The 57,671-nt window shown below is 46.7% G+C and carries 50 protein-coding genes and 1 other RNA gene; 25 read left to right on the forward strand and 26 right to left on the reverse strand.

Features of this window, described 5'->3' with window-relative positions; all coding sequences use genetic code 11:
* Positions 1-661: 661 nt before the first annotated feature.
* The 6 genes from gcvP to BEL05_RS14740 form a co-directional block, all read right to left on the reverse strand.
* On the reverse strand, positions 662-3,550 hold the full coding sequence (gene gcvP, locus BEL05_RS14715) for an aminomethyl-transferring glycine dehydrogenase (RefSeq protein WP_028764749.1): 2,889 nt from the start codon (positions 3,548-3,550) through the stop codon (positions 662-664).
* A 197-nt stretch (positions 3,551-3,747) separates the two neighbouring features.
* Positions 3,748-4,137 carry a glycine cleavage system protein GcvH gene (gcvH, locus tag BEL05_RS14720; protein WP_028764748.1) on the reverse strand — a complete coding sequence of 130 codons (390 nt, stop codon included), beginning with the start codon at positions 4,135-4,137 and terminating at the stop codon, positions 3,748-3,750.
* A 159-nt stretch (positions 4,138-4,296) separates the two neighbouring features.
* Entirely contained in the window at positions 4,297-5,391 is a 1,095-nt protein-coding gene (gcvT, locus tag BEL05_RS14725) for a glycine cleavage system aminomethyltransferase GcvT (RefSeq protein ID WP_069671624.1), read from the reverse strand.
* Positions 5,392-5,826: 435 nt separating this feature from the next.
* Complete coding sequence (locus BEL05_RS14730; protein WP_069671625.1) at positions 5,827-7,035, reverse strand: FAD-dependent monooxygenase; 1,209 nt, start codon at positions 7,033-7,035, stop codon at positions 5,827-5,829.
* 11 nt (positions 7,036-7,046) lie between these two features.
* Positions 7,047-8,294: a 2-octaprenyl-6-methoxyphenyl hydroxylase gene (gene ubiH / locus BEL05_RS14735; RefSeq protein ID WP_069671626.1), complete on the reverse strand. Its 1,248-nt coding sequence runs from the start codon at positions 8,292-8,294 to the stop codon at positions 7,047-7,049.
* Positions 8,295-8,354: 60 nt separating this feature from the next.
* A complete protein-coding gene (locus BEL05_RS14740; RefSeq protein ID WP_028764744.1) occupies positions 8,355-8,927 on the reverse strand; it encodes a UPF0149 family protein in 573 nt (190 codons plus the stop codon).
* A 251-nt stretch (positions 8,928-9,178) separates the two neighbouring features.
* On the opposite strand from BEL05_RS14740, the gene BEL05_RS14745 reads away from it, so the two are divergent.
* The 4 genes from BEL05_RS14745 to BEL05_RS14760 all read left to right on the forward strand — a co-directional run bounded on the left by BEL05_RS14745 (position 9,179) and on the right by BEL05_RS14760 (position 11,750).
* Positions 9,179-9,487 (forward strand): cell division protein ZapA, encoded by a 309-nt coding sequence (locus BEL05_RS14745; protein ID WP_028764743.1) that lies wholly within the window; start codon positions 9,179-9,181, stop codon positions 9,485-9,487.
* Between the two features lie 120 nt (positions 9,488-9,607).
* Positions 9,608-9,788, forward strand: a non-coding RNA gene (gene ssrS, locus BEL05_RS14750) — 6S RNA.
* 625 nt (positions 9,789-10,413) lie between these two features.
* Positions 10,414-11,145 carry a CatB-related O-acetyltransferase gene (locus BEL05_RS21310; protein ID WP_081730647.1) on the forward strand — a complete coding sequence of 244 codons (732 nt, stop codon included), beginning with the start codon at positions 10,414-10,416 and terminating at the stop codon, positions 11,143-11,145.
* Positions 11,142-11,750: a 5-formyltetrahydrofolate cyclo-ligase gene (locus BEL05_RS14760; RefSeq protein WP_069671627.1), complete on the forward strand. Its 609-nt coding sequence runs from the start codon at positions 11,142-11,144 to the stop codon at positions 11,748-11,750. Before BEL05_RS21310 ends, BEL05_RS14760 begins: the two co-directional genes overlap by 4 nt.
* Here the strand turns inward: BEL05_RS14760 and BEL05_RS14765 are convergent.
* Positions 11,711-12,550, reverse strand: coding sequence for a substrate-binding periplasmic protein (locus BEL05_RS14765; RefSeq protein ID WP_083250366.1), 840 nt, complete (start codon positions 12,548-12,550; stop codon positions 11,711-11,713). The genes BEL05_RS14760 and BEL05_RS14765 overlap by 40 nt on opposite strands.
* 166 nt (positions 12,551-12,716) lie before the next feature.
* Between BEL05_RS14765 and BEL05_RS14770 the strand changes: the two genes are divergently transcribed.
* The gene (locus BEL05_RS14770) at positions 12,717-13,169 is read left to right on the forward strand and encodes a copper resistance protein NlpE (protein WP_028763221.1); all 453 of its coding nucleotides are present in this window, start codon (positions 12,717-12,719) and stop codon (positions 13,167-13,169) included.
* Positions 13,170-13,243: 74 nt separating this feature from the next.
* Here the strand turns inward: BEL05_RS14770 and BEL05_RS14775 are convergent, their stop codons facing one another.
* Both BEL05_RS14775 and ung read right to left on the reverse strand, forming a co-directional pair.
* Entirely contained in the window at positions 13,244-13,831 is a 588-nt protein-coding gene (locus BEL05_RS14775; protein ID WP_028763220.1) for a hypothetical protein, read from the reverse strand.
* A 176-nt stretch (positions 13,832-14,007) separates the two neighbouring features.
* Positions 14,008-14,676 carry a uracil-DNA glycosylase gene (gene ung, locus BEL05_RS14780; RefSeq protein ID WP_028763219.1) on the reverse strand — a complete coding sequence of 223 codons (669 nt, stop codon included), beginning with the start codon at positions 14,674-14,676 and terminating at the stop codon, positions 14,008-14,010.
* Positions 14,677-14,810: 134 nt separating this feature from the next.
* On the opposite strand from ung, the gene BEL05_RS14785 reads away from it, so the two are divergent.
* Positions 14,811-15,353 (forward strand): pilus assembly FimT family protein, encoded by a 543-nt coding sequence (locus BEL05_RS14785; RefSeq protein ID WP_028763218.1) that lies wholly within the window; start codon positions 14,811-14,813, stop codon positions 15,351-15,353.
* Positions 15,354-15,552: 199 nt separating this feature from the next.
* On the forward strand, positions 15,553-15,870 hold the full coding sequence (locus tag BEL05_RS14790; protein WP_069671629.1) for a DUF3144 domain-containing protein: 318 nt from the start codon (positions 15,553-15,555) through the stop codon (positions 15,868-15,870).
* Positions 15,871-16,096: 226 nt separating this feature from the next.
* Here BEL05_RS14790 and BEL05_RS14795 read toward each other — a convergent pair whose 3' ends face one another.
* On the reverse strand, positions 16,097-16,711 hold the full coding sequence (locus BEL05_RS14795; protein ID WP_028763216.1) for a LysE family translocator: 615 nt from the start codon (positions 16,709-16,711) through the stop codon (positions 16,097-16,099).
* A gap of 310 nt (positions 16,712-17,021) precedes the next feature.
* Between BEL05_RS14795 and BEL05_RS14805 the strand changes: the two genes are divergently transcribed.
* Positions 17,022-17,555, forward strand: coding sequence for a thioredoxin family protein (locus tag BEL05_RS14805; protein ID WP_028763214.1), 534 nt, complete (start codon positions 17,022-17,024; stop codon positions 17,553-17,555).
* A 67-nt stretch (positions 17,556-17,622) separates the two neighbouring features.
* Here BEL05_RS14805 and BEL05_RS14810 read toward each other — a convergent pair whose 3' ends face one another.
* The gene (locus BEL05_RS14810) at positions 17,623-20,196 is read right to left on the reverse strand and encodes a TonB-dependent receptor plug domain-containing protein (protein WP_069671718.1); all 2,574 of its coding nucleotides are present in this window, start codon (positions 20,194-20,196) and stop codon (positions 17,623-17,625) included.
* A gap of 468 nt (positions 20,197-20,664) precedes the next feature.
* Between BEL05_RS14810 and BEL05_RS14815 the strand changes: the two genes are divergently transcribed.
* The 3 genes from BEL05_RS14815 to BEL05_RS14825 all read left to right on the forward strand — a co-directional run bounded on the left by BEL05_RS14815 (position 20,665) and on the right by BEL05_RS14825 (position 25,623).
* Entirely contained in the window at positions 20,665-22,104 is a 1,440-nt protein-coding gene (locus BEL05_RS14815) for a sigma-54 interaction domain-containing protein (RefSeq protein ID WP_139151896.1), read from the forward strand.
* Between the two features lie 181 nt (positions 22,105-22,285).
* Complete coding sequence (gene ccoG, locus BEL05_RS14820; RefSeq protein WP_028763211.1) at positions 22,286-23,749, forward strand: cytochrome c oxidase accessory protein CcoG; 1,464 nt, start codon at positions 22,286-22,288, stop codon at positions 23,747-23,749.
* A 275-nt stretch (positions 23,750-24,024) separates the two neighbouring features.
* Positions 24,025-25,623, forward strand: coding sequence for an AMP-binding protein (locus BEL05_RS14825; RefSeq protein ID WP_069671631.1), 1,599 nt, complete (start codon positions 24,025-24,027; stop codon positions 25,621-25,623).
* 46 nt (positions 25,624-25,669) lie between these two features.
* Here the strand turns inward: BEL05_RS14825 and BEL05_RS14830 are convergent, their stop codons facing one another.
* Positions 25,670-26,179: a lipocalin family protein gene (locus BEL05_RS14830; protein ID WP_028763209.1), complete on the reverse strand. Its 510-nt coding sequence runs from the start codon at positions 26,177-26,179 to the stop codon at positions 25,670-25,672.
* 57 nt (positions 26,180-26,236) lie between these two features.
* Entirely contained in the window at positions 26,237-28,033 is a 1,797-nt protein-coding gene (locus tag BEL05_RS14835; RefSeq protein ID WP_245687008.1) for an ABC transporter transmembrane domain-containing protein, read from the reverse strand.
* Between the two features lie 250 nt (positions 28,034-28,283).
* On the opposite strand from BEL05_RS14835, the gene BEL05_RS14840 reads away from it, so the two are divergent.
* Positions 28,284-28,607 (forward strand): DUF2956 domain-containing protein, encoded by a 324-nt coding sequence (locus tag BEL05_RS14840; RefSeq protein ID WP_069671633.1) that lies wholly within the window; start codon positions 28,284-28,286, stop codon positions 28,605-28,607.
* A gap of 100 nt (positions 28,608-28,707) precedes the next feature.
* On the opposite strand, the gene BEL05_RS14845 is transcribed toward BEL05_RS14840, so the two are convergent.
* Together BEL05_RS14845 and BEL05_RS14850 are read right to left on the reverse strand one after the other, a co-directional pair.
* Positions 28,708-30,114 (reverse strand): NAD(P)/FAD-dependent oxidoreductase, encoded by a 1,407-nt coding sequence (locus tag BEL05_RS14845; protein WP_069671634.1) that lies wholly within the window; start codon positions 30,112-30,114, stop codon positions 28,708-28,710.
* A complete protein-coding gene (locus BEL05_RS14850) occupies positions 30,114-30,404 on the reverse strand; it encodes a winged helix-turn-helix domain-containing protein (RefSeq protein ID WP_069671635.1) in 291 nt (96 codons plus the stop codon). The genes BEL05_RS14845 and BEL05_RS14850 overlap by 1 nt, the downstream gene beginning before the upstream one ends.
* A 229-nt stretch (positions 30,405-30,633) precedes the next feature.
* On the opposite strand from BEL05_RS14850, the gene BEL05_RS14855 reads away from it, so the two are divergent.
* The 3 genes from BEL05_RS14855 to BEL05_RS14865 are packed head-to-tail and all read left to right on the forward strand — an operon-like array spanning position 30,634 to position 33,319.
* A complete protein-coding gene (locus BEL05_RS14855) occupies positions 30,634-31,260 on the forward strand; it encodes a PH domain-containing protein (RefSeq protein WP_069671636.1) in 627 nt (208 codons plus the stop codon).
* Complete coding sequence (locus tag BEL05_RS14860) at positions 31,253-32,764, forward strand: PH domain-containing protein (protein ID WP_069671637.1); 1,512 nt, start codon at positions 31,253-31,255, stop codon at positions 32,762-32,764. Before BEL05_RS14855 ends, BEL05_RS14860 begins: the two co-directional genes overlap by 8 nt.
* A 9-nt stretch (positions 32,765-32,773) precedes the next feature.
* Positions 32,774-33,319: a DUF924 family protein gene (locus BEL05_RS14865; RefSeq protein ID WP_069671638.1), complete on the forward strand. Its 546-nt coding sequence runs from the start codon at positions 32,774-32,776 to the stop codon at positions 33,317-33,319.
* A 130-nt stretch (positions 33,320-33,449) separates the two neighbouring features.
* On the opposite strand, the gene BEL05_RS14870 is transcribed toward BEL05_RS14865, so the two are convergent.
* The 3 genes from BEL05_RS14870 to BEL05_RS14880 form a co-directional block, all read right to left on the reverse strand.
* On the reverse strand, positions 33,450-34,124 hold the full coding sequence (locus BEL05_RS14870) for a hypothetical protein (protein WP_069671639.1): 675 nt from the start codon (positions 34,122-34,124) through the stop codon (positions 33,450-33,452).
* A gap of 24 nt (positions 34,125-34,148) precedes the next feature.
* Positions 34,149-34,841, reverse strand: coding sequence for a HupE/UreJ family protein (locus tag BEL05_RS14875; protein WP_069671640.1), 693 nt, complete (start codon positions 34,839-34,841; stop codon positions 34,149-34,151).
* A 423-nt stretch (positions 34,842-35,264) separates the two neighbouring features.
* Entirely contained in the window at positions 35,265-36,305 is a 1,041-nt protein-coding gene (locus BEL05_RS14880) for an alkene reductase (protein WP_028763200.1), read from the reverse strand.
* Positions 36,306-36,433: 128 nt separating this feature from the next.
* On the opposite strand from BEL05_RS14880, the gene BEL05_RS14885 reads away from it, so the two are divergent.
* Positions 36,434-37,015, forward strand: coding sequence for a TetR/AcrR family transcriptional regulator (locus BEL05_RS14885; RefSeq protein ID WP_028763199.1), 582 nt, complete (start codon positions 36,434-36,436; stop codon positions 37,013-37,015).
* Between the two features lie 59 nt (positions 37,016-37,074).
* Here the strand turns inward: BEL05_RS14885 and BEL05_RS14890 are convergent, their stop codons facing one another.
* The 3 genes from BEL05_RS14890 to BEL05_RS14900 form a co-directional block, all read right to left on the reverse strand.
* The gene (locus tag BEL05_RS14890; RefSeq protein WP_069671641.1) at positions 37,075-37,518 is read right to left on the reverse strand and encodes a universal stress protein; all 444 of its coding nucleotides are present in this window, start codon (positions 37,516-37,518) and stop codon (positions 37,075-37,077) included.
* 52 nt (positions 37,519-37,570) lie between these two features.
* Positions 37,571-38,002 carry a universal stress protein gene (locus BEL05_RS14895; RefSeq protein ID WP_069671642.1) on the reverse strand — a complete coding sequence of 144 codons (432 nt, stop codon included), beginning with the start codon at positions 38,000-38,002 and terminating at the stop codon, positions 37,571-37,573.
* 94 nt (positions 38,003-38,096) lie between these two features.
* Positions 38,097-38,474 carry a SpoIIAA family protein gene (locus tag BEL05_RS14900; protein WP_028763196.1) on the reverse strand — a complete coding sequence of 126 codons (378 nt, stop codon included), beginning with the start codon at positions 38,472-38,474 and terminating at the stop codon, positions 38,097-38,099.
* A gap of 258 nt (positions 38,475-38,732) precedes the next feature.
* On the opposite strand from BEL05_RS14900, the gene BEL05_RS14905 reads away from it, so the two are divergent.
* Positions 38,733-40,157, forward strand: coding sequence for a coniferyl aldehyde dehydrogenase (locus BEL05_RS14905; RefSeq protein WP_028763195.1), 1,425 nt, complete (start codon positions 38,733-38,735; stop codon positions 40,155-40,157).
* A 75-nt stretch (positions 40,158-40,232) separates the two neighbouring features.
* On the forward strand, positions 40,233-40,823 hold the full coding sequence (locus BEL05_RS14910) for a TetR/AcrR family transcriptional regulator (protein WP_069671643.1): 591 nt from the start codon (positions 40,233-40,235) through the stop codon (positions 40,821-40,823).
* 290 nt (positions 40,824-41,113) lie between these two features.
* On the opposite strand, the gene BEL05_RS14915 is transcribed toward BEL05_RS14910, so the two are convergent.
* The gene (locus tag BEL05_RS14915; RefSeq protein ID WP_069671719.1) at positions 41,114-42,013 is read right to left on the reverse strand and encodes a LysR family transcriptional regulator; all 900 of its coding nucleotides are present in this window, start codon (positions 42,011-42,013) and stop codon (positions 41,114-41,116) included.
* Between the two features lie 111 nt (positions 42,014-42,124).
* Between BEL05_RS14915 and BEL05_RS14920 the strand changes: the two genes are divergently transcribed.
* Positions 42,125-42,796, forward strand: coding sequence for a type 1 glutamine amidotransferase domain-containing protein (locus BEL05_RS14920; RefSeq protein WP_069671644.1), 672 nt, complete (start codon positions 42,125-42,127; stop codon positions 42,794-42,796).
* Between the two features lie 142 nt (positions 42,797-42,938).
* The gene (locus BEL05_RS14925) at positions 42,939-44,096 is read left to right on the forward strand and encodes a membrane dipeptidase (RefSeq protein ID WP_069671645.1); all 1,158 of its coding nucleotides are present in this window, start codon (positions 42,939-42,941) and stop codon (positions 44,094-44,096) included.
* Between the two features lie 389 nt (positions 44,097-44,485).
* On the opposite strand, the gene recJ is transcribed toward BEL05_RS14925, so the two are convergent.
* The 4 genes from recJ to brnQ all read right to left on the reverse strand — a co-directional run bounded on the left by recJ (position 44,486) and on the right by brnQ (position 49,855).
* On the reverse strand, positions 44,486-46,210 hold the full coding sequence (recJ, locus tag BEL05_RS14930) for a single-stranded-DNA-specific exonuclease RecJ (RefSeq protein ID WP_069671646.1): 1,725 nt from the start codon (positions 46,208-46,210) through the stop codon (positions 44,486-44,488).
* 154 nt (positions 46,211-46,364) lie between these two features.
* Positions 46,365-47,090: a bifunctional protein-disulfide isomerase/oxidoreductase DsbC gene (gene dsbC, locus BEL05_RS14935; protein WP_028763189.1), complete on the reverse strand. Its 726-nt coding sequence runs from the start codon at positions 47,088-47,090 to the stop codon at positions 46,365-46,367.
* A gap of 121 nt (positions 47,091-47,211) precedes the next feature.
* Entirely contained in the window at positions 47,212-48,123 is a 912-nt protein-coding gene (gene xerD / locus BEL05_RS14940) for a site-specific tyrosine recombinase XerD (protein WP_083250367.1), read from the reverse strand.
* A gap of 385 nt (positions 48,124-48,508) precedes the next feature.
* Complete coding sequence (gene brnQ, locus BEL05_RS14945; RefSeq protein WP_069671647.1) at positions 48,509-49,855, reverse strand: branched-chain amino acid transport system II carrier protein; 1,347 nt, start codon at positions 49,853-49,855, stop codon at positions 48,509-48,511.
* A 458-nt stretch (positions 49,856-50,313) separates the two neighbouring features.
* Here brnQ and BEL05_RS14950 point away from each other — a divergent pair, with 458 nt between their 5' ends.
* The 5 genes from BEL05_RS14950 to BEL05_RS14970 all read left to right on the forward strand — a co-directional run bounded on the left by BEL05_RS14950 (position 50,314) and on the right by BEL05_RS14970 (position 57,665).
* Entirely contained in the window at positions 50,314-51,048 is a 735-nt protein-coding gene (locus tag BEL05_RS14950; protein ID WP_028763186.1) for a tRNA1(Val) (adenine(37)-N6)-methyltransferase, read from the forward strand.
* A gap of 110 nt (positions 51,049-51,158) precedes the next feature.
* On the forward strand, positions 51,159-52,388 hold the full coding sequence (gene srmB, locus BEL05_RS14955) for an ATP-dependent RNA helicase SrmB (RefSeq protein WP_028763185.1): 1,230 nt from the start codon (positions 51,159-51,161) through the stop codon (positions 52,386-52,388).
* Between the two features lie 219 nt (positions 52,389-52,607).
* The gene (locus BEL05_RS14960) at positions 52,608-53,822 is read left to right on the forward strand and encodes an efflux RND transporter periplasmic adaptor subunit (protein ID WP_028763184.1); all 1,215 of its coding nucleotides are present in this window, start codon (positions 52,608-52,610) and stop codon (positions 53,820-53,822) included.
* Positions 53,822-56,962, forward strand: coding sequence for an efflux RND transporter permease subunit (locus BEL05_RS14965; protein WP_069671648.1), 3,141 nt, complete (start codon positions 53,822-53,824; stop codon positions 56,960-56,962). The genes BEL05_RS14960 and BEL05_RS14965 overlap by 1 nt, the downstream gene beginning before the upstream one ends.
* 100 nt (positions 56,963-57,062) lie before the next feature.
* A complete protein-coding gene (locus BEL05_RS14970; RefSeq protein ID WP_028763183.1) occupies positions 57,063-57,665 on the forward strand; it encodes a TatD family nuclease-associated radical SAM protein in 603 nt (200 codons plus the stop codon).
* Positions 57,666-57,671 lie beyond the last annotated feature (6 nt).

Here is a 57,671-nt window from a genome sequence, read left to right on the forward strand (position 1 = left end):
AAGCTCACTTAGCCAATTCCCACCCAGCCAAACGCTACATAAGCTAATCCCCAAAATGCCATCCCTTCATTCCAAGGCCAACCCACTTTGGGGCAAAAGCACATTAGCTTTTTACTCGCCACTCACACCAAATGCAGCTTAATCGAAGCAACGTTAGAACCCAAGTGTAAACGCGGCTGCGGCCTTTGCCAGCAGGGATGCTGGCGTAGAGCCCACAAGGATGTGCTTGCGGCGTGTCGCAGAAGTGTTTGCACATAAGCTCACCGCAGGTGATAGATTGCCATGAAGGTTCACCTTCAAACACCCGTTCCAAAAAAGACTCCGCCAATCACTACCCAGACAAAGCAAAAAAATGCCAAACCTGCATTCCAAGGCCAATCCACTTTGGGGCATTTTCGAGTTACCCTCCGTAGAGCTAGATCAACAAGAGTTAGACTAACTCGGCGTTCCCCTTAGCAGCCGAGAAAAAGTAAAACTGAGCTGAAAAAAAAGCGAGCCATTTCTGGTTCGCTTTTTAATGTAGTTATGAGCGTTTCGCTATCTAGCCAGTCACAATCTTAATTACAGTCACAATCTTAATTACAGTCACAATCTTAATTACAGTCACAAACTTCATTAAAATAGTCACAAACTTCATTAACACTCATCAACTAAGCAGCAATTATTCGTAATCGCTGATCGGAACGCAAGAACACATCAAATTACGGTCTCCATAAACATCATCGATACGGTTAACCGTTGGCCAGAACTTATTCGCCTTAACCGATGCTGTTGGGAACACAGCTGTCTCACGGCTGTAAGGACGTGAATCAAACTCGCTGTCCATAATGTCAGCCATAGTATGTGGTGCGTTATGTAGTGGGTTGTTATCCGCTGGCCACTCGCCTGCTTCAACACGGGCAATCTCGCCACGGATTGAGATCATGGCTTCAACGAAACGGTCTAGTTCAACCATTGACTCAGATTCTGTTGGCTCAATCATCAGCGTACCCGCAACTGGGAAACTCATGGTTGGCGCGTGGAAACCATAGTCGTTTAGACGCTTAGCGATATCCATTTCGGTAACACCCGAGGTTTCTTTTAGTGGGCGTAAATCCAAAATACACTCGTGGGCTACGCGATCATTACGGCCAGTAAATAGCACTGGGTAATGAGCAGACAGCTTCTTCATCACGTAGTTAGCGTTTAACAGTGCCATTTGCGTAGACTGCTTAACCCCTTTTGTGCCTAACAGCTTAATGTACATCCAGCTGATAGGTAGAATGCTTGCGCTGCCATAAGGCGCGGCAGAAACCGCACCATTGTTGTCGCTTTCGCGGCCTGGCTTAACTAAGACGTGACCCGCTACGAATGGTGCAAGGTGTGCTTTAACACCGATTGGGCCCATACCTGGACCACCGCCACCATGTGGAATAGCAAAGGTTTTGTGTAAGTTAAGGTGCGAGACGTCTGCACCGATAAAGCCTGGTGAAGTTAGACCCACTTGCGCGTTCATGTTGGCACCATCTAAGTAAACTTGGCCGCCATGTTGATGAACGATTTCGCACACTTCACGGATTGATTCTTCATACACACCGTGAGTCGATGGATAGGTGATCATGATGCACGACAGGCTGTCAGCAAGCTCGCTCGCTTTAGTGCGGAGATCGTCTAGGTCTACGTTACCTTGCTTATCACACGCCGTGACCACAACCTTCATGCCAGCAAGCTGTGCAGAAGCAGGGTTGGTACCGTGGGCGGATTGTGGGATTAAACAGATGTTACGGTGCGCGTCGCCGCGAGACTCGTGGTACTTCTGAATAGCAAGTAGACCCGCGTACTCACCTTGTGCTCCTGAGTTAGGCTGGATACAGACAGCGTCATAACCTGTGATGTTAACGAGGAAGTCGGACAACTCATTGATCAGCTGTGTGTAACCTTCTGCTTGGTCTAGCGGGCAGAATGGGTGCATGTTAGCAAATTCTGGCCAGCTTACCGGTAGCATCTCCACGGCCGCATTTAGCTTCATGGTGCATGAACCTAATGAGATCATTGAGTGGTTTAGGGCTAAATCTTTGTTCTCTAGACGCTTAATGTAACGCATCATTTCAGTTTCGCTTTGGTAGCGATTGAATGTTGGGTGCGTTAATACGGCGTCTTGACGAATAAGGTCTGCAGGGATTGAACTGTGTCCATTTGCCAAAATGTCAGCATCAATTGCCGCCACATCTAGACCATGCCCTTCGCCTAACATCACATCAAACAGTACGGCGATATCTTCACGTGTTGTGGTTTCATCTAAGCTGACACCCAATACGCCATCGGCATCAATACGCAGGTTTAGTTCAGCGGCAGTGGCGCGAGCAGTTATCGCAGCGACATCGGCACCTTGAACACTGATGGTATCGAACCAGGTGTTGTTGACTAGGCTTAGGCCTTTAGCTTGTAGGCCAGCAGCTAAGATATCAGCAAAACGGTTAATGCGTGATGCGATAGTCTTAAGCCCTTGTGGGCCATGGAATACAGCGTAGAACGACGCCATGTTGGCCAAAAGAATTTGCGCAGTACAGATGTTTGAGTTGGCTTTTTCACGGCGAATGTGTTGCTCGCGCGTTTGCATCGCCATACGCAGTGCTTGGTTGCCACGGGTATCTTTAGATACACCAATAATACGACCCGGCATTGAACGCTTGTGCTCGTCACGGGCAACAAAAAATGCCGCGTGTGGCCCACCGTAACCCATTGGCACGCCAAAGCGCTGTGCACTACCAAAAACCACATCAGCACCCATCGCGCCTGGTGATTTAAGCAGTACCAGTGACATGATGTCAGCGGCAACGGTAACAATGGCTTTTTTCTCTTTCAGCTGGGCAAACAGCTCTGTGTAGTCAGTGATTTGGCCATGACGGTTAGTGTATTGGAACAAGGCACCAAATAGCTCATAGTTAGCCGCTTCGTTGGCTGGACCAACAACAATCTCGAATCCAAAGCATTCGGCACGAGTTTTAACCACGTCTAATGTTTGTGGAAATACGTCATCGGCAACAAAGAAGATGTTCGCTTTTTTCGCTTTAGAAACACGCTTAGCTAATGCCATGGCTTCTGCCGCAGCGGTGGCTTCATCAAGCAGTGAAGCTGAGGCTAAATCAAGACCAGTCAAGTCCATCGACATCTGCTGGAAGTTTAGAATGGCTTCTAAACGGCCTTGTGCGATCTCTGGCTGGTATGGCGTATAAGCCGTGTACCAACCTGGGTTTTCAAACACGTTACGCAAAATGACGTTCGGCACTTGTACGCCGTAGTAGCCCATACCGATATAGCTTTTGAATACTTTGTTTTTATCAGCAATATTACGGATATAAGCGATACCTTCAGCTTCGCCACAAGAATCACCAATGGTTAACTCTTGTGCTAAACGAATTTTACCCGGTACGGTTTGGGCAGTTAGGTCTTCTAAAGACTCTGCGCCAATGAAGTTCAACATGGTTTGTTGTTGTGCTTCATCTGGACCAATATGACGAGTTAAAAACAGTTCGTGCTGTTCTAATTGTGTAAGGGTTTGCTTGGTCATGATTAACCTTGTTCCAATTTGCCAGTTTTACAGCTGTAGGGCACAAAACTGGGTAAGTGTGTAGATGGGTATAGTACGTCTGCATCGTTATTAACGTGCACGTTACTAACGATACTTAGGCTATATAGCCTGATTATGTTTACGCTTTAACACATAACAAAGAAGCTCCCGAGGGAGCTTCTCAGTATCGACAAGATTTACTCTTCGTCGATAACCTCTTGATAACCTTCGGCATCAAGTAAGTTGTCTAATTCTGACTCATCAGAAGGCATTACGCGGAAGAACCAACCGTCGCCGTATGCGTCGCTGTTAACTAGCTCTGGAGAATCTTCAAGTGACTCGTTAACAGCCAAGACTTCACCAGATAAAGGTGCGTAGATGTCTGAAGCCGCTTTAACAGATTCAGCAACCGCGCAATCTTCACCAGCCGTGACAGTGTCACCGACTTCTGGCAATTCAACAAACACCATGTCGCCAAGTAGCTCTTGGGCGTGCTCACTGATACCAACAGTGTATGAACCGTCAGACTCTTTACGGATCCATTCGTGTGAAGAAGCGTACTTTAGTTCAGCTGGAATATTGCTCATTTTTTCGTTCCTTAATCTGATGTTCTAATTCTTTATTGATTAAATCGATTTGTTATTTTAGCACTCACAGCGTCAATCTGTTTGTCGTGCTAGCTCATGTGCAATAACGCAAAATGAGCAATGACGACAACCTAAGTTACCGTCATTTAACATTTAAACCTAAAAAGCTTGTTTACCGTTGCGTACAAAGCTAGGTGCGATCACTTTAACAGGGACGCGCTTTTTACGCATCTCTACTTCTGCGACATCGCCAACAGAATTAGGCACGCGTGCCATGGCAATTGAATAGCCTAAGGTGGGTGAGAAGGTACCACTAGTGATGGTGCCTTGCTGCTCAACACCGTCAGCATCGGTAAAGAACACTGACATGCCAGGGCGGATAACACCTTTGGCTTCCATCACGAGTCCAACAAGCTTATCTGCGCCAGCGGCTTTAATGGCAGTTAAGGCTTCACGGCCGATAAAGTCACGATCGCTTGGCTCCCATGCAATGGTCCAACCCATGTTGGCCGCGAGCGGGTTAACGCTTTCGTCCATATCTAGGCCATACAGGTTCATGCCCGCTTCTAAACGTAAGGTATCACGCGCACCAAGACCACAAGGTCTAACACCTGTGTCGAGTAGCGCTTGCCACAGTGCAGCCGCTTCATCTTCTGGTACGATAATTTCGTAGCCCGTTTCACCGGTATAACCTGTGGTAGCAATAAATAGCGAACCTGACTGCACACCAAAGAAAGGCTTCATTCCTTCTACGGCTGCATTTTGCTCATCAGAGAAAACCGCAGCGGCTTTGGCCTTTGCATTAGGACCTTGTACGGCAATCATGGCTAATTCTGGACGCTCAGTGATGGTCACATCGAAGCCTTTAACTTGCTCGGCTATCCAAGCTAAATCTTTTTCGCGAGTCGCCGAGTTAACCACGATGCGGTAATGAGTATCGTTGAGATAATAGGTGATCAGATCGTCAATTACGCCCGCGTTATGGTCTAGCATGCCACCGTAAAGCGCCTTACCCGGCACTTTAAGTTTAGCTACGTCATTAGCAAGCAGTTTACGCAGGAAATCACAGGCTTGGGTACCAGTCACATCAACAACAGTCATGTGCGAAACGTCAAACATACCGGCGTCTTGACGCACTGCATGGTGTTCTTCGATTTGAGAGCCGTAGTTAATCGGCATATCCCAGCCGTGGAAATCAACCATCTTGGCGTTTGCTTCCAAGTGCTTGTTAAAGAGTACTGTTTTATTAGCCATTATTATCTCTTCTTTATGCCCTTTTCGGGTCTTACCTGCTGATGACTGTCTGTTTTCGCACTATTTGTAATAAACCCATTAGGTCAGGTTTACCCACAAATGCTGTTGCGATACAGCCATCTAAGTGTACTTATGTCAGCACACCCCAGCGAGGGTACGTTGGGTCAGGATGTGATTGCAGCGATGCATTGCTGCATCCATTGCGTCGAATAAGATGCATTGTTAACACCGTCGCTGGTATCAAAATGCGGCGAAATTATACCTTGCGTCACAGTTTTGTATACAAGAGAATTTTCTAATCCGAAGCGTTTTTTCATTACTTTTTCTCATGTTAAAAATGTAGTTTTTTTACATAAAGTTCAGTAATTCAAATGAATTATGTTCAAACACTTGTATTTAAAAACAAAAAGTCATTAAGACTAGGCTTTACCTTGGCTACTGACACAATTTTGGCAGACGGTTTTTGTTGCCCATCGCCTGTTGCATAAACAGTGTTTTCACAGGAGAAAGGTTATCGACCAAATTTAGGCCCAGATCGCGAATCGCTTTTTTCACCGGATTACTGCCATCAAAGAGGCGTTTAAAGCCTTCCATTGCCGCTATCATCTCTAATGCGTCAGCTTTACGCCACCGCTCCAACGCACGCAAGTTAGCGTAGTCGCCGATATCTTTACCTTTCAGTTTTAGCTCAGCTAAGGTTTCGATAATCGCAGCGGCATCAAGGAAACCTAGGTTTACCCCTTGTCCAGCTAATGGGTGAATAGTGTGCGCAGCGTCGCCAGCAAGTAATAGACGATGGCGAGCGAAATGCCGCGCGTAACGCATTCGTAACGGAAATGCTTGTGGCTCACTCTCTAGTTTACATAAGCCCAGTTTGCCGTCGAACGCGGCTGTAAGGCTGCGCTCAAACTGAATTGCCTCACCCTCTAGCAAGGTTTGCGCTTTGGCTGGCGGCACTGACCAAACGATGGAGCAGAGATTATTTTCAAACAGCGGTAAGAACGCCAATGGGCCATCGCTGAGAAACACTTGTCTGGCTGTCGCATTATGAGGAAGTTCGGTGCGGATAGTGGCAACAATGGCATGATGCCCATAGTCCCAAAAGGTCATGGGGATTTTGCACTGTTCTCGCACCCAAGAGTTGGCCCCATCGGCACCGATCACCAATGCCGCAGATAGGTTGTCACCATTGTCTAGTGTAAGCCAAGCTTCGCGCTCGCCAAAGGCGATCTTGTCGAGACGGCGATTTTCAAGATGGGTAATCGTCTCAAGCTCAGCGGCGCGAGTGGCCAGCGCATGGCTGATATTGTCATTTTCAACAATACTGCCTAAGGTTTGCTCGCTAATTGAGTGAGCGTCAAAGCCGATTTTACCTAGGCCATCTTTATCCCAAACGGCCATTTTTTGATAGGGTCCCATGCGTGACTCGTCAATATAAGCCCATGCACCAAGTTGGCTGAGTAAACGCTGGCTGGCTTTATTGATAGCGCTCACACGTAGGCGAGCATCACCTGACACCGCTTGGGTTTCTCCGGCATCGATAACCACCACCCGACAGTCATCCATGGCGAGCCCTATGGCCGTTGCCAGCCCGACCATTCCGCCGCCAACAATGGCTACATCATAGGTTTGTGTACTGAACATAAGGAGATCCTTTATAGAGACTGAGTCGTTGTGGGTGATTTCCAACCCATGGCTTTACGTGCCACCGGCGTTTTAAGTGGTGGACACCATGAGAGCAAGCGCAGGCCAAAGTTACGTCCAGCCACCAAAGGCCAATGATCGTTGGAGAAACCACGCACAAGGAAATCTACACTGGCGATGGTGGAATCTCTGTCTGCTTGACGTCGTTGCAAATATCGATGGGTTAACTGCGCGCCACCAATGTCTTGATTGTTTGCTAATGCCTGTTTGACCACATCAAGCAAACACACCAGATCCCGTAGACCTAAGTTAAAGCCCTGACCCGCTATCGGGTGCAAGGTTTGCGCGGCATTACCAATAAACACAGTGCGTTGATAGATAGGTCGCAGCATATAAGAGAGTGTTAACGGATAAGTCACTCGTTCACCCACATCAACAAAGCGACCTGCGCGATTGCCAAAAGCTTGCTGTAACCCATCGAGAAAGACTTGTTTGTCGGCATTTTGCATCATTTCGGCCTGGCCTGGTGCTAACGCCCATACCAGTGAAACGCGTGACTGACCATCAACATTAGCCATAGGCAATACTGCAAGAGGACCAGTGTCAGTGAAGCGCTCAAATGCCCAGTTGCCATGAGGTTTGTCGGCTAAAACATTAGCCACCACCGCCACTTGATCAAAGTCGACCTGCTCAAGAGGCAACTTAAAGCTTTGCCGCACCACAGAATTAACGCCATCGGCGGCAACCACCAGCTTGGCGCTCAGCTGCGTGCCGTCATCGAGTTGTAGCTGATTAGCATCGATACCCGCAGTAATGCTGGACAATTTTGCAGGACAATAGAGGGTAATATCTTGTTTATCTAGCTGGTTAAAGAGCGCTTTACCTACTTGTTCTAGCTCAACGACTTGGCCTAAATAGGGCAGATGGAAATCGCTAGCGTTAAGTGTAGTCATACCAAAATGGCCGCGATCTGAGACGTGGATATTCTCGATCGCGGTACCCAGGTGCGCCAATTTAGGCCAGATCCCGAGACGGGAAAGTTCAAAAATAGAACCTTGTGCAATAGCAATAGAGCGAGCATCAAAGCCGGGATGTTCATTACCAGGACGGCTGGCTTCTATCAGCGCAACCTTCAGTGGGCGGTTAAGCGCTTGTGACAGGCTTTTCAGCCCTAGGGCTAAAGTAGCCCCAGCCATAGCGCCACCGACGATGGCGATATCAAACTCAATATTTTTTGGAGATGGAATCGAGGCAGTCATTCACTTTCTCTATTTGTGGCGGGGAGTTAGCACTACCCGCCTCGTCAACAGGCGTCAATATTAATGAACTTTTGGGTCTTGATCTTTGATCTCACTCGGTTCAGGACCGAATTCGGCGTAGCACAATAGTGCCCCCATACGGGCAAACTCCATCAGCTCGATGTAGGCTGCTTCTGATTCGTCGTCGTCGCCGACATCAAACTCCACCTGCGCGATCTCAGCCAGATCATTAATCACCTCTTTAACATCTCGTGAACCACGATTAAGCTTTGGCTGCACAATAGCAAGTCCGGTTAAAAAGCTTTGTACCCACAAAGATAGCGCCTCGACACGTTTAGAGAGCGGCTCTTCCTCTTCGGGCGCCATGGGCGTAAAGCCAAAGTCGACATCAGTGATGCGAGCCAGCGTGTCTTGATATAACTCTTCTAACAAATGAGTCAGTGATGGAGGCGGCAGCTGACCGTCATTAATCAGTTCAAGTAGCGGCTGTAACCATTCGCTTTTAGCCTGCCCCACCCCACCACAAATTAGGCCTACAAGTGAACCATGAACTTCTACTGGGTGTTGTGCAATTTCAGCAGCATTGAGCTCGGCCATTAAACTATCGATACTTAAAGAAGGAGGCATTGCCATAGCGATTTCCAATCATGTTTGTCTGAGCACATGCTAGCAGAATTGACCAAACCGACCAAGGTAAAAAGCGCCGAGAAAACAGGAGGCCAGTAGCGAGAAGTTTTGCCGTCTCGCTGACTATTCCAGCGTTTATTGGTTATCTAAACAACATTTAATCTAACATTGCGCTATTAGCGCCCAAGTCTTATTGCACTTTAACAACCAGACCGATATAGTCCGCTCAACAACAGGATAAAAGGATCTACATCGCAATGAGTAGCCATGCTATAGAAATTAGCTTATTGGGCCGTACCTACTCCATCGCTTGTCCTATTGGGCAAGAAGATGCATTGCGCCATGTAGCCACGAAACTTGAAAAGCAGTTGAGTACCCTGCGGGCTCGTACCAATAATTTGAGCCGGGAAGAGATTGCCATCATGGCTGCGTTAAATATTGGCTATGAGTTGTTAGAAGAACAACAAAAGAATCAAGATTATATTAAGCAGATGGATGACAAAATTGGTCTGCTGCAATCCACCTTAGAAAGTGCGCTGGTTGAGCGTTCAACTAAGGACGATTAATTAGCTAACCCTTTAGATAAGAAGTTAGCTACCGCTTAGTGAACAGTTTGCTAAGCTATAATGGTAAGCCAAATAATATTGACATTGGCTTGATACGTTAACGTATCAATGTAACGTTTTTGCTCCCTGTGGTGTGCGTGAGTCGGTTATGTCCCTGTGCCGATATTTACAAACTCAGGGTGAATGCTTTAATGACATTGTGCAAGCTCGGCGCGAACCGAGAAGCCTTAGGATTTAATCATTTACCCGCCTTGAACCTACGGTTCAAGGGCTACACCGGTAACGGCATCTTGGGGAGCAATTCAAATAAAATTCCATCGCCTTAAACAGCGGTGGTTTTTTTATGCCTTAAGATAGCCACTAAACAGATAGCCACCTTGAAACCTCTATGGGCTCAAGGGCGACACAGGTATCGGCATCTTGGGGAGCAATTCAAATAAAATACCATCGCCTTAAACAGCGGTGGTTTTTTTATGCCTTAAGAGAATAACCAAACAGATAGTCACCTTGAAACCTCTATGGGCTCAAGGGCGACACCGGTATCGGCATCTTGGGGAGCAATTCAAATAAAATACCATCGCCTTAAACAGCGGTGGTTTTTTTATGCCTTAAGATAGCCACTAAACAGATAGTCACTAAACAAATAGCCACCTTAAAACATCTATGGTCGATAAGGTCTCAGTGTCAGGTATAAAAAACCTCCGAGCGCTTTGCCGCCTTGGGCACATTTTCGCCCCGCCTACCCAACCTTAACGCAACGAGCCCACCACAAGAATGTTACACCTGCAACCTGACCACAAAAACTCCCCGCACGCCTAAACACGCCAAGGTTTTCTTTTGTGAGGAAAGGCGAATTTAGTCGTAAAAGAGATAGCTAAAATACCTTAGCAACATAATTTTCAAACTCAACCTAAGCTAGGCTAAACATGTACCACAGAATCTCAATCGGCTACCGTATCCGAAAACAACTTGCAGCATTGAGCATACAGATCCCGAAGTCCATACATTATTGGAAACGGATTAAGGTCGATCCTAATATCAAGATTGAGCAAAACAGTGCCTTTATCAAGGGCAAGGTTCTACACTCTATGGGAGCTTATTCATACTCTCGCAGCAGCTTGCCACAAAATACGATAGTAGGGCGCTATTGCTCTATCGCACGAAATGTTACTAGCTTAGGTTTTCAGCATCCGCTAGAACGCTTTAGCACGAGCTCTGTCACCTATTCAAATGACGAGTTTCAACTACCTTCGCTACCCGAAGGCTTTTTAAAAACCTACGGAGAGCCTAAATCCCCCGCTATAACCATCATGAATGATGTATGGATAGGTAATAATGCCGTGCTAAAACCTGGTATTCGTATCGGCAACGGCGCAGTCATTGCCGCCAATGCCGTAGTAACGAAAGATGTGCCCGATTACGCCATTGTCGGTGGTATTCCTGCCAAAGTTATCCGCTACCGCTTCACGACAGAGGTAATAAAAGCACTACTTGCGTTACAATGGTGGGATTATGACTTTTTAGATTTTCACGATATACCATTAGATTCTGATATTAATAGCTTTATTGAGTCTTTAAGGCATAATATTAAACACAAAAACATTAGTAAACTTTCGCCGAATTATTTTAGTTTAACTGGAATTAAGACCTCAAAGTGAATCGCTCTGAACTGCGTCAAACAGTACGTCAATTACGCCGAGCCCTGTCGAGCAGTGAGCAGCGTCAATTTGCGCAACAAGCTTGCCAGCAAGCCTTGATGGTGATTAATCAACATAAAGTTAAACGTATCGCACTCTATTTGACCAATGACGGGGAGCTGGATACGCGCCCCTTAATTGAGGCGTTATGGCAACAAGGGATTTCGGTTTACTTGCCTAGATTACATCCATTTTCTCAGGGTAATTTACTCTTCTTCAACTATGCGCCCACCAGCCACCTCACACAAAACAGCTTAAAAATATGGGAACCTAAACTTGATATAACCCAAATGGTCTTACCACATCAGCTGGATATGGTGATTACCCCTCTGGTCGCTTTCGATCAACAAGGAAACAGAATGGGTATGGGGGGCGGGTTTTATGATAGGACATTAGCTAACTGGCAACAGCAAGGTAAACCCTACCCAGTGGGATTTGCTCATAACTGCCAGGGCGTAAAACAGTTACCAACGCAACATTGGGATGTGCCATTACCTTTGATCATCACGCCACAAAAAACCTACCATTACTCCTTAACATCAAGGTCAATGGCATCGGACGATTGAGCGACAAATTGCTCAACCCAATAATCATTACTTTCAAAGCCATGGGTCTGTAACAGCACTGCTAATTCACCATTGTTAACCATGGTATCCAGCCCCTGATTAAAAGCTGTGATCACCTGCTGGTGTTTACCATAGGTTTTCGCGATGCCAATATGAAAACGCTCCACACTCAAGGGCCCACCTAGCACTTCAAACTGCCCTTCAAATTCACTGCCGGGTAAGTTAATTAGATATTTAGCAACATCGTCACTGATTAGCACTAAATCGACTCTTCCTAACAGCAGCTTCTTTAAGTTCTCTTTGTCGGAACTTGCCTCCTCGGTTGTAAGCTGTGCCTGTGAGAAGCGTTGTGGGTTAGCGTATCCACGACCAATACCGATACGATACCCTTTAAGATCACTCATTTGTTCAAATTTAATCCTGCTGTTGCTACGTTTATAGAGCACTATGTTTACCGATAACAACGGCTTGGAAAAAGCGATCCATTGCTCTCGTTCGGGGCGATACCAGACACCAATAATACCTTGTGCATAGCCATTCTTAATTAAGGTCGTCGCCCTGACAAACGGAAAAAATTGATGTTCGATTTCGTAGCCCGCTTGCTGAAAAGCTTGCTGCACCATGTCAAAAACTACACCTTTATTTTCTAGCATTGAAGAATAAAATGGTGGGTAATCATTGGAAACCGTATTAAGACGCAATGGCTCAGCCACACTAGGAGAGGAAAATAAAGTGCAGAGGCAAACAAGCCAAGCGGTTCGCCGCACCATTTTTATTAGCCTAACGATTGTCTTTGCCATAAGCTCTGCGTCTCTTAAGCAGAATGTATCTCATTCAAAGTTTAGTCTACTTTCGCTAATTTTCTTTATCATCCGCAACACAGTTGCTCAATAGCACTCAGACTTAGCGGCCGACAGGAGATATGCTAACCTAGTGCAATATTCTCTATGCTTGAGACCCTATACCATGACGAAACTATTACCCCTTATTCTGTTACCTGCATTGCTAATACTCAATGGATGTAGTGCCCCCCAAAGTAAGATGACAACGCCTAAACCAGTTAAGACAGCACAAACGGTTACCTATGCAACTGGAGATAACAGCCAAAATTCCTTAGATTGGCCGGGTGAATATACAGGAGTGATACCTTGTGCCAGTTGTGAAGGCATTGATATCCATTTGATCTTGCATGCCGACTTCAGTTACCAGTTGACCCAAGGCTATTTGGGCAAACAAGATACGCCCACAGTGCAGGAGGGTGTGTTCATTTGGAATAACCGCGGCAGTGCTATTACCTTAGATAACTCGTCCACACCGATGCAGTTTCAGGTCGGCGAAAACCAACTGTTTATGTTGAACCAAAACGGTGAACCTATCACTGGTGCTCTCGCACAGCACTATCGATTGCAAAAGCACTAACCGTTGGAATAATAAAAAGGCTTAATAAGTCACCTCATTAAGCCTTTAAAACGTCATAAAAACTAATTTATTGTCTATTTACACCATAACTTTTCGCACGGCATCTCACCCACCAGTTTTTCAAACCCTGGGCAATGTTGCACAAAATAGGTCGCTTCTTGGCATGAGGTCATCTGCAAGCATTGTCGACGACTGTCACAGCTAAATACCACATCACTCAAATCGCGCTTACCGACATAATATTCTGAACCTGCTGGGAATAGCCCTTCTGGTGGTTTATTGGTGTTTTCTGGGGCAAACTGATAGCTGTTCATTACCAGATATAAGATACAGGCAAAGACAGCAGTGCAGGCAACAATGGAGAGTTTAATACGCCAACTTAGCGGCTCGTTGGCATAAGATGAGGTATCGGAAGCAAAAGGCGAAATAAGCTTGATCGGATTGCCGAGGTCAACCTCGGCAACTAACACCTTCATATCAGTGAAGCTATCTTTCCACATTCGATACACAACAGTATCGCCAACTTGTGGGGCATGAGCATAGGGGTAAAGATTTATCCCTTTGATACGCAGGGCTTCGGTACCACCTTCGGGCATGATAAACCCAACGCGATACTGTTGATCCCAACTAATAAGCGTTCCTCGCTTCTGTCTTCTATCCATATCCTACCAGCCTTAATGCTAAGCGCTGACCATTGATTAGCACAGGCTAATAATCAACGCTTCTTCCCTGATATTGGCAATCAAAAAATAAGTAACATAATTGTTACAACATCATATGACTATAATCAGCTTTTTCTCATCAAGCAAGTATGATTAGATGAAATCACTGCCCCAAGTTACACCTGCCAGTCGATACTTTTGTCCCCTTGAGATAAAAGCAACTGATTGATTTTAGAAAAGTGTTGGCAGCCAAAAAATCCTCGGTATGCCGATAGCGGTGATGGGTGAGGCCCACTCAGCACCTGATGCTGTGGCGCATTGATCAGCTTACCTTTCTTGATGGCATGACCGCCCCACAACACAAAAATAATCGGACGACTCTGGGCATTAAGCAGCTTGAGTGCGTTGTCAGTAAAAGTTTCCCAACCACTTTTAGCATGAGAATGCGCTTTACCCTGTTCAACCGTGAGCACTGTGTTTAACATCAACACCCCTTGGCGTGCCCAAGCTTCGAGGTAACCGTGATTTGGAGTCGTGAATCCCACAATATCGGTGGCCAGCTCTTTATACATGTTTACCAAGGAGGGCGGCGTCTTAATACCGGGTTTGACAGAAAAACACAATCCGTGCGCCTGCCCTGGCCCATGATAGGGATCTTGGCCAATCAGCACGACTCGCACATCATTTAGCGCCGTGTAGTTAAAGGCATTAAAGACTTCATCTTGTGCTGGGTATATCAACTTGCCTGCATCTCGTTCGCCCTGAATAAAACGGGTAAGCTCTGCAAAATAGGTTTGCTGTTGCTGATCATTAATAAACCCTTGCCAACTATTGATGTTCGCCATAAGTCCTTCTCATCATTTAATAAAAACCTGCCTACGCTGACATTTGTTCAGTAAGTCAAAGACAGCTTTGCGCAAAAACATTATAATTTACCGTATCTAAGGATTCATTGTACCTAATTGTGCAGGGGGAATAAGTGATAAGTTCTACTAAGCGCTTGCAAGGTTTTACCTTAATCGAGCTAGTTGTGGTGATTATTGTGCTCGGCATTCTCGCTGTGGTCGCTGCCCCGAAATTTCTTAATGTTTCACAAGATGCGCAGATCGCCACAGTAAAAGCGACTGGTGGTGCATTTAAATCGGGGATCAATCTAGCACGTTCTGTGTGGGCCGTGCGAGTGGGCTCTGGCCCTGCTGAGAACCTACCGACCTTTGGCGACGCCGAAGAGGGCGAGATAGATTTCAATGCCAATGGCTGGCCTGCACAACATTATTACACCGATAATGAGCCCTCTCCCCAGCTTGATAACGTAGAAGATTGCATCTCAGTTTGGGAGACGCTCTTTCAAGGCGATGAGCCCAGTGTATCTCGCTTCGACAGCACAACAGATACGGATTACAAAGCCAACTATGTCTCAGTTAATCAATGCCGTTATGACTTTAGCGACAATCAAAGTTTAAGCATTTACTATGACTCACGCGATGGCAGCGTAATTGTCGACGTCGATCCCAACAGCTAACGACACTCAAAATAATTAACGGTCACGAGAGTCGATTGATTCGGCTCTTGCTTTCTCACCACAGCACGCTTCCACGTTCCCCACACTATAATCAGACTGCTGATATCGATACAGATCTCATTACCTTAAATTTGATGATTCATTAACGGCTAATTTACGCTAATATCTCCTCACAAAAATCGCTAATAGTGAGCAGAACATGTCCGAAAACAAAACAGAAACCACCATTTTCCAATTAGCCGATCAATTTATTGCACTCGCCAATGAGCTAAGCGGAAAAGAGCAAGATGTCGGTAAAGTTGGCACAGCAATGCGTTTTGCTGCTGCGCGTTTTAACGCTTTTGAAGCCTCTCTTAAGTCATCTGACTTAGCCGCAGAAAAAGCAAATGCGCTAGAGTGGTTTAGCAACGAATATAAAGAGATGCTTAGCGATAACTTGGATGATCATATCGATAATCCGCCTGGTGCAAATAAAGAACCCGTTAAAGATGATTCTGTGCAAGTGTTCAACGGCTAAGGTCTAGGCTCTAGACACAAGGTTTAATGAAAAATTAAAATGCCATCGTTTCCATTTAAGCCACGATGGCATTTTTGTCTCCACCGCCTTTTCAGCACTAGTCCTTTTCACGAACGCTAACCATAAGGCCCAAATCCCCTTTAGCACTTCTGTCGATGCCTTGCCCGCCGCTTGCTATTTCGGCACTTTAGTCCTAAGCGCTTTAAGCCTTCTTAAGCTTCACACCTTAAATAGTCACCACGACTCGAATTGCCAACAAAATCAGTACTACACCAGAAAGTTTATCTATCAATGCAGCCTTCTGCTTCAATTTGGGCAACACCGACTGGTGCGACAGTAACAGCGCAATAATGGTGTACCATAGCCCATCGACAATAAGCGGCGTTAGCACGATAAGTGATTGCCCAACAAGGCTATCTGCCGCCAACACAAATTGACTAAATAGCGCCAAAAAGAACAGCATAATCTTTGGATTAAACAGTGATATGGCCAAGCCATCACGAGCAGCGGTATAGGCGTCGGTCGACTTTCCTGCAGCCAGTTTTTCTGACATCCCCCCTTTGGAACGCAATGCCTGTACGCCCATCCACGCCAGATACAATGCACCGATAATCGCGATAGCATTAAATAGCATGGGGGCTTGCTTTAGCAACACCGCCAACCCAAGCAAAGTCACTAACGCGTAGATACCTATACCGATAGAATGAGCCCACGCACAGATAATGCCTTTGGCACGCCCACCGCCTAATGTATGGCGAACCACCATCGCCAAGCTCGGCCCCGGAGACATGGCCCCCAAACAACAGATAGCTAATAGACTTAGCCATGCACTAAAACTCATCGAGCTTCCCTTTTCATTATCTATATGACCCTAGGTTTAATAAATCTCATCGCGATGCTGTATCGTTTTACAAATGAGCTGGCTCAATATACAACATATCCAGCCAAGTAGCGTAGCGCTATCAAGACGCATCATCACCCGGCTTATCACCACACTATTGATGAACTTGACACTGCGGGTTATAAATATCCATCCGTGACAAAAAACATCCATTGCAAACCCCTCTCGCATCGCTAAACTAGCCGCAAGGCTCCTTTTAGCAGTAAGTTTGCTAAGGTTACTCATCTTTTGTAAATCTTCTAAGGCGATTATGAATCCGATTGTTATCACCAGCGCATTGACCTTAACTCTACTAATTCTGATTATCTGTTTGCTCATTTACAAGCGATTTAAAGGCAGCCAAATCCCCACAGCAGTGCTGATTTTACTGGTCTGCTTTACCGCCATTAATGCGGCGGTAACCTACTTTGTTTACCCTAAAGAGAGTGCGAACGCCTACAAACAGCTAGTATGGCAGCCGTTAGCTCCAAGCAATATTCCAGCTCTAGTGGCGAGCGGAAAAACCGTGTTTGTCGATGTCAGTGCCGACTGGTGCAATATCTGTAAAGGTAACAAAGATGGTGTACTACAGCGCGAAGCCGTTGTTAATCTACTGGGGCAAGATAATACCGTACTGATGTTGGGTGACTTAACCCACAGTGACGCAAAAATTGAAGCCTTTTTAGCAGACTACAACGCCTTTGGTGTGCCGTTTAATATTGTCTACAGCCCGCAATACCCAAAAGGGAGAGTTTTCTCACGGGTATTGGACTATAACGAGGTCATTGAGGTACTCACGCGTTAGCTTGTCATGCGAACAATATAAAAAGGGCTGTATCACACAGCCCTTATCGTTTGACTTAACTTAACACTTAGAAACGGTAGTTGATGCGGCCGTAATAAAAGCCACCATTGTAATCAAATGGCCCGCTTTCATAGTAAACAGCACCTAACTCACCTTGAGTACCATCTTTAAGCTCCTGCGCTTTTTGATCGAACAGGTTATTAGCACCCACTGATAGTGTTAGTCCCTCTAACACCATGTAGCTAACTTCTAAGTCAACTGTCACAGCGGCATCAGCCACTTCAGAACCCCAATCAGAGGTATCGTCCGCATGAGTTGCATAGTATTCACCAAAGTAATTACCACGTAGCGACATGCTTAACTTATCCCACGACTGGGCCCAAGTTAGTGTTGCACGGTGCGCTGGAATACCATCTTCTAGGCGACGAACTTTACCTTCATCGGTTGTCTCGGGGTCAAATTTATCAACACTGGTGTCGGTCCAGCCATAGGCTAGGCTAAATTTAGCATCGCCCGACAGTAAATTAGTGTCGTACGAACCGACAATATCAACACCCTGTGTCGTGGTATCGAAGTCATTGGTGTAATAGGTGACCCCTTGGATCAACTCAGGAAACTCCACTCCCGCTGCACGCAAGGCATCGTAATCTTTTGCTTCAACTTCAATCTGGCTCGACTGTGCAATACGCCCGGTCACTTCAATATTGTAATAATCTACCGTTAAGAAGAAACCTTCATGCTCAAATACCGCACCGAGTGCATAGCTGACCGATTCTTCAGGCTCTAATACTTCACCCCCATAGAATGCCGCAAGCGGATCGGTTGGTGGTGCAATAAAGGTTTGGATCAAATCACCATTTACGATTGAGGTTTGGGTGTTAACCACGTTCTCTTGACCAACCGTTGGTGCGCGGAAACCTGTACTGTGTGATGCACGGAACGACAGATCATCGGTTGCTGCATACTGCGCGGTAAGTTTGTAGTTGAGGGTGTCTCCAAAGGTAGAGAAATCTTCATAGCGCAGCGCCGCACCGACCAACCAATCTTCGCCAATGTAGGCTTCGACATCGGTATAAATACCGATATTGTGACGTGAATTTTTACCCGCTGCTTCTGGACCAAAGCCTTTGAAGCCGTGTGAACCTATGTTGAAGCCTTGCTCGGCGTACGGTCCAGCAACCCACGATGCCTCTTCACCTTGAGTAATTTCAAATGACTCTTCACGCCACTCAAAACCAGTTGCAAAGCTGACATCTTCAAGCGAGCCGATATTCACAAAGCGAGAGAAATCGACGTTAACCGTGGTTTCTACCTGTTCATAGGCACCGGTCTCAAAATCTGTTGGCGTATCGAGACCCAATGACGGGTTTAATGAGTTTTTAAGGCTGAAGGTCGACTTATTGCTACCGGTACCAGCGCTGAAATCATAATTCCATTCGCCCATGTTGCCTTTAATACCCGCGAAGAAAGATTGATCTTCAACGGTGCCAGCAAACTGGGGCGTGTATCCGCCAGGTCTTATCTGGTTCATCGAGAAACAGTTGGGATCTGCCAGCATCGCCAGATATTCAGGACTGGTTAAGACGTTACCATCAGTGCCATTTAGATTTTTTGGTATTGGCACAATATCACAGGTAGATTGGTCGCCATTGACCGCGCCTACCAGCAGCGTCTTACCTTCATCTTCCGAGTAAACATTGCCGCGGTTGTGCGGGTTACGATAATAGAAGCCTCCCACTACATCACGCGATGATAAGTTACCAAAAGCATACAGGTGAGCACTGTCATTTATATCAAAGCCAGAATTTAAGAAAAAGCTATAGTCATCATTGATTTCTGGGTTACCCCAAACCTGTGCAGGGTCATTAACGTCCGTATTGCCTTGGGTAATAAGGTTAGCCGCATCGGGGCGCTGTACACTGCGACTTGTTGCATCGGCATTTTTATATTGCACGCTTAAGTTAACGAAACCACTGTCTGTCAGGGGTAAACCAATATTACCGTCAATGGTGGTTGTCGCACCGTCGCCTTCATAATATTCACCTTGGCTTACGGTAATAGAGCCACCGTCGGCACTGTCATTTAGCACAAAGTTCATGACACCGGCGATAGCGTCTGAGCCATATTGCGCTGCAGCACCATCACGTAGCACTTCCACTTGCTTAAGCGCAGCACTTGGGATCACTGAAATATCCGGCCCTTGTGCACCGTCGTTGATACCGCCACCTTGGAATGCAATAACAGACGCTCTATGGCGACGTTTACCATTCACTAACACCAAGGTGCTGTCTGAAGGCAGACCTCGGAGGTTAACAGGGCGTACTAAGGTTGCCGCATCACTTATTGGCTGTGCACGTGAATTAAAAGAGGGGACAGAGGTGACCAGCATATCAATCATATCTGTTGAACCATTCTTCTTGAGATCATCGCTGCTGATGATGTCGATAGGAACTGGTGAGTCACCGATTGAACGTGGTGCAGCGCGGGTACCTAATACTGCAATCTTCTCGATGTTTTCTTTCTGCTCTACCTGCTGCTCTTCAGCTATCACTTGTGCACTCGCTAATGAGCCAGTTAATGCTAAAGAGACCGCAAAACTCAATGCACTCACGCCAAAGCGCTTATTTCTATTTGTTGTCATCATTTATCCCGTCTATTTTTTATTATTTTGCTTTTTACCCGCCATCATCTCTGTTGTTTGGTCGGTTAAAAAAACATCCCCAGCACGAAACGAAAACACGTTTCATTTACACTTCTATAACAAATAAAAAATAAAAGCCAACCCTAATTAGTCTAATGCTAATACTCCACCCGCTGAATATTAACCTTAAAATCAAACAATAAGACCGAGAAGAGAATAAAAAACCAACCTTGATAACCATTAAGGCGTAAACAATCTGCATTAGAGCAAAAAATTCAAAACAAAAACAACATTTAACATTTTGTTAAAAAATGAACATTAAATACAACTAAGTGGGTAAAATATTGAACAGTCATACACTCCTAGCTAGCCATCGAGGATTAGACTATGAGTTGAATACACTCGCGAAATAGCGTGACTCAAAGTAAACTTAGGTCTCATATGTCCTCCAAATATAAGATCACAGCAATGAATACAGCCCCATCTAACAGCCATGTCGACTTTCTGCCCGAAAATAAGCTATTGCTCAATGCCGTGGGGGAAGGGATTTATGGCTTCGATCTTAATGGCAACGCAGTATTTATTAACCCTGCAGCAGAACGGATGACGGGCTGGAGTACCGAGGAGTTGTTAGGAAAAAACATCCACAATTGCCACCACCACTCTCATGCTGACGGCAGTCACTATCCACAAGAAGAGTGCCCAATCTATAACACGCTGCATGATGGTATTGCCCGCGAAATCAGCCATGAACTTTTTTGGCGTAAAGATGGCAGTAGCTTTCCAGTGCACTACACGTCTACCCCAGTTTATAAAGCAAACAAACTCATTGGCGTAGTCGCGATATTTCGCGACATAAGTATTCAAAAACAGACCGAGGACTCTTTACGCCAGGCATTAGAGCAAGTTCAAGCACTGTCAGAGAAACTCGCCAGCGAAAATGACTATCTACACACCGAACTCGAAAGTCATACTGGTGACGTCAATATTTCTGGCGATAGCCCACTCATCCAGCGATTGATCCAACAGATAAAGTTAGTGGCTAACACTAACAGTACTGTGCTGATCAGTGGTGAAAATGGCACAGGTAAAGAGCTGGTTGCTCGTAACATCCATAAACTGAGTAACCGCAGTGACAAACCTTTAGTGTGTGTCAATTGTGCCGCCTTCTCGCCAACGCTATTGGAAAGTGAGCTTTTTGGCCATGAGAAAGGCGCATATACAGGCGCAACAGCCAGACGTAAAGGACGCTTCGAACTGGCCCATCAAGGCACACTGTTTCTCGATGAAGTCGCAGAGCTCTCTCTCGAAGCCCAATCTAAACTATTAAGAGTCATTCAAGAGCAAGAGTTTGAGCGTGTCGGTAGCAGCACAAGTATAAAAGTCGATATTCGCTTAGTCACCGCAAGCCACCACGATCTATTAAAGCGCGTTGAACAAGGTCTGTTTAGAATGGACCTTTACTACCGACTCAATGTGTTCCCGCTGCATGTTCCCCCTCTACGCGAAAGACTCAGTGATATCCCAACATTAGTCAGTCACATTGTTGCCGGGCTCAATAAAAAGTTAGGTAAAAAAATTAAAGGTGTGAGCAAAAAAGGCCTCAGTAACTTAATGAGTTATGCTTGGCCGGGCAATGTACGTGAGTTGCAGAACATATTAGAGCGCCAAAGTATTCTAGCTCAAGGTCATGTATTACAGATCCCCACTCTCGCGCAGCAAACCGATACACCCGCGGCCCACACATTGCTTACGCTGGAGCAAGTTGAAGCCTCACATATCCGTTATTGTCTAAAGCAGCTAAATTGGCGGATATCAGGGCCTAATGGGGCTGCGAGCTTATTGGGTCTTCCCGCCAGCACCCTCAGGTCTCGAATGAAAAAGCTTAATATTCGTCGCCCTAGTTAAATAAGGGTCTAGACATAACGGGGGAGAATTAGTGATATATCACAAAAAAGCGATATATCGTGCCCTACCCAGGCAGGCTTAAAATTAAGTCATTACTTTTCAACAATATAAAATAGATAAAGTTGGTTTCTATATTGCAAAGCAGGGCTATCTTTAGCCATCAACGCATTCGGAAACCGATATGACTGACAGTTTCACCCCAAACACACGTGGAGATTCGACACCCAATACTGAATCGAATACGGCCATTACTGCACCACATAGAGGCGAAACGATCCCCGTTACCTTTATCCCATCAGAGAAAGGTAAGATCCACATCAAAGAGCAAAAAGGTGTTTTTCAACGCCTGCGAACTAGCATTAACAGCCTGCTGATCATAGCGTTCTTTGTGATCCCCTTTATCCAATATCAAGGCAGACAAGCGATTTTAATGGACTTGGAGTCGCAGCAGTTTATCTTTTTCTCAACCACTTTATGGCCACAAGATTTTACTTTGATGGCCTGGGTTTTCATTATCGCCGCTTTCCTGCTTTTTCTAGTAACCCTGTTTTGGGGACGTGTTTGGTGCGGTTACCTCTGCCCACAAACCAGTTGGAGCTTTATGTTTATCTGGGTAGAAAAACAGATTGAAGGCAACAGCAATAAACGTCATGCATTAGATAGAGCACCTTGGTCACTCAATAAACTGCTCAAACGCAGCAGCAAACATATTCTATGGGGCGTGATCGCGCTGCTCACTGGCTGTGGGTTTATCGCCTACTTTGTTCCAGCAACCACGCTATATAGCGAAATATTGACATTAAGCGCCAGCTTTTGGATAACCGCCTGGGTGTGGTTTTTTGCCCTTTGCACCTACCTCAATGCAGGTTGGATGCGGGAACAGATGTGTCTGCACTGCTGTCCCTACTCACGCTTTCAGTCAGCCATGTTCGACAGCAATACCTTAACCGTTACCTATCATGCCAAGCGCGGTGAATCTCGCGGCCCAAGAAAGCGTAAACAGGCGACACAACTAGGCGATTGTGTCGATTGCAACCTATGCGTCGATGTCTGCCCCACAGGGATAGATATTCGCAACGGCTTGCAGTATGAGTGCATTAACTGCGGTGCCTGTGTCGATGCTTGTAATCAAACTATGGAAAAATTTGGTTATCAGCCCAGTCTCATTAGTTACACCAGCGAAAATGAACTTAACAACATCACAGCTAAACGTCTCACTTCTTATAAGTTTATCGGCTACAGCTTGGCGGTACTCATAATGCTAGGAGTATTTGCATTCGACGTTTACCGCAAAGCCGATATTCAACTTAACGTGATCCGCGATCGTCAGAGCCTCTACAGAGAGGTCGGTGACAACCGTATCGAAAACAGCTACACCCTAAAAATTCGTAATAAGACCCAACAAGACAAACGTTACCTTATCTACATTGACGGTGAACGCGGTCACTTTATAAATAAAGCGATCGACGTGGAAGTCCGCATAAATGCGGGTGAACAGCTAAGCTATCCAGTCACCGTCTATCAGCAGCGACAGACGACAGCAGCTAATAACCTGCACAAGGTGGCGATTCAATTTAAGGTAATGAACTTAGCTAACCCTGCTGACAGTGTGTCACAGCAGACCCAGTTCTTTACTCTACGCTAGGCGACAATAGGTAAAATTAAGTAGGTTTAAGACCAAGGTGGTCAAGCATGATTGAGTTTGAGCATTAACACTCAAACTCATTCAGAAAAACCACATCAACATGATATGGTCAGACCAGCCCCAAAGGCGCGCTAAAAAACAAATAGTTTTAATTCAAGTAGATAACCAACGATTACCGTATTACATCATTGACAATAGAGGTTGACCTTAGCTGCTTTTTAGCACAATCTAAACGCACGTTTGATTTTGACTCAAATAATAATTAGAGGCACGCTATGGCATATGATGCAGACACCAGTATCGATCTTACTCAATACAGCTCCCTTATCGATCTCATTGAAAGCTCAGCCAAGCGCTATGGTGACAAAACCGCTTATGTCTGTTTAGGTAAAGCCACCAGCTTTAACGAGATTGAGCGTGACTCACGTTATTTTGCCGCCTATTTACAACATCATACATCCCTTGAAGTAGGTGATCGTATTGCCATTCAATTACCTAATATCACGCAATTTGTTATAGCGGCATATGGTGCACTTCGTGCTGGACTTGTGCTGGTAAACACCAATCCACTTTATACCGAACGAGAGCTGATCCATCAGTTTACCGATTCAGGCGCTAAAGCCTTAGTGGTGCTTAGCGACCTATTACCCACGCTCAACAATGTCGTCGCCAATACCCAACTGAAAACCGTTGTCGCCACCCATGCTCTGGATTTGATAACACCACAGCAGCAGCCACACAGCGAGTTCGAGACCACTGCATTTACCGTAGCATTAGCCCAAGGTAGCCGCTTAAACTTTGCCCCGGTCAGTACAGACTTAGCGAGCTTAGCCGCGCTACAATACACTGGCGGCACGACAGGTTTATCTAAAGGCGCTATGCTCAGCCACCGCAACTTAATTGCTAACGCCATGCAGATAAAATCACGACTCGGTGACCGATTAGTACAAGGCGAAGAGATTTTTGTCGCGCCGCTGCCTGTCTACCATATCTATGCTTTTATGGTTAACTTAGTACTCTACTTTGAACGGGGTGGCTGCTCAGTATTGATTCCCAATCCACGCGATATCGCCTCATTAATCAATACTCTATCAGAGCACCCTTTTACCGGCTTTGCAGGCCTAAACACTCTATTTGTCGGCTTGTGCCATCAGCCTGAATTCAAAGCTTTGGACTTTAGTCATCTTAAAGTCACCATCTCTGGCGGCACCGCACTGACCCAAGCCGCAGCCACCGTATGGCAAACCACCACCGGCTGCACCATTTCAGAAGGCTACGGCCTATCGGAAACCTCACCAGTGGTTTCACTTAATGCCCCAGGACATGAGCAACTGGGTACCATAGGCAAACCCGTTATTGAAACCCAAGTGAAAATCCTCGATCTCAACGATCAAGAGGTATCCCTCGGTGAAACCGGAGAGCTGGCGGTAAAGGGTCCACAGGTGATGAGTGGTTACTGGAACAAGCCTCAAGAAACCGCCATGGTGATGACCCAAGATGGTTACTTTAAAACTGGTGATATTGCCATTGCCACCGAAGATGGTTTCCACAAGATTGTCGATCGTAAGAAAGATATGATCATAGTCTCAGGCTTTAATGTTTACCCTAACGAAGTGGAAGAGGTGCTTTCAGCCCACAAAGAGATACTAGAATGTGCGGTGATTGGGGTTGAACATGAACACAGCGGTGAAGCCGTAAAAGCCGTTATCGTATTAAACGCACCCAGCCAAAACTTAGAGCAAACCAAGGCGGAGATTCTACACTATTGCCGCGAGCAACTAACCGCCTATAAAGTGCCTAAAAGCATTGAGTTTATGGAGGCACTTCCCAAATCGACTGTCGGTAAAATATTACGCCGAGAACTGAGAAACTGATTGAGACATCAGAAAAAGGAGCCCATGGCTCCTTTTTTTATTTGGGTCACTGTTTAACCCAAATGATCTCGTCGGTGGCAAATCCAAGTTGCTTAGCTTGCTCACTAAACTTCTGCTTAAGCGCCTCACTCACGGTTGGTGTGCGCGACAAAAACCACAAGTAGTCTCGGTTATAGCTGGTGATGAACGCGTATTGGTAATTATCTTGGTCTAATTCATAGATCACGTAAGCGCCATAGAAGGGACCGAAGAATGACACTTTCAAATGGCCAATGTCGTCACCGTCGACAAAGTATGCCTTTCCCTCAGCGCTATCAAAAACCTGCTCTTTCTCCGAAAAACCACGGTTTGTCACCTTAACACCACCATCTTCTCTCATCTGGTATTCGGCGGTCACCTGACTTAAGCCACGTTCGAAACTATGGTCAAGCCGCGCAATCTCATACCAAGTGCCTAAGTAGCGTGGCAACTCAAAAGATTTAACGGGCTCAATACCACTAGGTAAACTGGTACAGGCGGATAAACATAACAAACTAAAAATAACCAATAAGCGCATAGGTGTCTCTCTATTCTTTGTTTAATACCCATTTTACGTTATAGCCACGCGTAAAGTTCACTCTTGCTGCAAGCCCTCATCAGTTAGCAGTTGCAAACTGGCAAACTCTCGGTATAGGGTATTACTTTGCATCAGCTCTTGATGGGTACCACTGGCTACCAGTACCCCTTTCTCGAGCACTAAGATTCGGTCAGCATTAATAACCGTCGCTAAGCGATGAGCAATAATCAGGGTGGTTCTGCCCTGCATCAATACATCTAAAGCCAGCTTCACCTTTTGCTCGCTAACAGCATCGAGTGCACTGGTTGCCTCGTCGAGAAGTAACACGGGACGCTCAGCAAGAATGGCTCTTGCAATGGCAATTCGTTGCTTCTGACCACCAGAAAGCCTAACACCACGCTCGCCTAAATAGGTTTGGTAGCCTAGAGGAAATTCGCCAATAAACTCATGGGCACGCGCCGCAATACAGGCTTTAATCACTTCATCCTCGCTGGCATCTGGCCGACCATAGCGAACATTTTCTAACACACTAGTAGCAAAGATCACCGACTCCTGAGGCACGAGGGCAAACTGCTGACGTAACTCCTGCGCTGATAAATTGGCAATGTCGATACCATCGAGCGTGATGCTGCCGCTATTAAGGGTATAAAAGCGTTGCAGCAGTTCAAATAAGGTGCTCTTTCCTGCGCCGCTTGCGCCAACTAACGCCACCCGCTCGCCACTTTTTATTTGTAGGCTTAAGCCGCAGATCACCTCTTGGCTAAGTTCGCTAGGTCGATCTGACGTGGTTATATCTCGATAGGAAAATCGCACCTCGTTTAATGAAAGTTCGCCGCGCACTTTGGCTGGCAACGTCATAGGATTAGTTGGTAGTGGAATATCAATCGGCGTTTCAACTAACTCAATTAATCGCTCCGTCGCTCCTGCGGCTCGCTGTATCTCGCCGATGACTTCACTAATGGTCGCAACAGAGCCTGCAACCATCACGGCATAAAACATAAAAGCAGACAGCTCACCACCCGTGATTGCACCTTGCATCACATCATGAGCACCAACCCAAGCCACTAATACTATAGCCAAAATACTAAGAAACATCACCAGTGAAATCAGAATAGAACGGTACTTGATACGCCCTTTCGCAGCATCCATGACCGCTTCGACTCGCTGACTAAATAGCACGCGATCTCTATCTTCATGGGAATAGGCTTGTACCGTATGGATCTCATGCAGCGTTTCATCGACATAGGCACCAAGATCACCGACTCTATCTTGGCTCTGGCGCGACAGATCGCGCACCTTACGCCCAAAAAAGAAGATAGGCCCAAGCACCATAGGGACGGCGAGCAATACTAAGGCGGTCATCTTTATACTCGTGATGGCCATCATCACTATGCCACCAATCACAGTCACACTGGCCCTAAGCGCCATAGAAAGACTTGAACCAACCACCGACTGTAACAAGGTTGAATCGGCAGTAAAACGCGAGATAACCTCCCCAGTTCTGAGCTTGGCATAAAAGCCGGGGGACAACTTTAACAGGTGGTCGTAAACGGTTAAGCGAATGTCGGCGCTGACTCGCTCACCGAGCCAAGTCATTAAATAGAAACGACAAAAAATTGCAGAGCTACTGAGGGCGGTGATCCCTATCACCAACAGGATGATCTCATTAAGACGCCCGCCATTATCTTTTAAAAACCCCTCATCCACCATTAAACGCACTCCTTGGCCAAGGGATAGCCAAGCTAAGGAGCCAATAAACAGAAATACGATGGCGGCAATCACCCGACCACGATAAGGCTTTAAAAAGGCAGCGATCCAAGGCAATATTGCCCGCTTACTAACAGGCGATAGCATTGCAGATACATCTTCAGTCGAAGATAGAGCGCGCTCAGATGGGGCGGCAGATTTGTTATCGCTCATATTTGGCTAAGGTTACTAGGTCAATAACCACAAGAGTACCAAAAATATCGCCATAAAATGATATTTGTTTATCTCACCTCTATTCGGGTTACCTATTTGAATGATAAGGCCAGTACTCGTCCACGCCACTTTATGATGACGCTTTATGATATAGTTCACCCGACAACAAAAAGAGCAAAGGTTCATGAATAAAAGCATCTCCAACGAAACCAAGAATGAAGCAATGAAGGTCGCTAAAGCCATTCAAAAGCCCGGACAGACTAAAGAGCAAACCAAGCTGATAGCACTGGGTATTGAGAAAGGGATCGCCGAATACAAAAAACAGCAAAAGAGTAAGGCGCGTGAGAAAGATAAAGCCCGCAAACAAGAAATAAAAGCCAAAAATCGCGATTCAGAGCAAACTGATGAGGTTCAAATTGTCGACTCAAACGGAAATCCCCCTAAGCTTCCTTGGGCACTGCTGCTACTCAGTTGGGCTGGATTTTTCGCTTATCTTTTGATGCGCTAGCTCAAAAGCCAGAACATCAAACCAAGGCATCAAGCTAACGCATTAAACTAGTTCATCGAACTTACTCCATCCAATTGGTCCATCGAATTAGTGCATCGAATTAGTGCATCAAGCTATCTAGGCGCTGGGCTAACTGGATCGCGATACGCTTTTGCAGGCGTGATGGGTTCGATTGCAAGCACAGGCGCTCCTCCCAGCTAAAGACCTTATTAATTAATTGATAAGTTAACCAGCGAAATGGCTCAGGTTCCCAAGGGGTTAATACTTGTTTAATTTCACTCAAATGCGCCCAAGGCATCCGACTCAATGGCGTATCACGCTCAAGGATAAGGTCGCTTAAAGTTCTGCCAAATAAGTTCGCCGCTCCCACCCCCTCGCCGCCATAACCACCAGCAAGAGCGATACCATTACGCTTATCGAAGATGGCATGGGGGGCAAACTTTCTCGCCATGGCTAAAGTGCCGCCCCAGCCATGAGTAATTGGCACCGTTTTAAGGCTGGGGAAAAGATCATGCATCAATTTGGCACGCCAGGCGAAATCAGGGCTTTGAAGATTGAACTCGGTTTGTACCTGCCCGCCAAAACGGTAGCCACCTCGGGCACCGAAGATCATCCGATTATCTTTGCTTCGTTGGCCGTAAGTCACTTGCCTCGCCACATCGCTGTAGGTGGCTCGGCTTTCTAGGCCGATATGTTGCCATTGCCTATCGCTTAACGGTGCTGTCGCGATTAATAAGCTCTGCACAGGGAGTGTATATCTGCCTAACTGACTGACTTGCCCTTGGTAACCCTCTAAGGCTGGCACAATAATATCCGCCTTCACTTGGCCTTGAGCCGTTTGTACTATGCCTTTCCCAAAGGCTGATACTCGAGTCTGCTCGTAGAGTGTTACCCCTAAGTTCTCGACGACTTTGGCGAGCCCTCTAACCAGTTTTAACGGGTGGATGGTGGCGCAATGTGGCGTAAAAATGGCTGCTTGCCCTCGACGTAACTTAATCGCATCATCAAGTGCTGAGCCTTGCAGCCATTGATAGTCGCTCTCATCAAAGCCTTGCTGATAGAGAGTCGCCAAGGTAGAGGTTAAGCTATCGAGTTGCTCTGGGTATCGCGCCGCGACTTGATAATTTCCGCTATGGATAAAGTCACAATCAACATCATGACGAATAAGAAATTGTTCAATTTCGGTAATAGGGCTTTGAATAGCTTGCTTTATCTGTTGAAAAGCCTCCCCCTGATACCCAGCAAGATAGTGGCTATCGCCCACAAAACTGCCCATTAGCCAGCCGCCATTACGCCCTGAAGCGCCATACCCGGCGCTATCGGCCTCAAGCACTGCAACCTTGAGTGATGGAGACTTCTGCTTCAGATAATAGGCGGTCCATAACCCAGTATATCCAGCACCAATAATCGCCACATCGACCTGAAGGTCACCAGCCAATGATGGCCGACTCATCAAAGGTTGCCCTAATGATTCTCGCCAAACACTCGCTGGAAACTCAACAGCCATTATTCCAATTGTCTCTGGATCTGTTCAAGATGAGTCGATACCCAAGGTCCGCTAATCGGTCCCCAGGTTTTTATCTGATAATAGCCAGCATTGTTGCGGACTCCATCGACCACAAAATGGCACTCTATGCCCAAATCAGACAATGTAGCAATGGCATCTTGTAAGGTGCGACGAGGCATTCCTGTTTGCTGATGCAAGGACAATAGGTTATGACGCTCATTGTCGATAAGCTGTGCGAGGTACAACTTACGCAAAAATGCTTTTTTCTGTTTAGAGATATCTTCGCTCACTCAAGCTCCCCCATTTATCTATCTGCATAGGCTTGTAACATAACAGATAAATTAAAAATTGTTGTCAAATAGTCTACGTACTATTTATTCAAAGCCACTCAACCACTAGAGTTGATGAACGAGATACTGATATAGTCTATTTCAAGAACGGAAGCTTGTACCAATTTGCCTTCATTATCTGAGGTTTGTTATCAGGTGATTGGTATGATGCACACACACAGGACGAGACATGGATCCAGTAAACACGACCCCAACAACTGAAAACGCCCCAAACAGAGTCCCACTTGCTGAAGCGGCTTGGCTCAGTTTTGACCAGGTCGCACTCACACCCGTTGAACCAAGCTATATCAAACAAGTGCAGCTAGAAAACCTGGTGTTTATACCATTATTAATTGCGCCGACGGTATTCGGTTTTTTAATTAGTCTACCCGCCCTTGCACTGATCTCCCTGGTCACCGGATTATTACTCTTGGCCCTCATTATCAGCTTTGGCCGCATACGCTATGCAAAAACCATCGCTTACGCGGTATGCGAACATGAAATTATTATGGAAAAAGGGCTGCTGTGGCATAAAAGGATCTCATTGCCCTACACTAGACTGCAACATGTCAGTTTATCTCAAGGACCATTAGAGCGACACTTTAACCAACATACGCTTAAATGCTTTAGTGCGGGCAGTGGTAGTGCCGAAATCACCTTACCGGGCATACAAAGCGATACCGCTGAATCCCTGCGCCAGCATCTACTGGCCAAAGCGGCATTAAACCAAGGGGGCCAAAAAACTGCTACAACCCAGCTTGATCCCCTTGTCGACCAAGCCGCTGTGTCAACCATTGTGGAACGCCCTCATGAGTAAACGCTTCGAGCAGTGGGCTGCACTATCACCGTGGTCAATCATCAGTTTCAGCTTAGGCACCATAAAGTTGATATTGAACAATGGCTATGCCTTGATCCCTGTTGTCTACACCGGATGGCAGCAAGGGTTTAACTCCCCTTGGGTGATTGTCGTCTTGGCAGCCACAGTTATTGCGGTATTTAGCTTTTCGTCGCTGCAATGGGCTAAGTATCGCTATCGCTTACAAGAGGATAAATTAGGCATTCGCCAGGGGCTGATTTTTAAAAAGAATCATCAGATCCCACTGAATAAAATTCAAAACGTACGCTTGGTTCAACCCCTCTATTTTCGCCCCATGGGACTCTACAGCCTTGTGGTTGAAACCGCGGGTTCCAAAAAAGATGAGGCTGTGTTGGCCGCGGTCAACTACCGTCAAGCGATGCAGCTAAAACGAGCCCTGTTTTCTCAACAGGAACAGGCCAATTCAGCTAGCAGTGAGGCAGCGACGCAGGCAGATCAACCTGTGCGCGGTATCACCACCACCTTGGTAACCAAAAGCGTTAAAGACCTTATACTGTTTGGTCTATATCAAAACAACCTGTTTTGGTTTTCGGTGATCTCTGGCTCAATTCTGGGGCAACTGGATTGGGAGCAATTAGAACAGAGCCAGATAAAGCAAACGATATGGCAATGGTATGAAACCACCATTGCGGTCAATATCATCACCCAAGTGGTCTTTGCGCTGGCGCTATTAGTCACCCTCTACTTGCTGCTATCGCTCATCTCTATCACCTCTGCGATTCTAAAATACCATCCTTATCAACTGGCTCGCCGCCACGATACTATCCACCGCAGCGGTGGCTTATTGGCAAAACAAAATGACAGTTTGGCTTTATCGCGCGTGCAGTTAATTGAGTTTAGTCAGCCCGTGATAGGCAGGCTATTGCAGTTATGGACCATCAACTTTAAACAAGTTAAAGGTAATGAAGTTGAGCAGATGGCCAAGCGCCATATGTTGATACCTAGCATGAAGCGCCAGCAAATAGATGAACTCATGCCAAAGCTCAATGGCCTTGCTGCCACGGCCACTGTCTTACCCACACACTACCGAGGCATTCATATCGGCTGGTTTTGGCGACGGGCTTGGCTCGCCCCTCTCATCGCACTGCTCAATACGCTATTTATTGGCATCAACCCCTTTACCGAGACCTTATTGTTCATTGCCGCTGTCGTGACGGCTTTGATCTATGCAAGATACCGACAATGGGGCTACCTACTTCAAGCGGATAATTGCTGGATCCATACGGGCGTATTGGGTCAAAGCTGGCAACTGGTGTCACTTAAAAAAGTTCAGCATGTCTGCATCACCCAAACACCAGGACAACGTAAAAGGCAACTTGCGACACTCACACTTGGCCTAGCAAGCGGCGAGCAACATATTCCCTACATACCATTGAAAGATGCAAGACAAATCGCAGAAACAGCGCTTCAATTAACCCAGCAAGATCATCATAATTGGATTTAGGAGAGCAAGATGAACTGTCCCCCAGACGATGTGCTTCACTTTTGGTTTGAAGAGATAGAACCCAAATCATGGTGGCTAAAAGATGCCAACTTCGATGCCACCATTACCGAAAGATTTTCAGCCCTACTTAACCAAGCCAAACAGGGCGAACTGCATCACTGGCGCACCACTCCTCGCGGTCGTTTAGCTGAAATCATCGTCTTAGATCAATTTAGCCGCAATATCTATCGCGATCAGCCAGATGCCTTTACCGCTGATTCCATGGCACTCGCGTTGGCCCAAGAAGCCGTGGCTGCTGGTGCCGACAGTGAGCTAAAACCCACTCAAGTGCCCTTTCTTTATATGCCCTATATGCACAGTGAGTCAGCCTATATTCATGAGATTGCACTTGTATTGTTTAGTCGTGAAGCGGCAATTGGTAACTTAGAATTTGAGCAAAGACACAAGAAAATTATCGACCAGTTTGGCCGTTACCCCCATAGAAATAAGATATTAGGCCGGCAATCCACCCCAGAAGAGGAAGCGTTTTTGGCGCTGCCAGGCTCAAGCTTTTAGCCCCTAATAGCAGCAGCTTGGCAGCGAGTATTTAGGAAAATATCATAGGCCAAGCGGGGTCACACGCTAACACTTTAACCAGAATGAACTAACCCAAGCAACATGGTTTAGGTTAGTTCAAACTACCGCGCTAACCTTTGATCCGATAATCCCCTTTGGTGATTAATGTTACTGTGACAGGCGTACCACTCTTGTTTTTCCAATACCAGCCATGCGATCCGGTAAATGGCGCTGTTAAAGAACCTTTCATCTCAGTCGCCGTGGTGATGGCAAAGCTCTCATAATAGCCACTCTGGTCACCTTGTGGTTCGCCATGAAAATCAAAATAGAGAGGCTGCCCATCTGTACGCCACTCGTATTCAAGATGCACATAGGCATCGATAAGCAACTTGTACTCAAGCCCTTTACCTGCGGGAATAACGATATCAATGGTATCGCTTCTCACGCCAGGGGTTTGACGGGCGGCTTTAATCTGTTCAACCGTAAGTAAATGAGCCGCAGGGGGGGCAAAACCCAATCTCGATTCTACTGGTTGTTCAGCGAGTGGCACCGTTTTCTCTTGCGGTTGAGTTTTCACAACGTTAGATTTAACTGGCTCTGCTGATTCCAACTCGGCTTCACTTAAGTCAGCTAACTGTGTCAAGCCAGCAGCCTTGCCAAAACCTGTGGGGTCGACCTTGTATTCTGCAGGTAAAATAATTAGCACTAGTATGATTACCGCCATTACGGTAGCTGTCACACTGGCTTTGATGAGTGTCTTATTACTGTGCACAGGAATATGTTGGTGCGCATTCGATAGTGTCATATAAAATTCCTTATTACGGTGTAGTTATTGAAAATAACCCGTTAATTGATAGCCCGCTAACATCAAACCACTGCTCATTAACAGGGTGTTAGCTGCTAGGGAAAATGTCAGATAACTGCGATGTTGACGCCAGAAGCTGATCAGGAGGAATATCACCCCAAGCGCTAAAAACTGACCAATCTCAACCCCTAAATTGAAGGCCAAAATATTGCTCACCAACCCGTCCCTCGGCAGCTGAAACTCCTGAATTTTAGTCGCAAGGCCAAAGCCATGAAACAAGCCAAATATTGCTACCGCCATTTGCGTATTGGGTTGACGCCCAAACAGTCGCCGAAAACCACCAAGGTTATCAAACCCTTTATAGACAATAGATAAGCCGATAATTGCATCAATAAGGTAAGCGTTAACTTGCACATCGTTCAACACCCCAAATAGCAAGGTGATGCTGTGTCCCAAGGTAAATAAGCTAACGTAGATAACAATATCCTTGCCTCTAAACAGGAAGAAAATCACCCCCACTAAAAAGAGCAGGTGGTCATAACCTGTCACCATATGCTTTGCGCCAATATAGACGAAAGGTAAGATCGACACGCCTTGATTTCCGGACAGGAAGGCTTGCGTATTCTCATCTACACCATGGGCTAACAATGACGTCGACAAAAATACACAACAGATAGTTACCAGCAGGGTTAACCCACTGATAATATGACACTTCATAATTAATACTCCCAAGGTGGTTCGTCTAAAAATTCGAGGATTATCACAGCTCAGTCGTCAAGACCATAATGGAATGGTGATAGCTACTTCCCCTAACATGTGCGATAGCCATCTTAAAGCCTTTGGGCGGCGATAATATCTACCTATGTTAATTTTTTGTTCATGATTAAAGCAGAATTACGCAACGACTACGAGCTTTGTATTGGCTCTCTTCATTTTGGACTTAGCGTGAAGGTTGGGGATTTTACGCCATGACGAGTGAATGCAAGGCTTAGTGGGTATGAATACAGCATCTCTAAACGTCATTACCTCTGACGCGGCTCGCCCTAATAACTTAGCCGAACTCAGTTATTACTCCCTATAAAAAAAACCAGCGCAAGAGTATGTCGCTGGTTTTCTGATACTAATAATGATTAATGTAGACTAAATAAGCTCACCTAACATGGCATCTGAGTACTCTACTAAGGGCTGATCATCACGTACCCGCTCAACATAATCGGGATTGGCAATAAACGGTCGGCCTATTGCTAATAAATCAAACTTGTTTTCAGAAAGCGCTGCCGCCCCCGTTTTAGCGCTATAACTGCCTACGCCAACTAAGGTTTTGCTGTAATGCGCTCGGGTGTAGCTTGAGGCACTGCCCGCTAAATAGTCAAACTGTACGCTATCATCAAAAATACCAATATGCAGATAGGCCAAGTCGCGAGACTCCAGTTGCTTGAGGAAATAATCAAACACTTGGCGGTCACGGCTATCGCCCTTCATATTGACATAGGCGCCCGGCGATACCCGCAAGGCGGTGCGCTCGTTACCAATACGCTCGCAGATGGCGTCAACCACTGCCAGAGGGAAACGTGCCATGTTTTGCGGCGTTTCACCATACTCATCGGTGCGACGATTACTATCATGATGCAAGAACTGATCGATAAGGTAAGCATTAGCTCCGTGGATCTCTACCCCATCAAAACCTGCATCTATCGCATTGGCTGCCGCTTGCGAATAGTCGTTGATCAGTTGCTCAATCTCTTCATGGCTCACCGCTTTTGGCACTTCATAGGTGAGCTCGCGCTGCCGTGGCACGCTACCTTCTATCGCTACAGCCGATGGCCCGATGATCTGGCCGCCAAAAAACGAGGAGTGAGCCACACGACCGGTATGCCACAACTGAGCAAAAATTTTGCCTCCAGCTCGATGTACAGCATCCGTCACCATGCGCCAGCCATCTATCTGCGCTGGGGTAAATAAACCAGGAGTATTGGGATAACCTTGACCATCAGGGCGAATGATCACCGCCTCAGAGATAATTAATCCGGCCGCCGCTCTACGCGCATAATAGTCGGCCATCATTTGAGTCGGCACTAATTCATCATCAGCCATACAACGCGTCAGCGGCGCCATTAAGATCTTATTGTTCAACGTGATCGTACTGTTTAGTTGATAAGGTTGAAATAAGTTAGCAGTCATAGCAATCTCTCTTTCTTGAATATCCGTTCAAGATACCCTTACTTGAATGCTCATTCAAGATCTTTTTTGAACAATCATTCAACTTTGAGTACAATGTGATTTCATCCTACTAGCCAACAGAAGTGCCAATGCGTAACGCCGAGTTTGATCGAGAAAAAGTATTAACCCAAGCCATGACAGCCTTCATGACCAAAGGTTATGCCAAGACCAGCATGCAAGATCTCACTAAAGCAACAGGTTTACACCCAGGTTCTATCTATTGCGCTTTTGACAACAAACGCGGGTTGCTGCTAGCCGCGCTCGATCAGTATCGCGCCAACCGCAGTGCCGAATTTGAAGCATTTTTTGTCGATGACAGCCCCACTATCGAACAGTTAAAGCGTTATCTAGACCATATTGTGCAGCAATGTTTAAGCTGTGACGCATCGAAAGCCTGTTTATTAACCAAAGCCCTTAATGAGCTGGCGGAGCAAGATGAAGAGGTGCGCACTATCATCAATCAGCACTTAGAGAACTGGCAATTAGCGCTGGCACAGAAGTTCCAACGAGCGATTGACAACCAGCAGATAGACAAGCACAGAGATAGTGCCCATTTGGCACGTTACTTTGTCATGGGCATATATGGTTTGCGAACATTCGCACACAGCCACCCCACATCAGAGGTATTACAATCGCTCGCTGATCAGCTTTATCGTGATACCTGCAGATAACCTACGTTAGCCAGTTTTACAGCCACAAGTATGAGTCAGGTACAATGGGGACTTTCCCGCTACTTCACTACCATAACGGGGCACTTTGCTTTATTAGCTAACTCCTCTGCAACACTGGGGTTAAGCAGATGAGAAAGGCCCGTGTGGCCGTGACTGGCAATAACAATCATACCGACATCGTTTTGCTCGCTATCGAGCAATAGTTGCCCTAATACGGCACCCGATCTGACCTCACTTTTCACCGACAACTGCTCCGGCATCAATGCCTGTGCTTGGCGCACAACCTCGGCTAACTTACCATTAGCGTAGGCATGAAGGTGTTGCTCAAGCTCCTCATTACTTTCGACCGTTATGCCGTAATTGTGCGCACCATAAGGTTCGCTCACCACATGCACCACTCTTAAATCGACACCATATAATTTAGCCATATCGACCGCATAAGTGAGCGCGTGACTGGCCGTTTCAGAGAAATCGGTCGGACATAGAATTTGACGAGTACGCATAACATACCTCCTTAAAAAACTATTACGCCTCGCTGGTGACTAAGCGTTAAGGCTACTTCACGACCAGTACTGGGCATGCAGCTTTATTCGCCACCGCTTCGGCGACATTGGTGTGTAAAAAATGCGACAACCCAGTGCGGCCATGGCTAGCAATGACAATCATACCGACATGACTCTCCTCCGCCTCCGCTAAGATCTCTGTCACTGCATCGCCTCGTCGGATCATTGTTTCAATAGTCAACTCGCTGTCTAATCCAGCTAATAAAGACCGCATTCTGTCTGCTGCGGCATCCTCCATGGACTTAGCAAGTTCATCAGGGGTTATAGCTAAAATCTGAAAATTCTCATCACCTAGCAGCTGCTCCACCACATGCAGTAGTCGAAAACCAACCTGATACAAATTGGCCATCTCAATGGCATATCGCAAAGCATGAGAGGCAGTTTCAGAAAAGTCTGTGGGACATAGTATTGGACCAGTTCTCATCACTCACTCCTTAGGGATCAATTTCCCATCAATTAAACCGTTTACGGCCTTTGCGCAGTTCGTTTAACCTAGCCGTATTGCTGACAGCATCCAACTAGGTCAACCAATCGAGCGCCTGCAACCTATCTTCAAAAAACTTAAACTCACCAGGGGTGAACCAATCGGCAACACGTGTCATCCATTGCTGCAAGCCACCTCGACCGACAATGGCCACTTTTTTGAACTCCTTGCCATGCTTGATCCCCAGCTTGAGATCATCCCAAGCGGCATGTAGTGAGATACCTTCGAGCTCGGTAATATCCGCCAGCACAAATACCTCGGGTTCGCGAATACCGATTAGGGCGGACTCAAGCAATGGGGTCATACGTTGGTAGTCTGCGTGAGACAAGCTGCCGACCGCTTTAAAAGCAAGATAAAAATCATCACCATTACGCTCGATTCCGATAGAAATACCATGAATGACGTCACTCATATCAATCTCCTTTTGCCGATGAAATATCGTCTATATCTATCTCCTTTAAGTGTAGTTTTCTACCGCCAACAAAACGTGATCACCATCACATTACGTGGGCAGTTAGGCGATTATTTGACCTAGACAGATAAATGCACTAGCATTAGACCGACTAATCAGTCGGTTTATTCGGTTGCTGCAATAGCATCTATAACGGCCAATGAATAAAACAACTATTTTGGCAACTGTTTGCCATTAATTTAATAAAGGAAAGGTGTGATGAATATGCCACTTGAAATCAACCCATCTGAACAGCTAAACCTTATCTTAGCCAAACAAAAGGCCAGCTATAGACGTCAACCCGCCCCAACATTAGATGAACGGAAACAGCAGTTATCAGCGCTCAAGTCGGCACTACTGGATAACCAAGAGGCTATTATCGATGCATTGAGTAAAGATTATGGTCATCGTTCTAAAGATGACAGCCGGATTTCAGACATCATGCCTTGCATCAACAACATCAATTACAGCCTTAAACACCTAAAGGGTTGGATGAAGCCTAGCCGCCGTCATGCGGGCATCCTGCTTGCGCCAGCCAAAGTGTCGGTGCAGTACCAGCCAGTGGGCGTCGTCGGCATTATTGTGCCGTGGAATTTCCCGGTAATGCTCTCAATTGGTCCACTCATTACCGCCATTGCCGCAGGTAATCGTGCGATGTTAAAGCTGTCTGAGTTCACTCCACATACCAATGCAGTACTCAAGCAGATGCTTAGCGCACTATTTGACGAAACCGTTGTGGCGGTAGTTGAAGGTGAAGCTGATGTCGCCGCGGCCTTTTCATCGCTTGCCTTCGATCATCTGTTATTTACTGGGTCAACCACTGTGGGCCGCCATGTAATGCGTGCTGCCGCGGCAAACCTGACCCCCGTAACCTTAGAGCTAGGCGGAAAGTCGCCAGTGATTGTTGCGCCAGATATGCCTCTCGATGAAGCCGTTGAGCGAATGATCTATGGTAAATGCTTAAATGCGGGTCAGATCTGTGTCGCACCCGACTATGTGTTAGTGCCACAAGGTAAAACTGAACAGTTTAAAGAAGCATTTGAACGCAAATTCAATGCGATGTATGGCCAAATAAGCAATAACGAGGATTATGGCGCTATCATTAATCAACGTCAGTTTGATCGACTCATTGCAGTCATTGATGATGCAAAAGCCAAAGGCGCGCAAATTACTTCTGCCAACGGCGAAGCTATCGACACTGCACAGCGCAAAATTCCCACCCAGCTCATCACTCAAGTCAGCGATGAGATGACACTGATGCAAGACGAGATTTTTGGTCCGCTGCTACCGATCATCGAATATGAAACGGTCGATAACGCCATTGATTTCATTAATGACCGTCCTCGTCCACTTGCGCTATATATCATGAGCTTTAGTGAGCAAACACAACAACATATTTTAGCGCACACCCACTCTGGCGGAGTGTGTATTAATGAGACGGTATTCCACGTAGCCGCCGATGATGCGCCCTTTGGTGGGATAGGTCCCTCTGGCATGGGCCATTACCATGGTAAAGAGGGGTTCCTGACCATGAGCCACGCCAAAACCGTCCTTAGCCGTGGTAAGCTCAATACTGGTAAGTTAGTCCACCCTCCCTATGGCAGCGCGGTTCAACAACTGCTGATGAAACTATTCTTACGTTAAGACGCTGATAGCAAAGTTCGCCCTCGCACAACACTGCGTTAGGGCGATAATAGTTACTGAAAAGCAGGCTACAAGATGAGTAAATCCGATAAAAAACAAGCCATATTAGACACAGCGTTATCGCTATTTGTCGCACAGGGATTTCATGCCACAACCACGGCCTCCATCGCGAGGGAAGCGGGGGTTGCCACAGGTACATTGTTCCACCATTTTGCCTCTAAAGATGCCTTAATGGATCACCTTTTCTTGGCCGTAAAGCAGGAGTTTGCTGACGCGATTGTTGGTGCAGCCAATCAGAGCGGTAATTTAAAGCAAGACGCCAAAACACTGTGGTTTTCTGCACTCGACTGGGCGATTGCCCATCCCCTTAAGCAGGAGTTCTTTCAGCTCTACTCTATGTCGCCGACCATAGAGCAACCCGTTCGAGCTCAAGCAATGAATACCATATTGGGCTTTATTGCTAACTTAATTGAACAAGGTCAACAACAAGGTATCTTGGCCAACTATCCAATTGGTTTGATGCAAGACAACTGTCATGGCCAATACCTTGCCGCCACCCGTTATTTTATCGACCATCCAGATAAGTGGCAGTTAGACGACCATAAAGAGGCCAGCTTCAATCTGTTTTGGCATGCCATGGTAATACCAATCAGCAGCAGAAAGTGATTGACTCTGCGTGTTTTTGACAACGAATTCAAGGCAAATGGGCGACGGAATGATTGCTCCCTTGTGAGGCCATTCAACAAAGATGTTGTGAATGCCCTCAATGCACGACGATATGGAGATAGGGCGAAGCACGACTAAAGGGGTTTAGGAGGTAGGGTAACGCATGGAACGGTTTTCGAGGATGCTAGAGCCAAGGAGCAATTAAGGGCCTTGCCTCATAAGCCTAAATTCTCCGCTGAGCGATCACATCTTTATACTGATTGGTATAAGCTAGCTCTCATCACTTTTGGCTACTCCTGCCAATCAGCAAAGTGCGTCAGTAAGTGATCGATAGCTAGCCGGGCACGCATGGGTAAGAAGCGACGGTTTTGGTAAACAATCCAGCTGGTTAAACCGCTGCTCCAATAGGGCTGCAAAATAGGCACAACAGAACCTTTAGCTAATGCATTGATAAAACTACTTTTGGGTAGATAACCAATGCCTAAATGCTGCTCACAGGCAGCAATAACTGCCGGGACATTGTTGCTACGCCAGCGGCCCTGCACCTTTACGTTGATCTCCCGTTCAGGTTCACTTGCGCTGTCAGCATCATGAAACAACCAATGATCCTTGTTAGAGATAATACAGCTATGGTGTTTGAGGTCCCGAGGATGATTTGGCAGCCCATACTGCTGAAGATAGTCAGGACTGGCCACCGCCATCATATTGCGGTTGGCTAATTTACGAGCCACTAACCCTGAGTCTTGTAACGCACCAAAACGAATGGCGAAATCGATACCGTCCTCAACAAAATTCACCATACGGCTATTAAAATCCATGTCGATAGTCAGCTCAGGGTGTTGACTGGCAAATTCTATCAACACGGGAGCAATATACTGCTCAGCAAATGCCCCTGCGGCACTGACACGCAGCGTACCACTCAATTCCAATTGTTGATTAATCACCTGCTCATTGGCTTGCTGCAACCCTACCAACAGATTTTTGCACTGTTGAAAATAACGCTGCCCTGCTTGCGTCAAACTGACACTGCGGGTGGTGCGAGCAAACAAGGCGCAACCTAAACGGGTTTCTAAGCGAGCAATTTGCCGGCTAACATGGCTGGTTGAGTGACCCAGTTGACGTGCAGCCGCCGAAAAACCATGGGTTTCCGCCACGGCAATAAACTCCACTATTCCCTCAAAACTGTCCATATCGACACCCATTATTGCCATATAACAATAGTAATTTGCATATTTCGCTAATTATCATATCTATTAGCAACAATTACAATGAGCGCACTTTCAACAAATGAGCACAGACCAATGAAAAAAGTTCTTATCCTACTGACTAACCACGCGACACTCGGAACCACTGATGAAGCTAATGGCACGTTTGCTCCAGAACTCACCCATGCACTGCATCAGTTACTTGATGCAGGCCTGGACTATGACCTAGTATCAATTCAGGGCGGCAAGGCACCACTTTATGGAACCGATATTGAAGGTGACACCATCAATAGTGAGATCTTAGCCAATGAAGTATTCCAAACTCGGGTAAACAACACCATCCCTGCCACCCAAATCAATATTCAGGATTATGCCGCTATTTATTATCCAGGTGGGTTTGGCTTACTGTCAGACTTAGCCAGCAATGAGTTTGTCGCACAGTTAAGTGCGAGCCATTATGAAGCCGGCGGCGTCATTGGTGCCGTTTGTCATGGACCTGCAGGCCTACTGCCTATCACGCTTAGTAATGGTCAGAAGCTGATTGCCGATAAATCGGTTACCGGATTTACTCGCGAAGAAGAAGTGGACTACGGCACCATTGATAATATTCCATTCCTGCTTGAAGAAGCGTTAACTCGCACAGCTGCACGTTATAATAAGGTGCAACCTTGGAACGAATTTGTCATCGAAGACAACCGCGTTATCACCGGGCAAAACCCAGCGAGCGCCAGCGCTGTCGGCAAGGCGATTGCAGCGCATTTAGCCTAAAAGCAACACAACACCCAGCGCAGACTGAGATGAGACTGCACTGGGTGCAGATGTTTGCGCCACGGACTCTTTTTTGATGTTAATATCTGCTGCATATCTCTGTGAACTTGCCGCGATAATAATAACAATCTAGGAGCGCTACATGGCCGTACAATCTCAACGACGTCATCTACTTAAAGCCTTGGCAGCTGGCGGCCTACTGACTCAGTTAGCGCCTCTCACGAGTTGGGCACAACTGAGCAGCCAACCACTTTACATCGACGGTCTCTCTTTTCTACCCGATGATCTCGCCGATCTCAGCGGCTCCAAACTCGATGCATACCTTTGTGATATCTCGGCCATTGAAGCCATTAAGCAGCCCGATGGTACCACCAACTATAAACGCACCTATAACGCCTGTGTCCAGAGCATAAGCGAAGCATTGACCCGAGTGAATGCCAACCCAGACAAACTGTTACTCGGTAAAAGTGGTCAAGATATTCAGCGCGCACAGGATAGTCAGCGAACGGCGGTATTTTTTCAAATTCAAGGCGCTGACTGCGTTGAGCAAAGCATAAATTCAGGTTTAGCCCAGGTCGATGAGTTTTATGACCGTGGTTTGCGCGTACTGCAACTTACCCATCACTATGGTAATAAATTCAGCGGCGGCGCACTGGATAATGACGGTACACAGGGACTGAACCTTCCGTTAACGCCAGCAGGCCAACAACTGATAGAAAAGCTGAATCAGAAAAAGATGTTAATTGATGTCAGTCACTCTAGCCCTCAATCGGCCCTCGAGACAGCTAGAGCGAGCAAGATGCCGATAGTACAGAGCCATGGTGCCGTGCGCGCCATCGTTAACCACGCCCGCTGCTCGCCCGATGAGGTAATTAAAGCCATCGGCGACACTGGCGGTTTGTTTGGCGTATTTATGATGACCTTCTGGCTCACTAACGATAAAATCCCGACCACAGAGCACTATATAGCGCACCTTAAGCATGTGGCCAATATCGGCGGTATCGACGCTGTTGCTATTGCCAACGACTACCCCCTACGCGGCCATGAAAATCTATTAAAGCTCGAGAATAATAATGCCGAAGGTGTTAAGCAGTATATCGAGTGGTGGCACAGTCTACGCGCACGCGGTGTATTGGGCTTTGACAGTGAACCGCAGCATGTAATTATCCCTGAGCTAAATCATATCGATCGCATGGAGCGAATCGATAGCGCGTTATCAGACGCCGGTTTTAGCAGTGGAGATCGCAGCAAGATCATGGGAGGCAATTGGCAACGAGTGTTAACGGAGGTATTAGGGTAAAACCTTTTTGTTACAAGGGCTATGAGTGCTCACACATCGCTAGCCAACGGTCACGTTAGCCTTTATGGTTATATATTGCTTACAGCAAGCCACTCTGACACGTTACCTGCATCTCCATGTGATCTTTACCTCGGCATCCATGCCTCTCGCTCGTACGCACTAAGCTACGCTTCACTGACCGAGCTACAAGAGTGCTTACCCATTCAATCCTTGATTAACATCTAACCCATAGCGATATGGTAAATGTCAGCATGATATCGGCAATATCACTGTTTATGTGATCACGATATTGGTAGATACATCACCCCCGCAGGCTATTTATAAGTAGCCATGAAGGTTAGACCGGCAAACAAACCTAACCAGTAAGCCAGATGCTACCCCGCCGTCGCTCATCGAGGTTCTATCTGCTCCACCATCAATTGCAGGCTTTCATTCCCTCGGTACTCATTAATATCGAGCTTATATGCTACATGGGCAAATTGAATCGTAGCATCGGGCCAAGTTTTCAGGTCGACATTAAAGGCGATGGCGTCCACCATGGTTTGGCCACATTCGCTTTCCAGAACCAGTTTGAGATGACGCTCACCCACAATCCGCTGCTGTACTACGCGAAAGTAACCATCAAACAGTGGCTCGGCGAAATTTTGCCCCCATGGACCTGCATTGCGTAATTCTCGGGCAATATCCATGTTCAGCTGATGGGGCAATAACGCTCCATCACTCACAATCTCACCCGTTAGCTGCTCTGGCGCCAACAGATTTCGGACGGCTTCATCATACGCCGCAGCGAAGCGGTTAAACTCCCCCGCTCTTAACGACAGTCCCGCCGCCATGGCATGTCCACCAAACTTGATGATCATCCCAGGGTGTTTGGCATTGATAAGCTCCAGTAGGTCGCGCATATGCAACCCCTTAATAGAGCGTGCAGAGCCTTTTATCTCCCCTTCACTTGCTTCTGCAAAGGCAATAACTGGGCGATGATATTTATCTTTGATTCGTGAAGCGAGAATGCCTATCACCCCCTGATGCCAATCGCTTTGATAAAGTGCGATTCCCCAAGGTAAGTCTGACTCATCCAGTGCTAACGCTTCGAGGCTTTTTAGCGCTTCTTGCTGCATGTCGGCTTCTAAGTCGCGTCGTTCTGCGTTTAAACCATCCAGCTCGCTGGCCATGCGCCGTGCGTGCATGATGTCATCACACAACAAGGTTTCGACCCCTAGGGCCATCTCGTCTAGTCGGCCTGCGGCGTTGAGGCGTGGCCCCACCGCAAAGCCAAAGTCAGAGGCAACAATCCGTGCTGTGTTACGTTTAGCCACTTCTAGCAGCGCAGTGATCCCCGGACGACAACGACCAGCACGCACTCGCTTAAGTCCCGCATCAACTAAGATGCGATTATTGGTATCGAGAGACACCACATCGGCCACAGTGCCCAGTGCGACAATATCTAATAAGCTGGCGAGGTTAGGCTCAGCAATACCCTGTTGCTGGTACCAGTTGCGTTGCCTTAGTTCAGCTCTGAGAGCCGACATCAAATAGAAAGCGACCCCAACACCAGCAATGGCTTTACTGGCAAAGCTACAACCCACCTGATTGGGATTAACAATGGCATCTGCCGCTGGCACGGTTTGACCTGGCAGGTGATGGTCGGTGATCACCACTGTCATGCCACAAGCTTTTGCCGCCGCGACACCTTCAATCGATGAAATACCATTATCGACGGTGATCAACAGCTCGGCACCTTTTTGGTAAGCCACATCGACAATTTCAGGACTTAGACCATAGCCATAATCAAAACGATTAGGGATAAGGTAGTCCACCTTTTGTGCGCCCATCATCCGCAGAGCAAGCAAACAAACACTGGTCGATGTGGCCCCATCGGCATCGAAATCCCCCATGATTAAGATAGCTCGGTTGGCGGCAATAGCATCTGCAACAATCGCTGCGGCAACATCAACATCCTTCATGGTATTGGGGCGCAACAAGTTAGCAAGCGCCAACTCGCAATCTGTATCACTACAACCTCGACTCGCATACACCTGTTTTAATATTGGAGAGAGGTGTGCAGGAAGGTGACTATCATCTACTGCCGGACGGCGAACTATCTTATGGATCACAACATCAATAACCTAAGCATACATGGTCAGCTAGCATAACAAAGCTCAGTGAATAACACAGTAACCGCATTGAGTTTTGTTGCACATCACCATTGAACAGACACAAAAAAGGTGAGCCTTGGCTCACCTCTTAAATCAATAGCAATCACGGCTATTAGTTGCGCTCTAACACTTGTAAAAGCTGTGCTGGCGGCTGATAGCCTGGGATCATGGTGCCATCTTCTAAGATGATAGCTGGCGTACCATTTACACCGAGTGTTTGCCCTAAGCTGTACTGCTGAGCAATTTTTGCATCACACTTGGCCAGCGGCACACTTTTACCACCTTTTGCATCATCCATTGCTTGCAGTGGGTCGGCAGCACACCATACCGCTTCCATCTCGTTAGCATTTTTAGACGGCACACCTTGGCGTGGGAACGCTAAATAACGCACTGTGATGCCTAAATCGTTATACTCGGCCATCTCGTTATGCAGTTTACGGCAGTAGCCACAGGTGATGTCAGTAAACACGGTAACGACATGTTTCTCATCTTTAGCCTTATAGACCAACATATTCTTCTCAAAAGGCTTAATCATCTCAATACGAGGGCCAGCCAACGCAGCCTCGGTTAAGTTTTTCATGCCTTTATCTAGATCATATAAATTACCATGGAACAACTTAGAACCATCTTGTGAGATATAAAGCACACCGCGATCTGTAATGGCTTCATATAGCCCAGGCACTGGTGATGGGGTAAGGCTTTGCACTTCTACACTTAATGTCTCAGACAATTTTTGTTTAAGTTGGGCACTATTATCAACGGCACTATTTGATGCAGCTAGCACAAATGGCGCTGCAACAAGCGTGCATAGCAAGGTAAGGGCTCGGGTAAAGTTCATTAGAATTCCTGTACTGTATTTGGACTACAACCATTAAACCAAACGAGGTCATGTTTATAAGACCCGACTAAGGGCTGAAAAGTTACATGGACATCGCTTTGAAAGCAAATTATTCGGTTTTTTAACCCCTTGGATGGTGATCTTGATGCAATTTAGCCAATCTCGCCTTGGCTACATGGGTGTATATTTGGGTGGTCGATAAATCACTGTGGCCTAATAGTAGCTGTACCACACGCAGATCTGCGCCATGATTAAGAAGGTGGGTAGCAAAAGCATGACGTAATGTGTGAGGTGAAAGATGCACAGTGATACCCGCTCGTAACGCATAATGCTTTATTCGATGCCAAAATGTTTGCCGTGTCATCATGGTGCCGCGCTTAGATGGAAACACCACGTCACTCACTTTGCCCTTAAGAAGTTCAGCACGCGCTCCCGCTAGATAGTGCTCAATCTCCTGCACGGCGAGTTCGCCCAATGGCACTAAGCGCTCTTTACTACCCTTACCGACGATCCGCACTAATCCTTGTCGCAAGCTCATCTGTTCCATAGTCAAGCCAACCAGTTCAGACACGCGTAATCCACTGGCATAAAGCAGTTCTAGCATGGCTCGATCGCGACACTCTAACGGATCCTCGGCATTAGGTTCATTGAGCAACCGATCAACATCGGCCTCACTTAAGGAGTCTGGTAGCTTACGTGCCAGTTTGGGGGGCTTGATCATTGCTAGCGGATCTAACTCAATACGTTTTTGCACTACCAGGTATCGATAGAAGCGCCGTAAACTGCTTACCAACCTTGCACTGCTGCTTTTCTCAAAGCCCTTTTCAAAGCGTTGGCTCAGATAGTCACGCACTAATATCTGGTCAACATCCAGCAGGGCCAGTTGTTTAGCCTGAACAAACTTATCAAATATGCACAGATCGCTACGATAAGCCTGCAAAGTATTATCGCTAAGCCCCTTGCTGGACCAAAGGTCATCAAGAAAAGCTTCAATCAATGGATCTTGCTGATAGCGACTTATGGATGCGGTCACGCAAACTCCTTAAAAAACGATTTTATACTAATCAGTATAAGAAAGTGATCGACTTAGCGTGTTCATTAACAACGAATTTAAGGTGGATAGATGATGAAATACTTGCTCCCTTGAGAAGCCATTCAACGCAGTAGTCGACAGGAAAAAAGCGCCTTAAAGACGTTTTTAGCACATCCGATGCCGTGTTAACGAGTTTGCCCCGAGAAACAAGTATGCTCTTCGCTCATTGCAATCAACATGAATAAAGTGAAGGCCCTTAATGCAGGAGCAATTAAGGGCCGTGCCTCACAAGCGCTAAGCTCTTACTGAGCAATCACACCTTTATACTGCTGGGTATTAGCCATATAGCCAACACCGTTATCTTACGCTATCGCAATCATAGAGTTCAATTAAGCACGGCTTCAGGTTTGGCTGAGCGCTTGCTCATCAAGCACAATAATATCGTCACACCAGTTGGCAGTAGCCACGCCATGCCTTCGTTGTGCAATGGCATAAAGTTAAAGATGCTCATATCAACACCCGCAGCTTTAAGGCCGTCGATAATACCGAAGAACAAGGCAATACTTAATACCGCACGATGAGCAAATTCAGGCTGGTTGAAACGCTCAGTAAGATAGGTCACGGCAACCAATGCAATCGCCACAGGATAGATGGTGACCAATACAGGAATACTGATACTAATCAATTGTGCTAGGCCAACATTGGCCACAGTTGCACAAGTAATGCTCATCACGACCACAAGCAAACGATAAGACAGCTTCGGCATCAGCTCATTGAAATACTCAGCACAGGCCGACACCAAACCGACCACAGTCGTTAAACACGCTAAGGTCACCACAGCTGCCAGTAGCACTTGACCTAAGCCGCCAAACTGATGATTAACATAGTTGGTTAAGATGATACCGCCATTGTCAGCACCTACCGCTAAATCACCGGCTGTCGCACCAAGATAAAACAGAGAAATATAAACAAATGCCAAACCGCCAGCCGCAATAAAGGCTGCGCGGACTAAATATTTGGTTTGCTCCTTAGGCGCATCAATCCCTTTTTTGCGTAAGATGTCGATGATCAACATACCAAAGATTAGCGACGCCAAGGTATCCATGGTGTTGTAACCTTCTAAAATGCCCTTAGTCAGCGGATTAGACTGATAATCACCAACAGCTTGACTCACTTCAGCACCGGGTAACACGATGACAGCGCCAGCCAGTCCCATTAGTAATAGAAGCATTATCGGTGTAAGCACTTTGCCCACACTGTCGAGCAATTTACCAGGAAATAGAGACAACAACATCGCGATACCAAAGAAGATAGTGGTATACAGGAGTTGAGAGCTATTGAGTACTATGCCTGCAAACTCGAAGGTTGCACTGCTATCTGCGATAAATGGCTTATAACCCATTTCATAGGCGACAAGGCCAGCGCGTGGCGCAGCGAAAGCGGGACCAATGATAATATAGATAGCAATCGCCAGTGCAGTGGCAGCAAATGCAGGCAGCAGCCCCATCACTTTACCGTTGGCTTTTGCCACCGCAATCAAGGTAATTAGCGGGAGTGTCACCGCCGTCACGAGGAATCCTATCATCGCAAGCGTCATGTTCTCACCCGCAAGATATCCTGCTAGCGGTGGGAAAATTAGGTTTCCTGCCCCTAAGAAAAAAGCAAAGGTCATAAAACCTAAGCCTAATGTATCGGTCAAACTCATTTTATTATTTTGCACACAACGCCCCATTAATCTGCTTTTTTATAATGATCTCAATCGCTTCTCAAAACACTCTGACAATTATCGCGATATTCAAAGCGTGTAAACCTTTAATTACACGACGACTTGGTAAATCTAGCCTATGGTTGGCTACTTCTTGAACTACAGCAGGATTAACTGACGCTAAAAATGCATTCAAACTGGCTTACCTGACTCAACCTTAGGCGTTAATGCCTAAAGTGAGGGCATACTATTAGCAAAATCCCTAACGATTAACAAGCAAGCGCCCCCTATCTAGCGCAATTAAGATCAAGGCTTTAACATCTGTAGAACCCGACGGTTTCATCCATTACATCTGACAACATTTATCGGTAGCGGTATCTGTTAATAAAGCGTGCTCAATAAGCATAAAATACGTGTCGCTTTGGCCGCACAGTCACAATGCGGTACAATAGCCAGCAACCATGCCGCTTACTCTTGCCCTCACCATGCCATTTACCTTTAAGCAGTTTCATATCGATGACTCACATTGCGGCATGCCCGTCAGTACCGACGGCGTACTGCTCGGCGCATGGGCTCCCTTGTCGCAGGCACAGCAAATTCTGGATATTGGTACAGGCAGTGGTTTGCTCGCCCTCATGGCTGCACAGCGAAGTCATGGCGTCATCACTGCCATTGAGATTGATGCCAACGCAGCGATAGATTGTCGACGTAACTTTGCCGCATCAGATTGGGCCGCACGTCTTACCCTGATTAATAGTGATATAAGACAGTGGATCGATGCCACGACTAGCCCGTTACCGCAGTTTGACCATATCATCTGCAACCCGCCCTACTTTGAGGCTGGCCCACTCTCTCAGTGCGATCGGCGTGCACAGGCGCGGCACACTCATCGTTTAGATTTTGCTCAATTACTCAATGCTATCCGTCAGCTACTCAGCTCTGAGGGCAACGCCAGCATTATCTTGCCGCAAGCAAGCTTTGCAGGCTTTAGTGCACAGCTTGCTCAGGCGCAATTGGCTATCATCGAGCAGGTTGATGTCTCGAGCGTTACCGGTAAAGCAGCCCACCGACATCTATTACGCCTTGGTCATCTAGCTGCGTTAAGTGACGCCAAAGACACTAACACCAAAAGCACTACGCAGCTTACAATTAGAGATAAAAATGGCGCCTATACACCGGAGATGGTCGCCTTGACACAGGCCTTTTACCTGAAGCTTTAATCTGGTTGCGCCATGTTTGCGATTAAATCTGCTCCCCTTCCCTATAGTCATCGCACTCACTCCACTTTTGGGTGTATAATGCCGCGCTATTATTTATTGAGACGCTGCGCATGCAATTTGAAGACTTCCACCTTGACGACCAATTACTTCAGTCGCTCAAGGCGATGGGCCATGATACGCCCACCACAATTCAGCAACAGACAATTCCCTTAGCACTCGACCAACAAGATATTATGGCTCGAGCGCCAACAGGAACCGGTAAAACGGCAAGTTTTCTGCTGCCTGCGCTGCAACATCTTATCGATTTTCCACGTCGCTTCTCGGGTCAGGCTCGAGTACTGATTTTGACGCCAACCCGTGAACTAGCCAGTCAGGTTCATCGCTATGCCTCTCACTTGGCCACGGATCTTGATTTAGATATCGCGATCATTACAGGTGGTGTGCCTTATGCACCGCAAGAGAAAGCCTTGGCAGAGAACGTCGATATATTAGTCGCGACCCCAGGTCGTCTCATGGAGTATCTCGATAAAGGCCAATTCGACGCGCAGTCGGTTGAAGTGTTAGTCATAGATGAAGCCGACCGTATGCTTGATATGGGCTTTGCGTCGGTAGTTCAAGCTATCGCCATTGAAGCACAAGGTCGCAAGCAGAATATGCTGTTTTCAGCCACCCTTGAAGGCGGCGGTGTAAGTCGCTTTGCGCAAATGCTACTGTCTGATCCGGTGACCATCGAAACAAAACCGCCCCGCAGCGAAAAAGCCAAGATCCACCAATGGATCCATCTTGCTGATGATAAAGACCATAAGTTTGCCTTGCTATGCAGCATTCTAAACCGTGAAGACGTTACCCGAGCCATTGTTTTCGTTAAAACACGTGAAGTAGTTGCCAGTCTCGATGGCCAGTTACAACGTGCGGGCATCAACTGCGCCTTTATGCGTGGCGATATGGAGCAGAAAGCTCGCTTCCAAGCCCTAGGACGTTTCACTAAAGGCGAAGTGAAAATTTTGCTGGCGACCGATGTTGCCGCACGAGGTATCGATGTCGATGATATCAGTCATGTGATTAACTTCGATATGCCGCGTTCGGCCGACACCTATGTCCACCGTATTGGTCGTACTGGTCGTGCAGGGAATAAAGGCACCGCGATCTCATTGGCCGAAGCACACGATATGCGTATTGTGGCCAAAATCGAACGCTATATCGAACAGCCGCTTAAGCGTCGTATCATTGAAGAGTTGCGCCCTAAACATAAAGAAGCCCGCCCGCCAGGGAAGAAAAAAACAAAAACCACTGATAAAAAAGTGAATAAGAAATACAAAGCTAGCAAGAAGAAAAAGTAGTCTTGTAGCCAAAAAACTAAGCCGCGCAAAGCGGCTTATTTTTTACCCAGCTGTAACATCTTACACTAGGCATTCGCCGACTCCGTTTGAATATCAATGTGTTAATATTTCTATATGTTTCAGCAATTGATACATTTTATTTACAAAAAAGCATTTATCGACCCGCTAACCTCTGGTAATTTATAGAGCAAGCAGTTCAGCACGGAATAGCAGAAGTCGATGATTAAAATAATTCTAAGAAGAGTTCTCCCCCCAATTTTCATCCTAGTAGTCTTTATCGGCTTGGCCGGACTGCTGATGAGTACCCAAGAAGCCCCTGAGCAAAAAGCAGATGAAGTGCCAGTCCCGATTGTGGATGTCACCACCGTCACTCAGCAAACGGTGTCGCTCAATCTCCCCTCTTATGGCGTGGTCACTCCCAAAAATAAAACACAACTAGTCACCGAGGTTCAAGGACGCATGTTAGCGATATCCGACAGTTTTGTGGCTGGGGGCGTTGTTAAGCGTGGCGATAAGTTAGCCGAAATTGAACCCTCAGATTATGAAGCCGACCTGATGCAGGCTCAAGCCTCGTTAGCGCAAGCTAAAGCCTTGTTGGAAGAGGAAGTTGCCCGCGGTGAAGTGGCTAAAAATGATTGGCAAGGCTACGACGGAGGCATGCCACCAGAGCTTGGTTTACGTCTTCCACAACTGAAAAAAGAGCAAGCTAATGTCAAGTTTGCTGAGGCCGCTATGGCCCGCGCACAACGTAATTTAGAACGCACCATTATTAGGGCACCTTTCGATGGCATCATCAAAGCTAGAAACGTCGACTTAGGCCAGTATGTAAGCTTAGGCACTAACCTAGGTGAACTTTATGACACCCGAGTTGCTGAAATCCGCTTACCCTTAGCCAACGGCGAACTCGCCTATTTGGAGTCAGTCGATAACCCAGATACCGAAGTCACCTTGAGTGCGCAGCTCGCAGGACGAACAGTTAGTTGGACAGGAAAAATCATCCGCAGTGAAGGGGTAATTGATGCCGAAAATCGTATGGTCTACCTAGTCGCAGAAATTAAAGATCCCTACCTGAGAGACAATAAGCAAGAGGGTGAACTGCCGCTTAAATATGGCAGTTTTGTCACCGCAGTCATTAAAGGTCGGACCGTAGATGGCATCGTTAAGTTGCCACGCCATATTGTTCGCGACGGCCAAGTCGCAGTCGTCACGGCTGACAATACCTTAGAGATGCGTAATGTGAACGTTGTTCGCACCGATATCGAGAATGTCTACATTAAAGATAGCCTTATTGATGGCGAGCGTATCTCCCTCACCAACATCAATAACATGGCTACTGGCCAACTAGTCAAAGTCATTGGTGAAGATGCGCTACCCGAAAGCTCTAACGAAGACGCTGACGACACACCAACCTTGGTTGCAGTAGGTGATCAATAATGGATAGCAACAAGGGAATTATTGCCTGGTTTGCCCGCAATAGCGTGGCCGCCAACCTATTGATGGTCGTGCTGCTCATTGGTGGCCTATTCAGTACAGTACTAATTAACAAAGAGGTATTCCCTACCTTCGAGCTCAACTATCTGCAGATATCCGTCGCCTACCCTGGTGCTGCGCCGCAGGAGATTGAAGAGGGGATCAATATCAAGATCGAAGAGTCGATCCAAGATATTAGCGGCATAAAAAAGGTCACCTCTGTTGCCAGTGAAGGCTTTGGTAATGTCACCATCGAAGTGGAGGATGGCTTCGATGCCCAAGATATTCTTGATGAAGCTAAACTGCGCATCGATGCCATATCGACATTTCCTGAGAATATTGAAAAGCCCAATATATTCCGTATCAAACCAGAAAATAATGTTATTTGGATCTCTGTCTACGGCGACATGAGCCTGCATCAAATGAAGGAGCTGGCCAAAAATATTCGTGAAGAGGTCACCGCCCTACCTGCGATTACCCGCGCTCAGGTTACCGGTGTACGTGAGTATGAGATCAGTATTGAGCTATCAGAAGATAAGCTACGAGAGTACGGCTTAAGCTTTGCCCAAGTGGCAGGTGCTGTGCGTAACTCCTCTATCGACCTGCCTGGCGGTTCGATTCGCGCCCAAGATGGCGACATATTGCTGCGTACTAAAGGCCAAGCCTATACGGGTGAAGACTTTGCCAAGATTGTAGTGAGCACACGTCCAGATGGTAGCAGGGTGATGTTGCCGCAAGTGGCAACTATCCGTGATGACTTTGAAGAGCGTTTAGAGTACACCCGCTTTAATGGTAAACCGGCAGCGATTATCGAGGTGCTCAGCGTCGACGATCAAAATGCACTAGACATCTCTTCACAAGTAAAAAGCTATATCGAAGAACGCCGAGCTACCCTGCCCGCCAATGCCGAGTTAGATACCTGGGGAGATTTAACCCATTATCTCAAAGGCCGCCTTAATATGATGTTGTCTAACATGTTATATGGTGCTTTGTTGGTATTTATTATCTTGGCGCTGTTTTTAGAACTCAAGCTGGCATTTTGGGTCATGATGGGGCTACCCGTCTGTTTCCTTGGCGCTATGTTACTGATGCCACTGGAACCCTTCTCACTGTCAATCAACATGTTGACGCTATTTGCCTTTATTCTGGTGCTGGGGATCGTGGTGGACGATGCCATTGTTATTGGGGAAAGCGCCTATACCGAAATAGAAAAACATGGCCACTCCATCGACAATGTGGTTAAAGGAGCACAGAAAGTCGCTATGCCCGCGACCTTTGGGGTATTGACCACCATAGCCGCCTTTATGCCCATGCTCATGGTTTCCGGCCCCATGGCAATTATCTGGAAATCCATTGGTTTAGTGGTGATTCTCTGTTTAGCCTTCTCATTGGTAGAGTCGAAACTGATTTTACCGGCGCATCTTGCGCACATGAAACCCAAGCGTCACAACCCGAACCCCAATATGTTTGTGCGCTTTAAAGTTTCCCTTAACAACAAGGTGCAGCATTTTATTCATCACAACTATCGTCACTTTATAAAGCGCTGTATTACCCAACGCTATAATGTTGTAGCCGCTTTTGTCGGTGTACTGATCCTCTCTATCGCCTTAGTGGCAAGTGGTAAAGTGCGCTGGGTATTCTTCCCTGATATCCCCTCTGACTTTATTCAAGTGCGACTCGATATGGATGTGGGCAGTTCTGAGGCCAACACCTTAAAAGTGGTCAAAGAGATTGAGAATGCGCTCTACACCATGAACGATAAAATGGAAGATGAGTATGGCTACCCAGTGGTCAAACATAGCTTTATCAATATGAGCTCACGCACCTCAGCCTTTATCTTTGCCGAATTAACTAAAGGTGAAGACAGAGATGTAGATGGTGTCACTATAGCCAGCGCATGGCGTGAGGCACTACCCGAACTGATTTCAGTTAAGAAACTGAACATCAACGCCAGTACCAACGATGCAGGCGGTGATATCTCCTTTAGACTGACCTCAAGCGATCTAGAGCAACTGTCGTTAGCCGCTAATGAGCTTAAACAGAAGCTACGCACCTATGAAGGGGTGTACGATATTGCCGATAACTACTCATCAGGAAGCCATGAAATTCGTTTAAGCATCAAACCAGAAGCTGAAGCCCTTGGCTTAACCCTCTCAGATCTTGCTAGCCAAGTACGTTACGGTTTCTATGGCTACGAAGCTCAAAGGATCTTGCGTAATAAAGAAGAAGTGAAGGTCATGGTGCGTTACCCGCTAGAGCAGCGACGCACAGTGGGACATCTCGAAAACATGATGATCCGAACTCCACAAGGTATCTCAGTGCCCTTCTCTAGCGTGGCAGCAATTGAGCTCGGTGACTCCTACTCTTCAATTACTCGTGTCGATAACCGCCGTGCTATTACCGTAACCGCCAACGCCAACAAAAATATTGTTGAACCGTCAAAAGTGGTTGGCGAGATTCAAAAGGATTTCCTGCCCTACTTAGAGGGTAAATATCCGCACATCTCTACCGCATTAGATGGTGGAAGTGCCGATGAAGCCAGTGCATTAGTTGGCTTATTACAGGGCTTCTTCTTTGCCATGTTTACCATCTATGCCTTGATGGCCATACCGTTAAAATCCTACAGCCAACCATTGATCATTATGTCAGTGATCCCTTTTGGTATCATCGGCGCACTATTTGGCCACTTTATTCTCGGGCTCTCTATGAGCGTCTTAAGCCTATGCGGTATTGTGGCGCTTGCGGGCGTGGTGGTGAATGACTCATTGATTTTGGTCGACTTTGTTAACCGAGCAAGAAGCCAAGGTCTACCGATAGTGGAAGCCGCTATCGATGCGGGTTGCTACCGGTTTAGAGCGATTATCTTAACGTCGATGACCACCTTCGTTGGCTTAGTACCCATTATTTTAGAGCGTAGCTTACAGGCACAAATTGTGATCCCCATGGCGACCTCACTCGCTTTTGGTATCCTGTTCTCGACTGTGGTAACCCTGATTTTGGTGCCTATTCTCTATATCATTCTCGATGATATCAGAAGAAGCCTAAGGCGTTTGTTTAACTGGTGGTGGCAACCTAAGCCTCACCCAGCCGATGAGACCAATTAATCAGATTTAGGGAGGCAATGCCTCCCTTTTTGATCAGCCCAACATTTTGCAAAAACAAAACAGGTTACACTCAACGTATCCTCACTTTCACTGATATGCCATGACCGCTTCCACTCTTGTCTACGACATACGTAACAGCCGCTACCTCAATATCACTGGGCGCTGCACTTTACGTTGCCAATTTTGTCCAAAACATAATGGCAGTAAGCAGGTGCATGAGTATCAACTCGCCTTGGACCATCAACCTACAGCTACCGAGATCATCCCTCTATTGGGCGATGTAAGTCAGTTTGATGAGTATGTGTTCTGTGGCTATGGTGAACCGACTTTAAATCTAAAGACCTTAATTGAGGTCGCTACTGAGATAAAACGCTTGGGAGGGAGAGTCAGGGTTAATACCGATGGGCTGGGCAATCTGTTCCATCGCCGCAATATACTGCCAGAATTGGCCAACATTGTTGATGCCCTATCTATATCACTCAATGCAGACACAGAAGCGACCTATCTTCGCCACTGCAAACCCAAACTCAAAGGTGCGTACCAAGCGGTTAATGACTTTATTAAGCTCGCTCCTCACTATATAGCCAGTGTACAAGTTTCTGCCATTAATGGCCTCGAAGGCGTCGACATCAAACGTTGTGAGCAGATAGTGCTGGATGCCAACGCCCAATTTAAACCCCGCCAACTCGGAATTGTTGGCTGACCTTAG

It is taken from the genome of Shewanella colwelliana (assembly GCF_001735525.1).
Taxonomy (GTDB): Bacteria; Pseudomonadota; Gammaproteobacteria; order Enterobacterales; family Shewanellaceae; genus Shewanella; species Shewanella colwelliana.

Coding starts and splice junctions, on each gene's coding strand:
- gcvP (WP_028764749.1), bottom strand. CDS start 3,550: ATGACCAAGCAAACCCTTACACAATTAGAACAGCACGAACTGTTTTTA.
- gcvH (WP_028764748.1), bottom strand. CDS start 4,137: ATGAGCAATATTCCAGCTGAACTAAAGTACGCTTCTTCACACGAATGG.
- gcvT (WP_069671624.1), bottom strand. CDS start 5,391: ATGGCTAATAAAACAGTACTCTTTAACAAGCACTTGGAAGCAAACGCC.
- BEL05_RS14730 (WP_069671625.1), bottom strand. CDS start 7,035: ATGTTCAGTACACAAACCTATGATGTAGCCATTGTTGGCGGCGGAATG.
- ubiH (WP_069671626.1), bottom strand. CDS start 8,294: ATGACTGCCTCGATTCCATCTCCAAAAAATATTGAGTTTGATATCGCC.
- BEL05_RS14740 (WP_028764744.1), bottom strand. CDS start 8,927: ATGGCAATGCCTCCTTCTTTAAGTATCGATAGTTTAATGGCCGAGCTC.
- BEL05_RS14745 (WP_028764743.1), top strand. CDS start 9,179: ATGAGTAGCCATGCTATAGAAATTAGCTTATTGGGCCGTACCTACTCC.
- BEL05_RS21310 (WP_081730647.1), top strand. CDS start 10,414: ATGTACCACAGAATCTCAATCGGCTACCGTATCCGAAAACAACTTGCA.
- BEL05_RS14765 (WP_083250366.1), bottom strand. CDS start 12,550: ATGGCAAAGACAATCGTTAGGCTAATAAAAATGGTGCGGCGAACCGCT.
- BEL05_RS14770 (WP_028763221.1), top strand. CDS start 12,717: ATGACGAAACTATTACCCCTTATTCTGTTACCTGCATTGCTAATACTC.
- BEL05_RS14775 (WP_028763220.1), bottom strand. CDS start 13,831: ATGGATAGAAGACAGAAGCGAGGAACGCTTATTAGTTGGGATCAACAG.
- ung (WP_028763219.1), bottom strand. CDS start 14,676: ATGGCGAACATCAATAGTTGGCAAGGGTTTATTAATGATCAGCAACAG.
- BEL05_RS14790 (WP_069671629.1), top strand. CDS start 15,553: ATGTCCGAAAACAAAACAGAAACCACCATTTTCCAATTAGCCGATCAA.
- BEL05_RS14795 (WP_028763216.1), bottom strand. CDS start 16,711: ATGAGTTTTAGTGCATGGCTAAGTCTATTAGCTATCTGTTGTTTGGGG.
- BEL05_RS14805 (WP_028763214.1), top strand. CDS start 17,022: ATGAATCCGATTGTTATCACCAGCGCATTGACCTTAACTCTACTAATT.
- BEL05_RS14810 (WP_069671718.1), bottom strand. CDS start 20,196: ATGACAACAAATAGAAATAAGCGCTTTGGCGTGAGTGCATTGAGTTTT.
- BEL05_RS14815 (WP_139151896.1), top strand. CDS start 20,665: ATGAATACAGCCCCATCTAACAGCCATGTCGACTTTCTGCCCGAAAAT.
- ccoG (WP_028763211.1), top strand. CDS start 22,286: ATGACTGACAGTTTCACCCCAAACACACGTGGAGATTCGACACCCAAT.
- BEL05_RS14825 (WP_069671631.1), top strand. CDS start 24,025: ATGGCATATGATGCAGACACCAGTATCGATCTTACTCAATACAGCTCC.
- BEL05_RS14830 (WP_028763209.1), bottom strand. CDS start 26,179: ATGCGCTTATTGGTTATTTTTAGTTTGTTATGTTTATCCGCCTGTACC.
- BEL05_RS14835 (WP_245687008.1), bottom strand. CDS start 28,033: ATGCTATCGCCTGTTAGTAAGCGGGCAATATTGCCTTGGATCGCTGCC.
- BEL05_RS14840 (WP_069671633.1), top strand. CDS start 28,284: ATGAATAAAAGCATCTCCAACGAAACCAAGAATGAAGCAATGAAGGTC.
- BEL05_RS14845 (WP_069671634.1), bottom strand. CDS start 30,114: ATGGCTGTTGAGTTTCCAGCGAGTGTTTGGCGAGAATCATTAGGGCAA.
- BEL05_RS14855 (WP_069671636.1), top strand. CDS start 30,634: ATGGATCCAGTAAACACGACCCCAACAACTGAAAACGCCCCAAACAGA.
- BEL05_RS14860 (WP_069671637.1), top strand. CDS start 31,253: ATGAGTAAACGCTTCGAGCAGTGGGCTGCACTATCACCGTGGTCAATC.
- BEL05_RS14865 (WP_069671638.1), top strand. CDS start 32,774: ATGAACTGTCCCCCAGACGATGTGCTTCACTTTTGGTTTGAAGAGATA.
- BEL05_RS14870 (WP_069671639.1), bottom strand. CDS start 34,124: ATGACACTATCGAATGCGCACCAACATATTCCTGTGCACAGTAATAAG.
- BEL05_RS14875 (WP_069671640.1), bottom strand. CDS start 34,841: ATGAAGTGTCATATTATCAGTGGGTTAACCCTGCTGGTAACTATCTGT.
- BEL05_RS14880 (WP_028763200.1), bottom strand. CDS start 36,305: ATGACTGCTAACTTATTTCAACCTTATCAACTAAACAGTACGATCACG.
- BEL05_RS14885 (WP_028763199.1), top strand. CDS start 36,434: ATGCGTAACGCCGAGTTTGATCGAGAAAAAGTATTAACCCAAGCCATG.
- BEL05_RS14890 (WP_069671641.1), bottom strand. CDS start 37,518: ATGCGTACTCGTCAAATTCTATGTCCGACCGATTTCTCTGAAACGGCC.
- BEL05_RS14895 (WP_069671642.1), bottom strand. CDS start 38,002: ATGAGAACTGGTCCAATACTATGTCCCACAGACTTTTCTGAAACTGCC.
- BEL05_RS14900 (WP_028763196.1), bottom strand. CDS start 38,474: ATGAGTGACGTCATTCATGGTATTTCTATCGGAATCGAGCGTAATGGT.
- BEL05_RS14905 (WP_028763195.1), top strand. CDS start 38,733: ATGAATATGCCACTTGAAATCAACCCATCTGAACAGCTAAACCTTATC.
- BEL05_RS14910 (WP_069671643.1), top strand. CDS start 40,233: ATGAGTAAATCCGATAAAAAACAAGCCATATTAGACACAGCGTTATCG.
- BEL05_RS14915 (WP_069671719.1), bottom strand. CDS start 42,013: ATGGACAGTTTTGAGGGAATAGTGGAGTTTATTGCCGTGGCGGAAACC.
- BEL05_RS14920 (WP_069671644.1), top strand. CDS start 42,125: ATGAAAAAAGTTCTTATCCTACTGACTAACCACGCGACACTCGGAACC.
- BEL05_RS14925 (WP_069671645.1), top strand. CDS start 42,939: ATGGCCGTACAATCTCAACGACGTCATCTACTTAAAGCCTTGGCAGCT.
- dsbC (WP_028763189.1), bottom strand. CDS start 47,090: ATGAACTTTACCCGAGCCCTTACCTTGCTATGCACGCTTGTTGCAGCG.
- brnQ (WP_069671647.1), bottom strand. CDS start 49,855: ATGGGGCGTTGTGTGCAAAATAATAAAATGAGTTTGACCGATACATTA.
- BEL05_RS14950 (WP_028763186.1), top strand. CDS start 50,314: ATGCCATTTACCTTTAAGCAGTTTCATATCGATGACTCACATTGCGGC.
- srmB (WP_028763185.1), top strand. CDS start 51,159: ATGCAATTTGAAGACTTCCACCTTGACGACCAATTACTTCAGTCGCTC.
- BEL05_RS14960 (WP_028763184.1), top strand. CDS start 52,608: ATGATTAAAATAATTCTAAGAAGAGTTCTCCCCCCAATTTTCATCCTA.
- BEL05_RS14965 (WP_069671648.1), top strand. CDS start 53,822: ATGGATAGCAACAAGGGAATTATTGCCTGGTTTGCCCGCAATAGCGTG.
- BEL05_RS14970 (WP_028763183.1), top strand. CDS start 57,063: ATGACCGCTTCCACTCTTGTCTACGACATACGTAACAGCCGCTACCTC.